This is a genomic window from Frankia sp. AvcI1, assembly GCF_001420875.1.
Taxonomy (GTDB): Bacteria; Actinomycetota; Actinomycetes; order Frankiales; family Frankiaceae; genus Frankia; species Frankia alni.
On the sequence record NZ_LJFZ01000011.1, the window covers coordinates 57,672 to 115,342 of the forward strand.

Here is a 57,671-nt window from a genome sequence, read left to right on the forward strand (position 1 = left end):
CGACGCGCTCGCCGCCGCCGAGCAGGCGGTGGGTTCGGCCGCGGCGCACGGGCTCGGAGCCACCGTGGTGCGCATCGGCGACGCCTACGGCCCCCGGGCGGGGCGCTGGACACTGTGGCCGGTGCTGCTCATGCGGGCCGGCCGGTTCGTCCTGGTGGACGGCGGGCGCGGGGTTCTCAGTCCGGTCCACGTCGATGACGTGGTCGCCGCGGTGACGGCGGTCGCCGCCGCGGACCGCGCCGCGGTCGCCGGCCAGGTGCTGCACGTCACCGGGGGCGAGCAGGTCAGCGCCGCCGAGTTCTTCGGGTACTACAGCCGGATGCTGGACCTGCCCTCGCCGCGGTCCGTGCCGGGCCGGCTGCTCGGGGCCGTGGACGCGTGGGACCGGGTGCGGGCCCTCGGCGCGGGGCTGGCGGCACCGAGGTCCCCGGCGTCGGCAGGCGGTGCGCTGGCGAGCGGTGTGTCGGCGAGCGGTGTGTCGGCGGGCGGTGTGTCGGCGGGCGGGGTGTCCGCGGGCGGTGGGTCCGCCGCGGCGGAGCCGGAGCCGGCCGGGACTGCGCCGGCCGCGCCGCCCGGGGTCGCCTCGCCGCCGCCCGTGCCGGGCCGACCCGCCGCAGCCCTGGTCCGCGGCCTCGGCGCGCGGCTCGTGGCCGGCGTCGACCCGCGCGCCCGGGTGGACCTCGGCGCGCTCGGCGTGCGCGAACTGACCCGGGACGCCGGCTTCTCCATCAGCCGGATCGGCAGCCTGGCCGGCTGGTCGCCCGCCGTGCCCCTCGCCGACGGCATGGACCGCACCGAGTCGTGGCTGCGGGAACGGGGCCTGCTCGGGGTCCGGGAACCGTCCCGCCGTGGGTGAAGGGCCCACCCTCACCACCCCTCGGCTGCTCGCCCTGCCGCTGACCGTCTGGAACGCCGGCTACGTCGCCGAGGAGCTCGCGCCGGCACTGGCGTTCACGGCGGTGGTCGCCCGTTCCGGCGGGCGCGGCGGGGACGGGCTCGGCCCGTACGGCGGGATCGTCGGCACGGATCCGCACGCGCCCGCCCCGGATCCTCTCGACCCGGCCGCGTCGCTGCGCCGCGAGTTACGCCGTCGGGCCGGCGCCGGGCGCTCGGTGCTGACCTGGGTGCTGCGGCGCAGGTCGGGGCCGGCGGCCGTCGGCCTGGTCGCCGCGGACACCCACGGCCGCCGCGCCGTGGTCGGGGTGTCGATCGTGCTCGGCTGCCGGCGCGAGGGCTACGCGACCGAGGCCGTCCGCGCGGTCGCCGGCTGGTTCGAGTACCGCGGCGCCCTGGTGGAGACGAGGATCCGCCGCGGCGACGGGATCGGAAAGCGCCTGGGACAGGCGACCTCGTTCGTGCCCACCCCCGTCCTGATAGCCGACTGGTGGCGGATCTGGNTGCGTCCGCCGACGGGTTGATCACCCTTGAGATCACGCACCGTCACGTGGCCCGGTTGGGCGCCCGCCAGCCCGGANGTCACCGGCGGCGTTGCGGCGTTTCCCTGCCCGGACCGGCCCGTTTCCTGGTCGCCGGACCGAAAGTGCCTGCCCAGCGTTGATTGATGGGCCTGTGCAAAGTTGTGTCGGCGTTGCCGTGACAGTGTCCTCCTGTCAACCAGGCGACAGCCGTCTTCTCGTAATTTCGGCGGCATAGGGCGCGCGGTGGACACGCCGCGGTGGCAGCCCCCTGTTCAGACCGTGATGCCCTGGGGCACCATGTAAAGCGATGTCGCGACCGTTGGCCGACGGGCTGAGTGAGGGCGGGGCGTCCGGGACGGTCCGTGGGAGGTCCGTCTCGCGTCCGGGGAGGGGAGCCCGAACGGTTCGGCGCTACCTGCGCCTGGGAGGTCAGCAGCATGAGCGTGGATACCCCTCGGGGGACACCGGCCGGAGTTCGGCCGGGGGAGGTCACCTACGACCACCTGATCATTCCGTCGCNCTGGCGGCGGTCCAACGAGTCCACGCCGGGCGCGCCCAACGCGTTGTTCCCACCCGATGGTGGCGCCTCGCCCCAGCAGGTCCCGCCGCCGATCAACCCGACGACCGGGGCGATGACCGGTCCCCTGCTCGTCGGGACCACCGCGCGGGCCTTCGCCAAGCTGGATGACCTGATCCGGCTCAGTGCCGAGGACAAGGCCGTGATCGCCGCCCGGCGCGACGAGGCGGAGCGGGCGCTGCGGGCGATCTTCCCGCCCCGGTGCGCNCTGCCGCTGGTCGGCGTCGCGACGATCGGCTCGGCCGGCCGGGACACCATGATCCAGCCGCTCGACGAGGTCGACATCTTCGCCGTCTTCTCCGCCGCGAACAGCGCGTGGAAGCGGTTCCGCTGGGACTCGCGCGACCTGGTGCTCTGCGTGCGCAACGCGATCGGGGGCGAGCGGATCCAGACGATCGGCAGCCGCGGCCAGGCGCTGCGCATCGTCTACGACTCGCCGCCGGACGTGCACCTCGTCCCGGCGTTCGACCACCCCCGAGCCGGCTACGTCATGCCCGATCGGGTCGGCGGCTGGCTGCCGACCCGCCCGGAGCGGCACACCAGCTGGACCGCGGACCTCGGCCCCCGGGTGATCTCGGCGGTGCGTCTGCTCAAGGCGTGGAACCGGGTCTGCGGCAGCCACCTGCGCTCCTTCCACATCGAGGCGCTCGCCGGGCAGGTCCTCGCCGGTCGAGGGCTCAACACCCGGCAGGGGCTGGCCGAGGTCTTCCGCCACATGGACGAGGTCGGCCTGGTCGCGGCGGATCCCGCGGACGTCGGCGGCGACCTGTCCGCCTACCTGCGCCCCGAGGACGTCGACGCGCTCGCGGGGACCATCCGGCTCGCCCGCATCTACTCGGCGAAGGCGGTCGACGCGGAGCAGGCCGGGGACCACGAGGAGGCCGTGGCACTCTGGGGCTCGGTGTTCGGCCCGGAGTTCCCGACCTTCGGCTGAGGCGTCAGGTCATCCACCGGTCCGGCACGGCCGCGCGGCGCCCCAGCCGGGACCGCTCGGCCTGGGCGGCGACGATCCGCAGTGCCTCGGCCCGGTCGCGCAGGCCGGCTCGCACCCGCACCGGCCCGCCGGTGGTGTCCAGGTGCACGTCGGCGAGGCGCAGCACCCGGGCCAGCGGGTTCGCCACCAGGCGGATGCTCTGCACCTTGCCGTGCGGGATCAGATCTGTGTACCGGCGCAGCAGCCCGTGGCGCGCGACGAAGACCACGTCGTCGGCGCCGCAGGACAGCATCCGCCAGTGGATCGGGGCGAGCAGCGCGGCCCGTCTCGGCGGACGGGCCAGCTCGACCGCGGCCACATCCACCCCGGGCAGNAGCTTGCCGATCAGCTCCAGCGCCTCGTCCCGGCGGGCGACCGGCAGCAGGACCGACGGCCCGCTGCCGGCCACGTTCATCCGGATGGTCACCCAGCCGCACAGGCGCCACAGCAACGGTTCCCCGACGCTGATCGCCTGGACGCGCCCCGGCGGGACGGTGGCGTGGGCGCGTTCGAGCAGCCCGCTGTCGATGCGCAGCCCGTCCGGCGACTCGGACACGGCGTACGGATAGCCGGCGGCGAAGATCCGGAAGGTGGTGTGCCAGAGCCAGCCGAGCAGCGGGATCGCGCCCAGGACACCGGCGCGGGTGCCGGTGAGCAGCGACGGCGTGGCGATCGCCGCCGCCCCGAACACCGCCGCCCACGGCGCGGGCGACAGGGCGATCGCGGCGATCAGCCGTCTCGGCGGCACCTCGGCGAGGGGATGGAACGGCGCCTCGCCGACGTCGGGGGCGAGTCCGGCCGCGGTGGCGAGCAGCTCGGCGCGCAGCCGGTGGGCGTGCCCGATCGACAGGTACCGCAGGTCGGATCCGGAGTCGCCGCCGTCGGCGTCGGACCGTTCCCGGCGTTCCCGGCCCGCCAGGTCCAGGCGCAGGATCGCCAGCCCGATCATCCGGGCGAGCAGTGGCTGGACGATGTCCACCGACTGCAGCCGGTCCAGCCGGACGTAGCGGGTGCGCCGGACCAGCAGGCCGGTGTCCAGCCGCAGGCCNTCGCGATCGAGCCGGTACCGGGTGAACCGCCAGGCACAGTAGCCGTAGGTCCCGGCGGCCGGGATCAGGAAGATGAGGGTCAGGCCGACGGCCCGGGCGGTGACGTCCTCGGCGAGGTTGCGCCCGACGGTCGCGGCGAACGCGGCGACGATCACCCAGCCGCGCAGGAACGGTGTGAGGGGATNCAGCCGGTGGAACCCGTCCGGCGCGGTCACCGGCGCGGCGTCCCGTCGGGTGGTCCTCCGCTCGGCGACCTCCCGCTCGGCGACCTCCCGCTCAGTGGTCTCCTGGTCGGTGGTCTCCTGGTCGGTGGTCTCCCGCTCGGTGGTCTCCCGCTCGGTGGTCACAGTCCGGCCGACCGGGCTTCGCCGCGTTCCGTGAGGGCGTCNCGCAGTCGGGCGGCCTCCCGCGGCGGCAACCCCGGGATGACGGCATCGCTGGCCGCCGCCGCGGTGTGCAGTTGCACCCTGGCGACGCCGNAGCGCCGGGCGAGCGGTCCGGCGGTCACGTCGACGAGCTGCATCCGTCCGTAGGGCACCACGACCAGGCGGCGCACCAGCACGCCCCGGCTGATCAGCAGATCGTCCTCCCGCTCGGCGTAGCGCCAGGCCCGCCAGCCCACGCCGATGGATCGCCAGGCCGCGGCGGCGACCAGCAGGGGGACGACGGTGAGCAGGACCCAGGGCCAGCCGCCGACCGACAGCGAGATCAGCAGGGTGAGCGCCACCGCCGGGACGGCCGCGAGGACCAGCAGCGTCCGTCGTAGCCTCCGCAGCTCCGGCGGCAGGACCCGCCACCGTTCGGGATCCGGCAGGAGAGCGTCGGGCATGTCGCAACGATAAGTCGCGCCTCGGATACGTCCGACCGGAATGGGACGAGTGGATCGCTGCCGTCCTGGTGACCGGCGCGGCTCTCACCCGTTCGGGCGTCCGCGGGGCATCCGTGGTCGTCGGCGAGCCTGGGCGGGTGTCGGCGGGTGTCGGCGGGTGTCGGCGGGTGTTGGCGGGTGTCGGCGGGCGTTTGCGGGTGTCGGCGGGCGTTTGCGGGTCTAGACGGGATGGCGGGGTGTCCGCGGGCGCGGCGGGGACGCCGGCGCGCTGGGGGAGATCGCCGGGGGCGTGCCGCCGGCGGTGTCGTCCGGGCGGGCCAACCGGCTGGGCCACCAGATGCGCCGGCCGATGTCCAGCGTCAGCGCGGGCACGAGGATCGACCGCACGACCAGGGTGTCGAGCAGGACGCCGAACGCGACCACGAAGCCGATCTCGGCGAGCTGGACGAGCGGAAAGATGATCAGGGCGGAGAAGGTGGCGGCGAGCACGACGCCCGCGGAGGTGATGACGCCGCCGGTGACGGCCAGCGCGTGCAGCACACCGGGCCGGGGCCCGATCCGCGCTNCCTCCTCGCGCACCCGGGTCATCAGGAAGATGTTGTAGTCCACGCCGAGCGCTACCAGGAAGATGAACGCCAGTAGCGGCAGCGAGGGGTCGGCGCCGGGAAAGCCGAAGATCCAGCGGTAGGCGACCGCGCTCGCGCCGAGCGCGGCGAGGTAGGACAGCACCACCGTCGCCATGAGCATCAGCGGGGCGACGATCGCGCGGAGCAGGAACATCAGCACCACGAGCACGACCGCGAGAACCAGCGGGATGATCACCTGGCGGTCCCGCACGGCCGCGTGCCGCACGTCGAGGTTCACCGCCGTGTTCCCCCCGACCAGCGCGCCCGCTCCCGGCACCCGGTGCACCCTGGATCGCAGCTCGCNCACGGCGTCGAACGAGGCCGGGCTGTCCGGTCGGTCGCCCAGGACGACGACGAACTGCACCCGGTCGCCGGCGCGGCCGGCCTCGGCCACCCCCGCCACCCCCGGCGTCGCCCGGATCACGGCAGCGACCTGGGGCGCGACCCGTCCGGCGGCGATGACGTACGTCGGCGCCGAGACGCCCGGCGGGAAGTCCGCGGAGATCAGCTCGATGCCGCGCACCGACTCCACCCGGTGCCGGAAGCCCTCGTCCTGCCGCAGCGAGGTGTTCATCGTGAGCAGGCCGACGATGAGGCCACCCAGCACCAACGAGGTCCCCACCCACACCGTCCGCGGGCGCCGGTCGATCGCCGCGCCGATTCTGACCCAGCGTCCCGGCTCCTCGGCGAGGTCGAACTCGGTGAGGTCCTCGTGGCCCGGGGCGGTGGGCGCGGCCAGCGCGTTGTCGTGGGCGGCCCGCGCCGCCGGCCCCCGCCGGGCCGTGTCGGTGACGGGGGGATGCTCCCCGAACCGGGGGATCAGCGGCCAGAACAGCCGGCGTCCGCAGAGCACCATCGCCGCCGGCAGCAGCGTGGTCATCGTCACCAGGGCGGTCGAGATGCCGATCGCGCCGACCGGCCCGAGCCCGCGGTCGGAGGCCAGCACCCCGAACAGCAGGCAGAGCATCCCGATGACGACGGTGCCGGCGGAGGCCAGGACCGCGGGACCGGCGTGCCGCATCGCCTCCCGCATGGNGCGGCGCGGATCCCGGTGGCGGGTGAGTTCCTCCCGATAGCGGGCGATGAGCAGCAGGGCGTAGTCCGTGCCGGCCCCGAAGACGAGCACCCGCAGGATGCCGGAACTCTGCCCGTTGACGGTCAGCACGCCGTGCCGGGCGAGCAGACTGACGATCCCGGCGGCGGTCTGGTCGGCGATCCCCACCGACACCAGGGGGACCAGCCACAGCAGCGGGCTGCGATAGACCACCAGCAGGATCACGGCGACGATCCCCGCGGTGACGAGGAGCAGCCGGCTCTCGATCGTCCGGAACATCTGGAAGGCGTCGGCGACCAGCCCCGCCGGCCCGGTGATCGCGGTCTCGGTCCCGGCGGGGGCGATCCGGGCGGCGATCCGCCGCATCTCACGGACGTNGTCCGTGAACCGGGCGGCGTCGTCGAGCTGGGCGAGGGGGACGGTGAGGATCAGCGAGTGGCCGTCCGGGGCGACGACGGGGCCGAGGACCGGCCCGGCGGNGAAGGGCGCCAGCGCCCCACCGATGGCGGTGGCGGCGGAGCGGTCCGCCGGGGTCAGGCCCGCCGGCCTGGTCAGGACGACGACGGCGGGCACGGCATCCGCGCCGGGGAAGTGGCGTTGCGCCGCGAGCAGGCGGGTCGACTCGGCCTCTGCCGGGAGGAACGCGCTCGCGTCGTTCTTCTGGGCGTCCGCGAGGCGGAACGCCATCGGACTGGCCGCCCCGCCGATCGCGAGCCACAGGACGATGACCACCCAGGCCGAGCGGCGTCCGATCACCCACGACACGACCCGCCAGCCCCCTGTTCGGCAGTGCTGCGCCCCGGCCACCGATCGTGGTGACGGACAGCGACGATTGGTGCCGTCGCGGTTGTCCGACTCACCGTGCGTCTCGGCCCTGACGGAATCGTCGCAGCTCAGCGGCCCGGCTGCCGACTACGGCCGATGCGCTCGCGCTACCGCGGCCGGGTCTGGGGCACTCGGGTCCGGGCCGGCCAGGTCTGGGGNGGCTGAGTCTGGGGCGGCTGGGTCTGGGGCGGTCGGGTCTGGGGCGGCTGGGTCTGTGGGGGACCGGTCCTTGGCGGCCCAGGCGAGGGCGATGTCCGACGCGACGGCGACGTTGTTCCGCACGGCGTTGATGTTGACCTCCAGGCTCGCGCCGCCGGTCTCCCGATGGAAGGTCTCCAGGAGAAACGGGGTGACGGCCTTGCCGCGGATGCCGCGTTCGGTGGCCCAGGCCAGGGCGTCGGCCAGCACCCGGTCGTGCAGGGCCGGGTCGAGGGCCTGGTCGGTGGGCAGCGGGTTGGCCACGACGATCGCCGAGGTGAGGCCCAGCAGGTCCGCCGCAGCCATCGTCGCGGCGACCTGGCCGGCGTCGCCGACCCGCCAGTCCAGGTCGTAGGTGGTGTGGGGCAGGTAGAAGCCGGGGAAGGTCGACGTCCGATAGCCGACGACGGTGATACCCAACGTCTCGAGCCGTTCGAGGGTCGCGCCGATGTCGAGGATCGACTTGACTCCGGCGCTCACGACGGTGATCGGCATGGCCGCGAGGGTCACCAGGTCGGCGGATTCGTCGAAGCTGTCCCCTGCGCCGCGGTGCACCCCGCCGAGACCGCCGGTGGCGAACAGCCGAATCCCCACGCGGGCCGCGAGCAGAGCGGTGGACGCTACCGTCGTCGCCCCCGTCCACCCCGTCGCGCAGGCGACCGGCAGGTCACGCACGGAGAGTTTGATGACGTTGGCGTCGTCGGCGATGCGGCGCAGGTCGGGCTCGTCCAGGCCGACCCGGGGCACGCCGTCGATCACCGCGATCGTCGCGGGGGTCACTCCCCGTGCGCGCGCCAGCTCCTCCAGCTCGACGGCGACGTCGCGGTTGCGGGGCCGAGGCAGCCCGTGCGCGATCAACGTCGACTCCAACGCGACCACCGGCGCCCCGGCGGCCAGGGCGTCCCNCACGGTTGCCGAGACGACGATGTTCGATCTGCCCGCCATGCGCCGACCCTACGTCCCGTCGTCCCGACGCCTCCAGCCGATCGATGTCTCATTGCACTACTCGCGACTTACTGCCCGTGGCCCACGTCCCGTGGCCTCACTTCCCAGGGGCTCGCTACCCGGACGTTCACTGCCCGCGGGTCCNCTCGGCCCGAAACCGCAGCGGCACGCTGTACAGCGTCGCGAACCGCTCGACCGAACCGAACACGTTCTTCGCCCACTCGCTGTACTTCACGAGATACCCCGGGTTCTGATCCGCGGGCGGGGCTTGCGGGTCGGTGGTGAGCACGCCGGTGAGGACGACGAAGTCGCCGCCGCGGCCGTCGTCGTCGAGGTGTAGAGAGCTGCGCGGATTCGTCTGGATCCGGCTCAGCCGCCGCGCGGTGGGTTCGCTGTAGAGCTGGGCGCTGTCGGTGGCGAAGTCCCACAGAAACCAGACCGGCGCCGGCTGCGGGGTGCCGGACCGGTCGGTGGACGTCAGCCAGGCGATCCGGTCCTCGCCCAGCCGCCGAGCCACCTTCGCCCCGAACGCGGTGTCTGGATCGGGAAGTGCGGACATCGTCGGCTCCCACCCCTCGGCGCGGACTCGCCGGTAGGCGGCGATTGACCCCTGCTTACCGTAACCTCCCGACGGGTTCGGCGCGTGACCGGACCNCCACCGATCCGGGCGCGCGCCGCAGAGTGCGTCGCGCGCCCGGACTCGGCCGCGAGCCGCCCGGCCGCCTCCCCTACAGTGCCTTGGCGGGCGGCTTGACCGCGGCGGAGACGATCAGCCCGGCGCCGCCGGGCACCGCGTCGACCTGCACGTCGTCGCCGTCGCGGACCTGTCCCGCGAGCAGTTCCCGGGCGAGCTGGTCGCCGATCGCCGTCTGGACCAGGCGCCGCAGGGGCCGCGCCCCGAACACCGGGTCGTAACCGACGTCGGAGAGCCATTCCTTGGCGGTGTCGGTGACCTCAAGGCCGATCCGCCGCTCCTGCAGCCGAGCCCGCAGCCGGTCGAGCTGGAGATCGACGATGCGGGTCAGGTCCTCCCGGCCGAGCTGGTCGAAGACGAGGACGTCGTCGAGCCGGTTGAGGAACTCGGGCTTGAAGGCATCCCGCACGGCCACCATCACCGACTCGCGCCGGACCTGCGGGCTCAGGGTCGGATCGGCGATGAACTGCGAGCCGAGGTTCGAGGTCAGGATGAGGATCGCGTNGCGGAAGTCGACCGTGCGCCCCTGCCCGTCGGTCAGCCGCCCGTCGTCGAGGACCTGCAGCAGCACGTCGAAGACGTCGGGGTGAGCCTTCTCGACCTCGTCGAGCAGGATGACGCTGTAGGGCCGCCGGCGGATCGCCTCGGTGAGCTGGCCGCCGGACTCGAACCCGATGTACCCGGGCGGAGCCCCGATCAGCCGGGCGACCGAGTGCTTCTCGGCGTACTCGCTCATGTCGATGCGTACGACCGCCCGCTCGTCGTCGAACAGGAAGTCGGCAAGTGCCTTCGCGAGCTCGGTCTTGCCGACGCCGGTCGGGCCGAGGAAGAGGAACGAACCGGTGGGCCGATCGGGGTCGGCGATGCCGGCCCGGGCCCGGCGCACCNCATCGGACACCGCCCGCACCGCCTGGTCCTGGCCAATCACCCGGGCGTGCAGCTCGGACTCCATCCGCAGCAGCTTCGCGGTCTCGCCCTCGAGCAGCCGGCCGGCGGGGATGCCCGTCCAGGCTGCGACGACCTCGGCGACGTCGTCCGGACCGACCTCCTCGTTGAGCATCGCCCCACCGGGAGAGTCCGCGGCGGCCAGCGCGTCGGTGGCGTNGGTCAGCCGCCGTTCCAGCGTCGGGATCGTGCCGTAGCGCAGTTCACCGGCCTTCNCCAGGTCGAGGTCGCGCTCGGCGAGCTCCGCCGCCCGGCGCGCGTTCTCCAGCTCCTCCTTGATCTTCTGGACCTCGGAGATCGAGTCCTTCTCCCGGTGCCAGCGCGCCGTGAGGCTCGACAGCTCCTCGCGCCGGTCCGCCAGCTCGCNCTGCAGCCGCCCGCGCCGCTCCCGGGAGGCGTCGTCGTTCTCCTTCGACAGCGCCATGTCCTCGATCTCCAGCCGGCGCACGGCCCGCTCGAGCTCGTCGATCGCCACCGGCCGGCTGTCGATCTCCATCCGCAACCGGGACGCCGCCTCGTCCATGAGGTCGATCGCCTTGTCCGGCAGGAAGNGGGCGGTGACGTAGCGGTCGGAGAGGGTCGCCGCGGCGACCAGCGCGGCATCGGTGATGCGCACCCCGTGGTGCACCTCGTAGCGCTCCTTGAGACCGCGCAGGATGCCGATGGTGTCCTCGACGGTCGGCTCGCCCACGATCACCGGCTGGAAGCGGCGCTCCAACGCCGGGTCCTTCTCGATGCGGGTGNGGTACTCCTCCAGCGTGGTCGCGCCGATCATGCGCAGCTCACCGCGGGCGAGCATGGGCTTGAGCATGTTGCCCGCGTCCATCGCGCCCTCGGCGCCGCCGGCGCCGACCACCGTGTGCAGCTCGTCGATGAACGTGATGATCTGCCCCTCGGCTTCGCGGATCTCGTTGAGAACCGAGGTCAGCCGCTCCTCGAACTCGCCGCGCAGCTTGGAACCCGCGACCATCGAGCCCAGGTCGAGCGAGACGATCCGCCGGCCGCGCAGCGACTCCGGCACGTCGCCCGCCACGACCCGCAGGGCGAGGCCCTCGACGATCGCGGTCTTGCCGACGCCGGGCTCGCCGATGAGGACCGGGTTGTTCTTGGTGCGCCGGGACAGAACCTGGATCACCCGGCGGATCTCCGCGTCCCGGCCGATCACCGGGTCGAGCTTGCCCTGCTGGGCCCGCTCGGTGAGGTCGATCGAGTACTTCTCCAGCGCGCGGTAGGAACCCTCGGGGTCGCGGCTGGTCACCCGCCGGGCACCGCCGCGGACCTTGTCGAAGGCACCGCGCAGCGCGTCCGGACTCGCGCCGGCGGTGGTCAGAATGCGGCCGGCCTCGCCCCCCTCCTCGGCGAGCGCGACGACCAGGTGCTCGACCGAGGTGTACTCGTCGCCCAGGCGACCCGCCTGTCGCTCGGCGTTGTCGAGCACGGCGAGGAGCTGACGGGACAGTTGGGGCGCCGACACACTCATCCCGGTGGCCCGGGGCAGCCGGGACACGGCGGCCTCGGCCCTGCCCCGGACCGCGTCGACGGAGGTGCCGGTCGAGGACAGCAGCGCCGCACCGACCCCGTCGGGGGCCTCGAGNAGGGCGGTGAGCAGGTGAAGGGGGTCGACGAGTGGTGACCCGTCGCCGGTGGCTCGACTGATCGCCGCGGAGAGAGCCTCCTGCGAGCGGGCGGTGAGGCGTTNAGCGTTCATGGCGGATCCCAGTGTGGTCAGGTGCGTGCAGTGTCATCCGTTCGAACGCTCAGCATACCTGAGTCGTTCCCACTCAACCCTGATTCGTCTCTGCGGGTTCCCGGAAAGGCGAAAGGGGCTCCTCGTGGTCCGTTCCTGGACCGAGAGGAGCCCCCTGGGGTCGGATGCCGCACCGGCCGACGCCCTTGCCGGCCGGGCGGTCAACGGCGGGGAAGCGGCCGCCATACCACGATCGCCCCACGGTCGACAGGGACGAGGTCGCGCCGGTGGCTGGCATGCGCCTCGGCCACCTGCCGCTCCGCGTCGACGCGAGCCCGGGCGAGTTCCTCGGTGAGCTGGCGGACCTGCGCCTGCAGCGCCATCACCTGAGCGCTCAGGTGCAGGATCTGCCGGATGCCCTCAAGGTTGACGCCCTCCTCCTGGGAGAGGCGCTGGACCTCCCGCAACAGGGCGACGTCCCGGGCGGAGTAACGCCGCCCCCGCCCCGCCGTGCGGCCCGGGGTGACCAGCCCGAGGCGGTCGTAGGACCGCAGGGTCTGCGGATGCATGCCGGCGAGCTGCGCCGCGATCGAGATGACGTAGACCGGCGCGTCCTCGTCGTGGGCGGGGCCCGGCAGCGGACCGGTCGGGTAGTACCCCTCCGGCCGGACCTCGGTGGCCGAGCCCAACGGGTCCGGCGGCGGCCGGTCCCCCGACCGCCGTGCCGGCGCCGGCCGCGCGCTCGGCGCGGCCGGCGGATCGGAGGTGCGATTCGGACGCGCGGTCATCCCTCTGCCTCCATCCGTTCCATCAGCGGCGCCCGTGGGTCCTCGGGATGGGCCTGGGCGAACTCGAGCAACGCCGTGCGTGCCCGCGGCGAGAGATCGGCCGGCTTGGGCACGGTCACCTCCAACGTCACGATGAGGTCACCGTGGCCGCCGCCCGCTGCCGGGACGCCTCGCCCACGAGCCCGCAGCCGCCGCCCGCTGGAGGTACCGGCCGGCACCTTCACCGTGAGCGGCGCGCCGTCGAGGGTCGGCACCCGGACCGACGCGCCCAGGGCCGCCTCGGTGATCGTGATGGGGAGCGTGATGGTCAGGTTGTTGCCCTCCCGGTCGAAGACCGGGTGACGCAGTACGTGGACCGTCACCTCCAGGTCACCCGCCGGGCCGCCACGCTCCCCGGGCGTGCCGCGGCCCCGTACCCGCAGCCGCTGGCCGTCGCTGACGCCCGGTGGGATGCGGATGCGCTGTTCGCGTTCGCGCCGACCGGAGCCCCGGCAGTCGGGACAGGGATGGTCGATCAGCGTGCCCTTGCCCAGGCAGTCGCGGCAGGGCTCGGACAGCGCGAATCCGCCCTGCGAACGGGAGACCACGCCCAGCCCGCGGCAGGTCGTACAGGTCCGTGGGGTGGTCCCCGGCCGAGCCCCGCTGCCCTCGCAGGTGGTGCAGGTCGCGNCACCGGGCAGGCGGACCGAAGCCTCCAGCCCGGTCAGCGACTTCTCGAACGGGATGGTCACCTCGGCCTCGATGTCGCCGCCCCGGCGTGGCCCGCGACCCGGCGACGATCGCTGGAACATGTCGAAGAAACCGCCGAGACCGCCGCCCGAGCCACCGAGGAGATCCTCGAAGTTGACGTTCGGGCCGGCGCCGTAACCCCCGCCGGGTGCGCCGAAGCCGCCGGGTGCGCCGAAACCGCCGTAGCCGCCGGCCCGCCCGCCCCCGAGGCCGCCCGTTCGGCCGCCGGCCGCGAACAGCGCCCGGGCCTCGTCGTACTCCCGCCGACGACTCTCGTCGGAGAGGACGTCGTAGGCCTCGGACACCTCCTTGAAGCGCGCCTCGGCCTTCGCGTCGCCGGGGTTCTTGTCCGGATGCAGCTCCCGGGCAAGCTTGCGGTACGCCTTCTTGATGTCGGCCGCCGAGGCGTCCTTGGGAACGCCGAGAGCGGCGTAATAGTCCTTCTCGACCATGTCGCGAACACTCACGGCGCCCCTCCTCTCCTCGTCGTGTCAGTCGGCGCTGACAGTGGGCCCGCCGTTGTCCGGGCCGGGGATGCTGCCGGTGTCGTCCGGGATGGGGCTCGGCCGCTGCGCCGCCTGCTCGTCCGGCAGCCCGGACCCGCCGCGCGCGGCCTCGACGGCTTCCGGCTCGACCTCGGCCGGTGCCGCCTCGCCCGTGGGCTCCGCGACCGCCACCTGCGCCGGGCGCAGGACCCGACCCGCGTGCAGGTAACCGGCGCGGAAGACGTCCACACAGGTCGGGCCGGTCACGTCAGCCCGGTAGGAGTGCATGAGCGCCTCATGGACGGACGGGTCGAACTCGTCGCCCGGCGACCCGTAGCGCTCCAGGCCGGCTGCCTCCAACGATGCTTCGAGGGCCTCGGCGATGGCCTTGAAGGGGCCCTCGAGATCCCCGTGGTCACGAGCGCGGCCGATGTCGTCGAGGGTCGACANCAGGCTGGCGAGCACCTTGGCGGTCGCCTGCTCGCCGATCTGCTGGCGGTCCCGCTCGACCCGNCGGCGGTAGTTGTCGAACTCCGCCTTCAGCCGCTGCAGGTCCGCCGTGCGCTCGGCGATCTGCTGTTGCAGGGACGCGACGAGCTCGCCGTCGACCTCCTGGTCGAGGGCTCCGGCGGGAGCGGCACTTCCCACCCCGCCGGGTGCGGCGGCGGCATCCGCCCGCACCTCACCGCTCTCCGGGTCGATCCGCCGCCGGTCGCGCACGACCACGCGAGGCTCCTCCTCGTCTCGACTGTCGGACCTGCTCGCACCCCACCAGTCACCAGGTTGACCGGAGGTCACTTCTTGTCCTCCTCGTCCACGATCTCGGCGTCGACGACGTCGTCGTCGGCCGGTCCACCGGAGCCGGGGGCGCCCGCGCCATCCTGGGCGGCCTGCTCGTACATGGCCTGGCCCATCGCCTGGCTCGCGGCGGCCAGCGCGTCGGCTGCCTCGCGGATGGCCGCTGTGTCGGTGCCCGCGACGGCGCCGCGCAGGGTGCCGAGCTTCTCCTCCACGTCGGACTTCACCGCGGCGTCGATCTTCTCGCCGTTCTCGGCCAGGAACCGCTCGGTGGAGTACACGAGGGTCTCCGCCTTGTTGCGGGTCTCGGCCTCCTCGCGGCGGTTGCGGTCCTCCTCGGCGTACTGCTCCGCGTCGCGGACCATCCGGTCGATGTCGTCGCGCGGCAGCGCGGACCCGCCGGTGATCGTCATCGACTGCTCCTTGCCCGTGCCGAGGTCCTTGGCGGACACGTGCACGATGCCGTTCGCGTCGATGTCGAAGGTCACCTCGATCTGAGGCAGGNCGCGGGGGGCCGGCGGGAGACCGGTCAGCTCGAACATGCCGAGCTTCTTGTTGTACGNGGCCATCTCGCGCTCACCCTGGAACACCTGGATCTGCACGGAGGGCTGGCTGTCCTCGGCGGTGGTGAAGATCTCCGAGCGCTTGGTGGGAATCGTGGTGTTGCGCTCGATGAGCTTCGTCATGATTCCCCCCTTCGTCTCGATCCCGAGCGACAGCGGGGTGACGTCGAGCAGCAGGACGTCCTTGACCTCGCCCTTGAGCACGCCGGCCTGCAGCGAGGCACCGACGGCGACGACCTCGTCCGGGTTGACGCCCTTGTTCGGCTCCTTGCCGCCGGTCAGGTCGCGGACCAGGTCGACGACGGCGGGCATCCGGGTGGAACCACCGACGAGCACGACATGGTCGATGTCGCTGACCTTGATGCCCGCGTCCTTCACCGCCTGCTGGAAGGGGTGCTTGCAGCGGTCGATGAGGTCGGAGGTCATCCGCTGGAACTCGGCCCGCGTCAGCGACACGTCGAGGTGCAGCGGGCCCTCCGCCGAGGCGGTGATGTAGGGCAGGTTGATCGACGTCTGGCTGGACTGGGAGAGCTCGATCTTCGCCTTCTCGGNGGCCTCCCGCAGCCGCTGCAGGGCCATCTTGTCCTTGCCGAGATCAACCCCGTGCTGACCGTTGAAGGTCTTGATCAGGTGATCGGTGATCCGCTGGTCCCAGTCGTCGCCGCCGAGGTGGGTGTCGCCGGAGGTGGACTTCACCTCGACGACGCCGTCGCCGATCTCCAGCAGAGAGACGTCGAAGGTNCCGCCACCGAGGTCGAAGACCAGGATGGTCTGCTCCTTCTCGCCCTTGTCCAGCCCGTAGGCGAGGGCGGCCGCGGTNGGCTCGTTGACGATCCGCAGGACGTTGAGGCCCGCGATCGTGCCGGCCTCCGTGGTCNCCTGCCGCTGGGCGTCGTCGAAGTAGGCGGGGACGGTGATGACCGCATCCGCGACGGTCTCGCCGAGGTAGGACTCGGCGTCCCGCTTGAGCTTCTGCAGGATGAAGGCGCTGATCTCCNGCGGAGTCAGGTCCTTCGCGTCGACCTTCATCTTCCAGTCGGTGCCCATGTGGCGCTTGACCGACCGGATGGTGCGCTCGACGTTCGTGACTGCCTGCCGCTTCGCGACCTCGCCGACCAGGACCTCGCCATTCTTTGCGAAGGCCACGACCGACGGGGTCGTGCGAGAGCCCTCGGCGTTCGCGATCACCGTGGGTTCGCCGCCCTCGAGCACGCTCACGACGGAGTTCGTGGTGCCGAGGTCGATGCCGACCGCTCGTGCCATGTCTGTGTGCCTCTCGATCCGTGTCGGCGCGCGGGCGGTGCGTGCGGGCCGACCTCGTGGGGTTGANCCTCTCGGTGGACCGGCTCTCCGAGGGTCACCCGGAGAGTGNGGTCCTGCTTACGCTAGGGCGTATCAGGAGGTTGAGCCTTCCTGACTCATGATGACGGCCCCTAGCATAACCCGGCAGAGGTGAGTCTGCCACACTCAACTTTGCGAACCCGGAGAGGATTCCCACGGGCAGGCCGCTGGGCATGCCACAGACCCGACGCCGCCCGCCGGTCGGGGACCGGCGGGCGGCGTCGGGTGCGGGGATCGTGGCGGGCGTTGGCCGGTCAGGAGTCGGTGGGTGGCTGCGGCTTCGCCTCGTCGGACGGGGAGCCGTCCGAGGGGTTGCCGAGGCTGCCTGCGGCGCCGCTGCGGGGTGGCACGGAGGTCGCCCGCGGCGACCGTACGGCTGCCAGGATGCGACCCCGGCGGGCGCCGGGGCGTTGCCGGGCGCCCCCGCCGCCCGGGGCGGCCAGGCCGATCGAGGTCACCGGGCCGCCGGCGGCGTCGGGCGGGTCGTCCTCGGCGAGGTCCGCGGCCTCGCCCGGCGCCTCGCGGCCCGGGACGGCCAGCGGCATCCCGGTCCGCTCGCTGAGGTCGACCTGCCGGCCCAGGTCGGCCTCGATCTGGGCGAGCCGGTCGAGCATGTCGCTGGCGTCGCCGTCGCGCTCGCGGATGGTGCGCAGCGCGTCCATCAGGCTCAGCCACTGGTCCCGGTCGACGGTGACCTGGTCGGCCAGGNGGTTGGCCGAGAAGGCCGGGAACAGTCGCTCCGCCGCGGCGATGATCTGCCGTACCTCGCCCGGGTTGAGGCGGCCGGGCTTCTTGCGGATGAAGTTGGGGACGTCCTTGATACTGATGATCGTCACACCGTCGACGGCGCCGTCGCTCCACAGCACGTTGGCCTCGACCATCACCAGGATCGGGCTGACCGGGATCTTGAGCATCGGCAGCGCGGCCCGAATCTGGCTGCGGACCTCNCCGCCCAGCCAGGAGGCCCGGTCGATCACCGGCTTGAGCGACTCGCCGTCACAGATCGCCCCGCCCTTGGTGTAACGGACGGTCCCCTTGCTGTTGTCACTGCCGAGCACCATCACCCCGCCGGGACCGATCACGAGGTGGCCGATGGTCGCCTCCGAGTACGGCACGGACCGGTCGTGGAGGATGATGTAGCCCTGCCGGCGCAGCCGGGCGATGGCCCGGGCGGTCCTGCGTTCGGCCTCGGCGCCCTCCCGCAGCGACTCGATGTCCGGTGCGGTGCCGTACGCGGCGATGATGATGCCGGCCGGCCAGGCCAGGAAGACCAGAAAGAACGCGGCGATCGCGATGCCGGGCTGCCCGACCCCGAAGCCGATGACCAGGGCGAGGACGAAGCCGACCACGGCCGCCCGGGCCGCGATGCGGGGGACCTGCCGCGTCAGCCGGTCCCGCCGGACCAGTGCCTGGTTCTCCCGGGCCCGCTGGTACTCCGTCTGCAGGGACTGCCCGGGACGGCCGACTCGGGTCATCGTCGGCCGGGTGATCGTTGCCATCGTGCCCACCATGGTCGCAGGGGTCGTCAACGTTGGTAGCGGCCCGTCCGCCGGGAACGCCGGGCGTCGTCGCGACAGCGCTGGCACCGAGCCCACGCATGCCGGGGAGAAGCATGCACCGCGGGACACACGATCGCCCGGTCAGCGTGGGCGAAAGGCCGTCCCCATGGTGCGTCGAAGATCCCTGTAGCACAAGGGTTGACATCATCGACTCGGGTGACTTCGCGGCGCGGACGTGGGCGGGACGTGGTCGGACGTGGCGGGACGGTGCTGGCGCCGCGCCCGCCGCCGGCCGCCCGCCGAGGCCGGCGCGGGTGCGCGACGGCGCGGTAGTCGCGACGGTGCGGGGCGTTGCGCGTCGGTTGGGCATCTGCCACTGAAAGTAGCAGTCCAGAGCACCCGGTGCGGGTGATCGGGCCTTCGGACCCCCTATAACGGGCCGCTCGGACCACGTCGTGGCAGGGTCGGGTGGTAGGCGGGCTCGCCGCCGGCTGAAGAGGTCAACGCCGTCCGCACCCGGATCGCGAAGACGACCTTGGTCGGTGGATGGGACGGGGCTCGTCGGATGGGACGGGGCTCGTCGAACGGGTGGTGCGGATCACTCGTCCCATTTGTTACTGGCCGGTACGAGTAGGCTCACCCGCAATGGTGGGTGCCAGATGGAGGATGCTGTGAGAATTGCGATCGGTNGAGCGATCACGCTGATCGCTCTCGCGGTAGCCGGACGCCGGGTGTTCTGGCTGTTCCGNCTGATCAGGTCGGGACAGCCGGCGCAGGGCCGGCTGGACGACCTGCCGAAGCGCATCTGGACCGAGATCAGCGAGGTCGGTGGTCAGCGGAAGCTGTTGAAGTGGTCGGTGCCGGGCATCGCGCACTTCTTCACCTTCTGGGGATTCACGATTCTGTTGTTGACCGTCATCGAGGCCTATGGCGGTCTGTTCGACGACGACTTCCACATTCCGGGATTCGGTCACTGGGCGGCCATCGGCTTCCTGGAGGACTTCTTCTCCGTGGCGGTGCTCGCCGGACTGGCTGCATTCACGATCATCCGGGTCAAGAACGCGCCCGCCCGGCTGGAGCGGAAGTCGCGTTTCTACGGCTCGCACACCGGACCGGCGTGGGTCATCCTCGGCCTGATCACGGCCGTCGTCGGGACCCTGCTGATCTACCGCGGCGCCCAGTACAACACCGGGAACCTGCCGCAGGGCCAGACCAAGTGGGCCTTCGCCTCCTACGTCGTCAGCCGGATCTTCTCGGGCCTCTCGCACGATGTGAACGAGGACATCGAGACGGCCTTCCTGCTGCTCAACATCGCCGTCATCATGGGCTTCTCCGTCCTGGTGGTGTACTCCAAGCACCTGCACATCGGCCTGGCCCCGATCAACGTCGTGCTCAAGCGGGAGCCCGCCGCCCTCGGCCCGCTCGGCAGCACCCCCGACATCGAGAAGCTGATGGAGGAGGACGAGCCGCTCGTCGGCGTCGGCAAGGTCGAGGACTTCACCTGGAAGGCGATGCTCGACTTCGCCACCTGCACCGAGTGCGGGCGCTGCCAGAGCCAGTGCCCCGCCTGGAACACCGNCAAGCCGCTGTCGCCGAAGCTGCTGATCATGGACCTGCGGGACCACCTCTTCGCCAAGGCGCCCTACCTGCTGTCGACGAAGGGCGAGGCCGAGGGCGAGGAGGCACCGAAGGCGGTCACCGGGGTCGAAGAGGACGCCCACGCCCACCACGGCGTGCCCGAGTCCGGCTTCGGCCGCGTGCCCGAGCCCGGCCAGCCCCAGGTGGACCGGCCGCTCGTCGGGACCGCCGAGGAGGGCGGGGTCATCGACCCCGACGTGCTGTGGTCGTGCACCAACTGCGGCGCCTGCGTCGAGCAGTGCCCGGTGGACATCGAGCACGTCGACCACATCGTCGACATGCGCCGCTACCAGGTGATGATCGAGTCGGCGTTCCCGTCCGAGGCCGGCGTCATGCTGCGCAACCTCGAGAACAACGGCAACCCGTGGGGCGTGTCGCCGCGGACCCGCACCGAGTGGACCGAGGGCCTGCCCTTCGAGGTGCGGATCATCGGGGATGGCGAGCAGATTCCCGAGGACGTCGAGTACCTGTACTGGGTCGNCTGCGCCGGTGCCATCGAGGACCGGGCGAAGAAGGTCGCGCGGGCCTTCGCCGAGCTGCTGCACACCGCGGGCGTCGAGTTCGCGATCCTCGGCACCAACGAGTCCTNCACCGGTGACCCGGCCCGCCGGCTCGGCAACGAGTACCTCTACCAGGAGATGGCCAAGGCGAACATCGAGCTGCTGAACGAAACGGGCGTCAAGAAGATCGTCGCGACCTGCCCGCACTGCTTCAACAGCCTCGCCCGGGAGTACTCCTCGCTCGGCGGCGAGTACGAGGTCGTCCACCACNCCCANCTGCTCGGCAAGCTCGTCGAGGAGCNCAAGCTGGTGCCGATCACTCCGATCGACTCCTCGGTCACCTACCACGACCCGTGCTTCCTCGGCCGGCACAACAAGGTCTACACCCCGCCGCGGGAGATCCTCGAGGCCATCCCCGGTATCCGCGNTCAGGAGATGCACCGCTGCAAGGACCGTGGGTTCTGCTGCGGCGCCGGCGGCGCGCGGATGTGGATGGAAGAGAAGATCGGCAAGCGGGTGAACGTCGACCGGATGGAGGAGGCCCTCGGCCTCGACCCGGACGTCGTGTCCACCGCGTGCCCGTTCTGCATCGTGATGCTGACCGACGCCGTCACCGAGAAGAAGCTCGCGGGTGAGGCGAAGGAGAGCGTCGAGGTGCTCGACGTCTCCCAGCTCCTGGCCCGCTCGCTGGCCCCGGCGGCGCCGGCGACGACCCCCGCCGAGCCCGTCGGCTGACCTGCNCCAGCTCCACCAGCCCCACCGCAACCGGGGCCCTCGCCAGCGGCGAGGGCCCCGGTTCGTCGTCTACGGTCCCCGGCCGGCACGGGGCCGGCACGTCCCTGCTTGTCCGGAGGGATAAATCGGGCGCAGAACCCTCTGGACAAGCAAGGAGGCCGGCGGGTCAGGCGGGCGGGAGTTCGCCGTTCGGGACGGGGGCGCGGGTGAAGTCGCGGTAGGCGCGGGACGGCGTCGGACCGCGCTGGCCCTGGTAGCGGGAGCCGTAGACGGCCGAGCCGTAGGAGTGCTCGGCCGGCGAGGTCAGCCGGAACAGGCAGAGCTGGCCGATCTTCATGCCCGGCCAGAGCTTGATCGGCAGCGTCGCGACGTTCGACAGCTCCAACGTGACGTGCCCGGAGAAGCCGGGATCGATGAAACCGGCCGTCGAGTGCGTGAGCAGCCCGAGCCGGCCCAGGCTCGACTTCCCCTCCAGCCGGCCCGCCAGGTCGTCCGGCAGGGTGACGATCTCCAGCGTCGAGCCGAGCACGAACTCGCCCGGGTGCAGCACGAACGGCTCGTCGCCGTCGGGCGCGATGAGTTCGGTGAGATCCTCCTGCTCGACCGACGGGTCGATGTGGCTGTACCGGTGGTTGGCGAAGACCCGGAACCAGCGGTCCANCCGCAGGTCGATGCTGGNCGGCTGGATCAGGGCGGGGTCGTGGGGGTCGAGGCGAATCCGGCCCGCGGTGATCTCGGTCCGGATGTCCCGGTCGGACAGCAGCACGTCGTGGACGTTAGAGCATGNGCGGTCGATCTTCACCGCCCGTCCGGCCGGTCGCCGTCGGCGGTGGGGTCGGTCGAGGGTCGGCCGGGGGTCGGCCGAGGGGTCGACCGAAGGAGTGAGACGTAGCGTGACAGGGGTAGGAGAGACGTGTCCGCTCGGGGAACGCCCGGCCGGAACGGGGCGTCCCCGGCGGAGAGGCGGGGAATGNGAACACAGGCGGGAGAAGCATGCTCGGGCTACCCGATCACATTCAGGCGTGCCTGTTCGATCTCGACGGGGTGCTCACCAACACGGCGACGGTGCACGCCGCCGCGTGGAAGGAGATGTTCGACGACTTTCTGGAGAACTGGGCCAGTCGGTCCGGTGAACCGTTCGTCCCGTTCGACATCGGCGGGGACTACGCCGAATACGTCGACGGCCGGCCCCGGGTCGACGGGGTACGCGCCTTCCTCGCCGCCCGCCACATCCGGCTGCCCGAGGGGACCGCGGACGACCCGCCGTCCGCGCTGACCGTGAACGCCCTGTCCAACCGCAAGAACATCCTGCTCCTGAAGNGGATCCGGACCGACGGCGTGGAGGTCTACCCGGGCTCGAGGACCTATCTGGAGGAGCTGTCGAGGCGTGGGGTGCCCCGGGCCGTGGTCTCCTCCAGCGCCAACTGCGTGGAGGTGCTGCGATCCACCGGCCTCGACGCCTTCGTCGACGCGGTCGTCGACGGCGTGGTCGCGGCCCGGGACCACCTGGCCGGCAAGCCGGCGCCGGACACCTTTCTCGCCGGCGCCAGGTTGCTCGGCGTGNCGCCGGAGCGGGCGGCGGTGTTCGAGGACGCCCTGGCCGGCGTCGAGGCCGGCCGGGCCGGGGGCTTCGGCTACGTGGTCGGCGTCGACCGGGTGGGGCAGGGGCACGCCGAGCAGTTGCGCAAGCACGGCGCCGACATCGTCGTCGAGGATCTGGCCGATCTGCTCGCGCCGTCCACGCCGTCCACGCCGTCCGCCGCCGGGCGCGGNCCGGCATGATCGACAAGGCGTCCTATCTGATCGAGCCGTGGGCGATCCGGGAATCCGGAGTCGACCTCTACGATCTGGGCCGGTCCGAATCGTTGTTCGCGTTGTCCAACGGCCACATCGGGCTGCGCGGAAACCTCGACGAGGGTGATCCCCACGGACTGCCCGGCTCCTACCTGAACTCCGTGCACGAACTGCGCCCTTTGCCGTACGCCGAGGCCGGGTACGGATATCCCGAGTCAGGGCAGACGGTCATCAACGTCACCGATGGCAAGATCATCAGGTTGTTGGTGGATGACGAGCCGTTCGACATCCGGTACGGCGAACTGCTGTCGCATCAGCGGATGATCGACTTCCGGGAGGGCGTGCTCACCCGCGACGTGGAATGGGTCTCACCGGCCGGCCAGACGATCCGGGTGCATTCCGAGCGGCTGGTGTCGTTCTCCCAGCGGTCCATCGCCGCCTTCTACTACGAGGTCGAGGCGATCGGCGATCCGGCCCGGGTCGTCATCCAGTCGGAGCTGGTCGCCAACGAGCAGCTCCCGACCTGGCGCGGGGACCCGCGGGCCGCCGCCGCGCTGGAGTCGCCGCTGATCTCCGAGCGTCACCGTGCCGACGGGACCAAGGTCGAGACCGTCCACATCACCCGGCACAGCGAGATCCGGGTCGCCGCCGCCATGGATCATCACTTCGAGGGCCCGGACTCGCTGGGCATCTCCTCGGAGAGCGAGCCCGACGCGGGTCGGGTCACCGCGACGGTCGTGCTGCTGCCCGGCCAGAAGCTGCGGATGGTCAAGTGGCTCGCGTACGGCTGGTCCGAGCAGCGGTCCCTGCCGGCGTTGCGCGACCAGGCCGTGGCCGCGCTCGTCGCCGCCCGCCAGACCGGCTGGGGCGGCCTGGTACGCGAGCAGAAGGAGTACCTCGACGCGTTCTGGGCGCGCGCCGACGTCGAGGTCGACGGCGACCCGGAGGTCCAACAGGCCGTCCGGTTCGCGCTGTTCCACGTCCTGCAGTCGGCCGCCCGGGCGGAGCGGCGCGCCATCCCGGCGAAGGGCCTGACCGGTCCGGGCTATGACGGGCACGCCTTCTGGGACTCCGAGACCTACGTGCTGCCGGTGTTGACCTACACGGCCCCGGCCGCCGCGGGCGACGCGCTGCGCTGGCGGCACGCGACCCTGCCGCTGGCCCGGGAGCGCGCCGAGCTGCTCGACCTCGCGGGTGCGGCGTTTCCCTGGCGCACCATCCACGGCGAGGAGTGCTCCGGGTACTGGCCGGCGGGGACGGCGGCGTTCCACGTGAACGCCGACATCGCCGACGCGGTCGCCCGCTACGTCAACGTCACCGAGGACGAGCGGTTCGAACGCGAGGTCGGCCTCGAGATCCTGGTCGAGACTGCGCGGCTGTGGCGCTCGCTGGGTCACCACGACCTCGACGGCCGGTTCCGCATCGACGGCGTCACCGGCCCGGACGAGTACTCGGCGATCGCCGACAACAACGTCTACACGAACCTGATGGCGCAGCGAAACCTCATCGCCGCCGCGGACGCCGCCCGCCGCCATCCCGACCGCGCCGCCGAGCTCGGCGTGGACGCCGAGGTGACGGCCTCCTGGCGGGACGCGGCCGAGGACATGTTCATCCCCTACGACCCCCATCTCGGGGTCCACCCGCAGTCCGAGGGCTTCACCGAGCACCAGGTGTGGGACTTCGAGCACACCACGGCCGAGCAGTACCCGCTGCTGTTGCACTTCCCCTACTTCGACCTCTACCGCAAGCAGGTCGTCAAGCAGGCGGACCTCGTGCTCGCGATGCAGCGCTGCGGCGACGCGTTCACCATGGACGAGAAGATCCGCAACTTCGCCTACTACGAGGCGCTGACCGTCCGGGACTCCTCGCTGTCGGCCTGCTGCCAGGCCGTGATGGCCGCCGAGTGCGGCCACCTCTCCCTCGCCCACGACTACCTGCGCGAGGCCGCGCTGATGGACCTGCGCGACATCGAGCACAACACCGGCGACGGCCTGCACATGGCCTCGCTCGCGGGAAGTTGGATCGCCCTCGTGGAGGGNTTCGGCGGCCTGCGCGACGGCGGCGAGGTCATCGCCTTCTCGCCCCGCCTGCCGGAGGGCCTGACCAGGCTTGCCTTCGGCCTCTGCGTGCGCGGGCGTCACCTGCGGGTGGAGGTGTCCGATGCGACGGCGACCTACACCGTCTCCGAGGGTCCGGCGATGACCCTGCTCCACCACGGCCAGACGGTGCGGGTCCAGCCGGGCGAGCCGGTGAGCCTGGACGTGCCGCCCGCCCCCGTGCTGGAACGACCCAGGCAGCCGGCCGGCCGCGAGCCGCTGCGCTTCCTGCGTCCGCCCGGTGAGGGTGGCCCGTCCAACCCCGGCGCCGGCTCCAGCGCAGGCGGCGCCGCCAGCGTCGGCGGCGGCCACGGTGGCCACAGCGGAGTCGGCGGCCACCCGGGAGTCGGTGGCCACAGCGGAGTCGGCGGCCACACCGGTGGTCGCGGCGGCTCCGGAAGCACCGCTGGCGCGGTCCCCTCCGCCACCGGCAGCACCGTGGACGGCTGACATCGGCGCACGCCGCCGGCGTCCCGACCGGCATGCAGGCCAAGCCGACGACGACGGCGGCGGCGGCGATGCGGGACTGTCAGGGTCGGGCCGCCGGCGGCGGCGGGCGGGGGGCACGGGCCTTCCGTGTCCCGCCCCGCCGCACCCGCCCTGCCCCGCCTGCCGCGCGATCCGGTACGATGCGGATGCACTACGCGGGCGTAGTTCAGAGGCAGAACACGAGCTTCCCAAGCTTGCAACGCGGGTTCGATTCCCGTCGCCCGCTCAGACTTGGGTGAGGCTCGTCCGGGATCGCCGGACCTGCTCATTCTGCCGTTGCCAGGCTTCAGCTCTGGAGCCTCGGGTGAACGCCTGGACTTCTCAGCGACCTCGATGATGGCGACTGCTCGGACACCGCCGCTGTCGAGGCCGCGGACCCCGGTGCGGCGGCTGTCATTCTGGGGTCGACCTCCCTGTCGCCCCGGCCGGAGATCAGAAGAGGCGTAACACCGAGGCGGGCACAGCGTAGGAGACGCGGCCAGCCCCGCCGGGTAGGCCGACCCATCGCCGTGTTCAGTCGTAACCCGACCTTGTCGGCTCGCCTTCGCACCTTTCCGGCGCGGTCGCGGTCCGGTCGTCTCCGTCGGGGTCGGAGTCGGGGTCAGCGACGGGCCGAGGGCCGATCGTCGGCGTTGTCGGCGAGTGTCCATGCCCCGCCGGAATCATCCTGGTCGCCGTGGCGTACCTGCCGGCCGGAGCGGACCTGCCCGAGGAAGACGCTCACCGAGAGCCTCGATTCTTGACACGCTGAGTAGTAATCAAAACACTCTGCGTAGTCAGCCCGAGGAAGTGGAGCCCAGAATGTCCCTAGTGCGTGAATCACGCACCGCGCTCAGGCGCGGTCTCGTCGTCACGGCCGGTGTGGCGACCGTCATAGGAGGATTGAGCACCGGAGCGAACGCGGTACCTGGCCAGACGTCCACCCAGACCACCATAGCCANCGTCGTGGTCGGTTCGTCCATCACGCTCACCGGCCTCGTGCCGTCGTTCACCCTGGCCGGCAACCCGGGCGAGACCGTATCGACCACGGCCCCGCCCGTCACGTTCACGGTGACAACCAACAACAACGAGGGTTACACGGTGACGGTCGCGCCGGAGACGCCCACCCTGAATCCGACGACGCCGGGCAACACCGACACGATTCCGATCGGCGACCTTCGGGTCCGCGAGGCGGGAACCACCGCCTTCACCCCGTTGGTCTTCGGAACGCCCGTTACGGTACACACCCAGGCCACGCCCTCCGCAGAGGCGGGTGACACCTTCACAAACGACTACCAGATCACCATTCCGTTCGTGACTCCGGACACCTACTCTGCGGTCCTCGACTACGTCNCCACCACCCTGTAGTAATTCCTCCTAGGCGGCCGGAAACGGCTGTGGGACATAGCTGACTTCGGGCGNCATCGGGTCCCGGATACGCATAAGGGAGAGAAGAACATGGCGGTGGGTCGACGATGACCAACCGGCTTCGGCTGGGCGGTTGGGCAATTGTGGTGGCCACGTGTCTCGCATTGACGGTAGCACTGGTCGNCCCGGTGTCCAGTGCGACTGCGTCGACCCCCGCACCTTCTCCCCCCAAAGCGGACTTCGGACTGAGCGTCAGTCCGACGAGGCTGGTGATTCCGCAGGAGCAGCTCGCGAAGGACCAGCACTTCGCGGTGAGTAATCGTGGTCGCCTGCCGCTCGACATCGTGGTCAACAGGGCGGGCTTCACGGCCGGNCGGGACGGGACCCTCCAGTTCAAACGCGACGAGGGCCCGCAGTCGGCGATGAACTGGATAACGGTCAGCCCGGCCGCGTTCCATCTGGAGCCGGGCACCCGCCAGATCGTCGCCGTGCGGATCGCCGTTCCGCCGCATCCGGAGCCGGGCGATCACCACGTTGCGATGCTGTTCATGGTGCCCGCGCTGAAGGACGGAAGGACGATCCGGCTGAACCGCGGGATCGGCGCTCCGCTCTACATCACGGTGCCGGGCCCGGTGGACGACACCGTCCGGGTCNCCTCGTTGCGGACCTCGGGATTCGCGACGAGCGGACCGATCGACTTCACCGCGACGCTGCGGAACACCGGCACAGTGCACCGCGACTTCCGTGGAAAGGGACATCTCAAAGTTCGGGTCGACGGGCGGGACGTCGCCTTCCCCGACTTTACCGTGCAGCGCGGGGCGACCCGGGTGGTCACCGCGCGGTGGAACGATCCGCCACGCATGTGTGTCTGCCGGGCGGAGGTCGCCGTTCCTGGCTCGAAAGGCAGCGTCAGTAGCGCGCGTGCCAGAGTCGTGCTCTTTCCGGTCGGCCAGGCCGCGCTGTTTGTCGCCGTCGCCGTCGTCATCCTCCTGCTCGGTGTGTTCATACGCCGGCGCTACCGGGCGCGAATTCTTGCGGAGGCCCGTGCCCTGCGGCGGCGGGAGGATTTCGTCGAGCCGCGTCAGGCCGGTGAGACAACCGACGGCGGAAGCACCGACCTCGCTCGGGACCTCCTGAGCCCGGAATCCGAGACCCGGGACGACACGCCCGATTCATAGTCGGCCGACGCTTGTTACTTAAGGTCATCGACTATAAACTCTATGTAATGAACGGTGTGAGGGGAACGAGACGGAGATCTCCGCGGAAGATGGCGGCGATCCGTGGTGGGCGTGCATTCAAGGCGCTGNTCATCGGCCTGGTGAGCCTTTTTCTGTCCGGTTCGATTTCGGCTCTCATGCCGACCGTCGCCTACGCCGCCGGTACCCTTCTGTTCAATCAGCCGTTCCACAACAACACGCCGGACGGGCTCGGCTCGGTCGCGCTGCCGTTGCCACCGGTCAGCGCCACCGGCGGCAACCAGGCGTGTCTGACCGCGAGCGGCAACTCGAACACCGGGGTGCTGCGAAGCTGTACCTCCAGCAACGATGCCCAGGGCGCCGGGAAACTACGCCTGACCGCCAACGCGACCAGCCTGCAGGGCGGTGTCTTCGGCGCGACCAGCGTGCCGACCTCGCAGGGACTGGACGTCACCTTCAACTCGTACCAGTACGGCGGCAGCAGCGCCGACGGCATCGCGTTCGTGCTGGCGGCGGTCGATCCGGCCGCTCCGACGGCGCNGGCGCGCATGGGCCAGCTCGGCGGCGGACTCGGCTACTCGGCCTGGCTCTCGGCCGGCCTCAGCGGGCTGAGCACCGCCTACCTGGGAGTCGGCCTGGACGTCTTCGGCAACTTCAGCAACACCACGTACCAGGGCTCGGGCTGCACCAATCCGGCCTACATCTCCACCACCGGCGCGCAGGTCAAGGGGCAGGTCGTCGTACGCGGCCCCGGCGCGGGAACAGTCGGGTACTGCGCGGTGAACANCACGGCGACGACAACATCCTCGCCGGTGGTGCCGTTGCACGCCGCCACCCGCGCGGCCTCGGTGGTGCCCGTCGAGGTGGTGGTCAACCCCACCGCGCAGACCATCGTCACGGACTCGGGTGTCTCCGCGACCCCCGGCACCTACAAGGTCATCTTCACGCCGGTGGGCGGGACGTCGCGAACCCTGAGCGGAACGCTGCCCACCGTGCCCAGCGGGCTGTACCCGTCGTCGAGCTGGACGACGCCGGCCGGCATCCCCCGGCAGCTGGCCTTCGGCTGGGTGGGTTCCACCGGCGGCTCCACCGACTTCCACGAGATCGACAACACCAGGGTGGTGACCTTCAACCCGGTTCCGCAGCTCAACGTCGCCGCGACCAGTTTCACCCAGACGACCCTCGCACCGGGTGATCCGGTGACCTACAGCGTGACCGCCGGCGTCAGCGCCGGGGCGGACGAGTCCCTGCCCATCGCGGTGACGCAGACGATGCCGGCGGGCGTGGTCCCGGTGGGCGCGTTCGGCTCCGGCTGGGTCTGTCAGGCCCCGAGCGGGCAGACGATCACCTGCACCAACAGCAACGGACCCTTCACCAACGGGACAAGTCTGACCCCGATCACCGTGGTGGNGATCGTCACCGGTGCGAGCGTCACCCCGGCGTTCGTCCGATCCGCGACGACCACCACCGCCTCGGCGAGCGACGCGAACCCGGGCTTCGCCGCCACGGCCACAGCGGGAACGATCGCGGCGACCCCCACCGGGATCGCGATCTCCCCGACCTCGGGGTCGATCTCCGGCGGTGGTGCGGCCACGGTGACGGGGATCAACATCACCGGCGCGACGGCGATCGAGATCGGGACGACCGCGCAGCAGCAGGCGGGTACCCCGGTGGTGCTGCTGCCCTGTCAGTCGGGGCCCGCCGCCGGCTGCTTCACCNTCAACGCCAACGGCTCGCTGGCGATCTCGTCGATGCCCGCCCGGACCAGCGCGGCGACGGTGGGGGTCACCGTCGTGACGGTCGGGGTGGCGGGGGTGACGTCGTACGTGTACACGAGCGCACCCGCGACCCCGGTGGCGCCGACCGCCACGGCGGGGGTCACCAGCGCCACGGTCACCTGGGTCGCCCCGGCGAGCAACGGCAGCACCATCACCGGCTACCTCGTCACGCCCATCCGCAACGGGGTGGCGCAGACGCCGGTGTCGTTCGACGCCTCGACGACCACCCGCACGCTCACCGGTCTCACCGCCGCCGCCTCGTACACGTTCACGGTCGCGGCCGTGAACGCGGTCGGCACGGGGGCGGCGAGCCCCGCCTCGGCGGCCGTGGTGCCCTACGCCCTGCCGGCCGCGCCGACGATCACGGCGGTCAGCGCGGGAAGCACGTCGGCCAACCTGTCCTGGACCGCGCCGGCCAGCAACGGCAGCGCCATCACCGGGTATGTCGTGACCCCCTACATCGGCGGGGTCGCGCAGACGGCGCAGACCTTCACGAGCACGGCGACGACGCAGAGCATCACCGGCCTGACCGGTGGGACGACCTACACCTTCCGGGTCGCGGCGATCAACGCGGCCGGGACCGGGCCGCAGTCGGCCGCCTCGTCCGCGGTGACGATCAACGCCTCGCCGGGCCTGGCCCTGCCGGCGCCGCCGCTGGGCGAGGTCGGGGCGGCCTACACCGACCAGTTCACTGTTACCGGCGGCACGTCCCCGTTCACCTGGTCGATCAGCAGCGNCAGCCTGCCGCCGGGCCTCATCCTCAACGCCACCTCGGGTCTGGTCTCCGGAACGCCGACCACGGCCGGCAGTTATCCGTTCACGGTCCGGGTGGTGGATGCCGGCGGGCAGGCCGCGACGCAGGGCCTGACGATCTCGATCGCGTCGCCCCCGACGCTTCCGTTCCCGCCACCGCCGGCAGGCGAGGTAGGAGTTACCTACAGTAACCAACTGACCGTGTCGGGCGGCACGAGCCCGTTCGTCTGGTCGGTCAGCGCGGGCGCGCTGCCGCAGGGGGTCACCCTGGGCTCCTCGACGGGTCTGCTGTCGGGCACGCCGACGGTGGCCGGTACCGCATCGTTCGTGGTCCGGGTCGTGGACGCCTTCGGCCAGACGGCGACCAACAGCGTCAACCTGGCGATCGCGGCGCGGCCGACCCTGGCGTTCCCGCCGCCGCCGGCCGGGCAGGTGGGTGTCGCCTACAGCAACACGCTGGCGGTGACCGGTGGTACCGGCCCGTTCGCCTGGTCGGTCAGCGCGGGCAGCCTGCCGCCGGGCCTCACTCTCAACGCGTCGACCGGGGTCCTGTCCGGGACGCCCACCACGGCCGGCAGCACCCCGTTCACCGTTCAGGTGAGTGACGCGTTCGGGGTGACCGCCACCCAGGCGGTCACCTTCACGGTCGGCGTCGGACCCATCGTGATCGTGAAGGCCTCGGACGCGACCTCGGCCGCGCCCGGCGACGTCGTGACCTACACCGTCACCGCCACCAACACGGGTGCGGCGGCATTCTCGGGCGTGACCTTCACCGACGCCCTGGCCGGGGTGTTCGACGACGCGGTCTACAACGCGGACGCGACCGCCACGACCGGCACGGTCACCTTCACCAGCCCGAACCTCACCTGGACCGGGAATCTCGCCGCCGGGGCGGCGGTGACCGTCACCTACTCGGTCACGGTGAACAACCCCGGCACGGGCAACAAGATCCTCTCCGACGAGGTGACCTCCGCGACGGTGGGGACGACCTGTCCGGTCGGGGGAACCGACCCGCNGTGCTCGACCACGGTGACCGTGTCGGTCCTGACGATCACCTCCGCGACCTCCGTGACCACGACCGAGCCGGGCCAGGTGGTGGTGTTCACCTACACGGCGGTGAACGACGNCCAGACCCCGTTCCCCGGCGCGACCTTCTCGGTGCCGTTCGCCAACNTGGTGGACGACGCGACCTACAACCAGGACGGCGCCACCACGACGGGGCAGATCGCGAACGTCGGCGGCGCCCTGGTCTGGACGGGCAGCCTCGAGCCGGGTGCCTCGGTGGTCGTGACCCTCTCGCTCACCGTCAAGAACCCCGACACGGGCAACAAGGTCCTGACCACCATCGTCAGCTCGGCGACGCAGGGCAGCACCTGCCCGGTCGGCAACGCGCTACCCGCCTGTACGTCCACGGTGCCGGTGCTGACGCCGGGCCTGGCCATCACGAACACCGCGGACGTCTCCACCATGACGCCCGGCGGCACCATCACGTACACCGTGTCGCTGGCGAACACGGGTGAGACCGCCTACACCGGCACCANGNTCACCAGCTCGCTGGCCGGAGTGCTCTCCGACGCCACGTACAACGCCGACGCCACCGCGTCCACCGGCACGGTCGTGTACTCCGCGCCGAACCTCACCTGGACCGGGAGCCTCGCCGCCGGGGCGAGTGCGACCATCACCTATACCGTCACCGTGCTCGACCCGGACCCGGGCGACAAGCTTCTGATCAACGCCGTCACCTCGCCGGCGATCGGCAGCAACTGCCCCGTCGGGGGCAGCGCCCCGGCCTGCACGGCGGTGGTACAGGTGCTGGTACCGGACCTGACCATCGCAAAGACGGNCAGCTCGGCGACGACGACCCCCGGCGGGGTGGTCACCTACACGGTGACCGTGACGAACTCCGGGCCGACTCCGTACACCGGGGCGACGTTCGCCGACTCGTTGACCGGCCTGCTCGACGACGCGACCTACAACGCCGACGTCACCGCCTCGGCGGGCACCGCGAGCTACTCCGCGCCGACGCTGTCCTGGACGGGCAACCTGGCGCCCGGTGCGGCGGCGACGATCGTCTACTCGGTCACCACGCACAGTCCCGACACCGGGAACGGGTTCCTGACCGACGTCATCTCCTCGCCCACCGTCGGCAGCAACTGTGCGACCGGCAGCACGGACACGCGCTGCGCGGTGACGGTTGCGGTGTCCCAGCTGATTCTGGCGACGAGCTTCGAGTCCGCGACCACGACCCCGGGCTCGACGATCCGGCTGAACGCGACCTTCTCAAACACCGGCCAGACCCCATACACCGGCATCAGCGTTCTCGTCAACGGCAGCGGCGCCACGGACGACGCGGTCGGAAGTGGTACCCAGACGGCGTCGTCCGGAACCCTGTCGGTGAGCGGGTCCGGGGCGGTGTGGACCGGGGACATCCCGGTCGGCGGCGTCATCACCCTGTCCACCACGCTGACGGTGCTGAATCCCGACACTGGCAACGGGGTTATCACCGTCGTGTTTGGATCTGCTGCGGTCGGGAACAACTGCGCGGCTGGAAACAGCGACCCGCGCTGCACGGCGACCGCGACGGTACTCTTTCCCGGCCTGACAATTTCCACCTCGCCGGATGTCGCGACGGTGGTGCCGGGAAATACCGTCAACTACACGACGACGATAACGAACAGCGGCGAGACCCCTTACACCGGTGTCACGGTGACCGACGCCCTGGCCGGTCTGCTCGACGACGCTGTCTACAACGGTGACGTGTCGGCCTCCTCGGGCGCGGCGACCTACACGGCGCCGACGATCTCCTGGACCGGAAACGTGGCCCTCGGNGCTGTCGTCACGATCACCTTCTCCGTGACCGTGCTTGATCCGGATCCGGGCGACAAGATACTCGCCAGCATTGTCACTTCGGATGCCGTCGGGAGCAGCTGCCTGCCCGCCAGCGGAAATCCGACCTGCCGGTCGAACGTCGTCGTCCTCACCCCGGCCTTGACGATCGAACAGACGGCGAACGAAAACAACGCGGTGCCGGGACAGGTGCTCGTCTACACCGTCAGGGTGACCAACTCGGGCCAGACGGTGTATCCGGCGGCCACCTTCAGCAACCCGCTGAGCGCCGTCCTGGACGACGCGACCTACAATGCGGATGTCACGGCCTCCACCGGCACGGCATCCTTCGTCGGCGCCACGCTGAGCTGGACAGGCAGCCTGAATCCGGGCGCGACCGCGACGATCACCTATTCGGTGACGGTGAGGAATCCCGATCCGGGGAACCAGTCGCTGGCCAGCACGATCGTCTCGACGACCACGGGCTCCAACTGCCCGTCGGGCGGATCCGATCCGCGCTGCACCGTCGTGCTCCCGGTCGTGGCGGCGGCGCTCCTGACATTCACGAAGGAATCGGACGTGCCCTCGGTGGCCGCCGGGGGAACGGTGCACTACACGGTCACGGTGACGAACGCCGGGCTCACGCCCTACCTGGGAGCGGCCTTCACCGACGACCTGACCGACGTTCTGACCGACGCCACCTACCACGCCGACGCGGTCGCGTCCGCCGGCGCCGTGAGCTACACCGCGCCGGTGTTGTCCTGGACCGGTGACGTGCCGGCGTCCGGGTCGNTCACCATCACCTACTCCGTCGGGGTGACCGGCCCCGGCACGGGCGACGACATCCTGGTCGACTCGGTGGTGTCGGCCTCGAACGGGAGCAACTGTCAGGCGGCGAGTACCGACCCGCGGTGCACGGCCACGGTCACGGTCAGCGAGCTGACATTTTCCACTTCCGCAAACGTGACGTCGACGACCCCCGGGGGAATAGTCACCTTCACCAACACCTTCACCAACACGGGGCAGACTCCCTACACCGGGATCACAGCCTCGCTGGTCGGTGACGACGTCGTGGACGACGCCTCCGCCTACGGCGGTCAGAGCGCCAGCTCGGGAACGATGGTGGTCGGCGCGACCGGGCTGCAGTGGACAGGCAGCATTCCAGTGGGNGGCACCGTGACCATCATCGGAAGTGTCCAGGTCAATGATCCGGATACCGGGAACCGGGTGCTGAAGGGCTCCATCGTCTCGGATGNGCCCGGTAGCAACTGCCCGACGGGTGGNACTGATCCGGCCTGTTTCGAAAGTGTGNCGGTGCTGCTCCCCGGCCTGACGATGACGACGGCGACGAATGCCAACGCGGCTGTTCCTGGCGGTGTCGTGACATACACCGTCACGATCACGAACAGCGGTGAAACGCCATACACCGGGGCGACCGTCACCAACAATCTCAGNGGTGCCCTGGACGATGCGGTCTACGGCGGGAACGCCACCGCCTCCGCCGGGACGGTGAGTTTCGCGGGCTCGACAGTCTCCTGGTCGGGTGACCTCGCCGTCGACGAGGTGGTGATCGTGACCTTCTCGATGACCGTGCGAAACCCCGATCCGGGTGACAAGATCCTCACCAGTGTCCTGGCCTCGACCGATGAGGGTAGTTCCNGCCTGCCGGCCAGCGGGAGNGCGGGCTGCGGCCACAACGTGGTCGTCCTCACCCCGGCGCTGACGATCGCGAAGTCGGCCAGCGCGGCGACGACGGTGCCCGGCGGCACGGTCACCTTCACCATCGCGGTGACGAACTCGGGGCAGGTTCCCTACTCGGGTGCCGTGGTCAGCGACGCGCTGGCCGGGGTGCTCGACGACGCCACCTACAACAACGACGCGGCCGCGACCGTGGGCACCNTCGGTTTCGCCAGCCCGACGCTCACGTGGACCGGGAACCTGAACCCGGGCAGCTCGACCACGATCACCTACTCGGTCACCGTGCTGAACCCCGACACCGGNGACGCCGAACTCGCCAACTCCGTCAGCTCCACGGTGGCGGGCAACAACTGCGTCACCGGGAGCACGGACCCGCGGTGCTCCGCCTCGGTGTTGGTCGCCGCGCTCACCCTGGTGGCCGCGACGAACGTGTCGACGGCGATTCCGGGCGAGATCATCTACTTCACGGCGACCATCACCAACTCCGGTGGTACCTCCTACACGAATGCCGTCGTGAACGCCGGCCTCGCCGGCGGGACGGATGACGCGACCTACAACGGCGACGCGACCGCCACCTCGGGGGCCATTGCGCTGGACATTCCCAATGGGCAGCTGGTCTGGACCGGAGACCTTGCGCCCGGGCAGTCCGCGACGATCACCGCGTCGCTGACGGTGAACAATCCCGNTCTGGGAGACAGGACGATGACCGCCTCCGTGTCGTCGGACGTTGCCGGGAGCAGCTGTCCGTCCGGAAACTCGAATCCACCCTGTTCCGTGTCGGTCCTGATCCTGACCCCGAGGCTCAGCATCGCAAAGACGGCGAACACGACGACCACAACTCCAGGCGGCACCGTCAGCTACACGATCACCGTGACGAACAACGGGGAGTCGGCCTACGAGGGCGCCTCGGTGACCGACAACCTCGCCGGCCTGCTCNCCGACGCGGTCTACAACACCGACGTGAGCGCCACGAGCGGGACGGTGACGTACGCGGAGCCGACGGTGACCTGGACGGGTGACCTGGCGATCGGCGCGAGCGTGACGATCAGCTATTCGGTCACGGTCAACGATCCGGATCTCGGTGACCGGACGTTGAACAACGCCGTGACCTCGCCCGCGATCGGGAGCACCTGCCCGACCGACGGCAGCGGCGGGCCCGGCTGCCGGGTCGCGGTTCGGGTGCTCGTCCCCGCCCTGACGATCACCAAGTCCGCCGCGACCGGCACCGGTGACGCGACCGTCGTCGCGGGCGGTGCGATCACCTACACGGTCACCGTGGTGAACACCGGCCAGACCCCCTACACGGGCGCGTCGTTCACCGATGATCTCGCCGACGTGCTCGACGACGCGGGCTACAACGGTGACGCCGCGGCCAGCACGGGCACCGTCGCGTTCACCTCGCCCGACCTGACCTGGACCGGGAACCTCGCCCAGGGGGCGACGGCGACCATCACCTACTCGGTGACCACGTCCCTGCCGGCCAACGGCGATCACCTCGCGATCAACGCGGTCGCCTCGACCACCGCAGGTTCCACCTGCCTGACCGGCAGTGCCGACGCGGCCTGCACGACGACCACCACGGTGCTGGTGCCGGCCCTGACGATCACCAAGACGGCCGACCAGACGGCGGCCGTCGTCGGCTCGACCGTCCAGTACACGATCACCGCGACGAACAACGGGCAGGCCGCCTACACCGGCGCGACCATCACCGACAGCCTGGCGACGGTCGTGAACAACGCGACCTACAACGCGGACGCCGCGGCCAGCGCCGGCACGGTCACCTACGCCGCGCCCACGCTTACCTGGACCGGGAATCTCGCGGTCGGCGCCGGAGTCACCATCACCTACTCGGTGACGGTCGACGACGCCGCGACCGCGGGCGCGGACCTGGTGAACCGGGTCGCGTCCACGGCCGCCGGCAGCACCNGCACCGGNACCGGCAGCGAACCGGCCTGCACGACCGCGACGGCCATCACCGCCCAGAGCCTGGCCCTGACCGATCTCACCCCCGCCTTCACCCTCACCGGCGAACCGAACAGTTCCGTCGTCCAGAACGGGGCGGTGACCATGACCGTCACCACGAACAGCACGGACGGTTACACGGTCACGGTCCAGGCGACGTCGCCGACCCTGACGGGGCAGACGGCCGGCAACGGCGACTCCATCCCGGTGAGCTCCCTGCTGGTTCGGCAGTCCGGGACGTCGACCTTTACCCCGTTGTCCGACACGGTGGCGGTGCCGGTCTATTCGAAGGGACAGCCGTCGGCCCCGGGCGGGGACGCGGTCAGCAACGACTATGCGATCGATGNTCCCTTCGTCGCCTCCGACACGTACTCCACCACGCTCGACTACATAGCGGCCAGTCAATGAGGATGGCGGCCAGTCGATGAGGATGGCGGCGAGTCCAGGTGCGATGGCGGCGGCCCGATATCCGGAAAGAGACGAGACCGGAAAGAGATGAGATGAGCATCTTCCGTTTCGGGCGCGTGCGTGGGCGGCTTCTGCTGGNCGCCGCCCTGCTCGGCAGCCCCCTCGTCGTGGCCGGTACGTTCGTGGCCCCGCCCGGCGCCCTCGCCGACGAGACGCCGTCGCCGGAGCACGCCGATGCGGCTGCTCCCGATCTCTCGGTCGCGATCGACGATGGTCACACCGATGTCAGGGCGGGCGACCATCTCACCTATACGGTCAGGATCCGCAACATCGGCACGGTCGACGCGACCGATCTCCTGGTCACCCAGACACTCCCCGCGGGCGCCCGGTTCGGCTCGGCTGATCGTGACGGCGCGTTCAGGGACGGCACGGTCACCTGGCGGACCGACCTGCGTTCCGGTCGCAACACCGTGTTCGGCGTTCGGGCCGAGGTGACGAAGCCACCGCCCGGCCTGCTCCGGCTCGCGGCGGTCGTGTGCGTGGCCGCGCACGCCGACAGCAGGCCGATCGTCTGCGCCGCCGACTCGGACCGGTTGCCCGCCGGCGGCGCTGCCGCGGGCTCCGCGGGCGGGGGCGGTCGTGGCTGGGCCGGCCTGCCCGGCTGGCTCCTGGCGCTGTGCGGGGCCCTGGCCGCGGCGCTCGCACTCGGTGCGGGTCTGTTCCTGCGCTACCGACGCTCGCCTCGGCACCGACGGTCGCCTGGTCGAGAGGGGCGGACCCACCAGGGGGATCACCTTGTGGCGATACCCGGCCCGCGGTCGGACCGGAACCCCCAGGGCGATGCGGGCGAGGAGGCCGGCCCCAGCAGCCCCGACGAGACCGTCCGGCTCTAGGGGCTCCAGGGCTCCAGGGCTCCAGGGCTCTGGGGCGCTGCGGGGGCCCGCCGCGAGTATCAGCCCATTCCGAGTACCCGTTCGCCGCGGATCTACCGTGGGCCCTCGGCGTGAGCGGCTGACCGCGGACGGGGGCAGGTGGCGGGAGAGCAGGAGGTTCGGGGACATCGGCGAGGGGCCCTGCCGGCGGCGGCCGAGGCGCCGCGGTTTCTCGTCGCCGGCGCGTTCGTGCTCGACTGCCTCGTCAGCACCCCGCGGCTGCCGGGGTGGGGCGAGGATGTGCGGGCCGACGCGATGCGGACCGCGCCGGGTGGGAAGGCGCTCAACCAGGCGGTGACCCTGGCACGGCTCGGCCTGCCGGTGACCGCGGTGGGGGCGGTCGGAACGGACGGCGTGGGGGCGGCCGTGCGGGCGGCGCTTGCCGGCGAGGGGGTGGACGTGTCGGCGATGACGGTGGTCCCGCACGTGCCGACGCCCGTCTGCGTCGTCCATGTGCGGGGTGACGGCGAGAAGGCGGTTGTCTGGCGGGTCCCCGAGGCGCTGGCCGTCACCGGAGACCAGGTCCACGCCGCCGCGGCGGCGACNGGCGGCCCGGTCGACGCGGCCCTGGTGACGTTCGAGTTCGCCGAACGGGCCGCGGACCTCGTCACCGCCGCCGCCAAGGCCGCCACGCGGGTTGTCGTCAACCCGGCGCCGGCGCCGGGCGACCCGGCGGTCGTCGCGGCCGTTGCGTGGGAGCAGGTCGACATCCTCGTCCCCAACGAGGCCGAGGCCCGCGCGCTGCTGGCCGGGCGGGCCGCCGCCCGCGGGCCCGCCGGGCGGCTCGCCGAAGCGGTCGCCGAGACGCTCGGCGTCCCGACCGTCTGCGTCACCCTGGGCGAACGGGGATGTGTGCTGCGGACCGGCGGCGCGACGACCGTCCACCCCGCCGTCGCGGCGACGGTGATCGACGCGACCGGGGCCAGCGACGCCTTCACGGCCGTGCTCGCCGCCCGCCTGGTCGCGGGCGACGACCCGGCCACCGCCGTCCACCACGCACGGGCCGCCGCGGCGCTCACGGTGGGCCGGGTCGGTGCCTACGAGGCGCTTCCCACCGCCGGCGAGCTCCGCGAGCTGGTCTTCGGCCCACGGCGGCGGTCGGGATAGGGCCGGCCCGGCCCGGTCACCGTCGGATTCGGGGTGGGCGGCAGGGGAACGGGGTACCGGGCGCGGCGGGTCCGGGCGGAGCGTGCGCGGTGGGCGCAGGGAGCGCGGTGGGCGCAGGGGGTGCGGCGGGTCTCGCCGCCCGCCGCCCGCCGGCCGGCGGTGGCGCGCAGGCCGTGGCGAACTGGGCGATGCCGCGGCGGTAGGCGTCCTCCTTGCGGCGAGCGATCGCCGCCGGGTCGATCTCGGTGACCCCGAGCCGGCCCCGGGCGCCGCAGGCGGCGGCCCGCGCGGGGTCGAGCAGGAACGGGGCGAGGGCGGCGGCCAGCGCCTCGGCGTCGTCGGGCGGGACGGCGGTCCCGGACCCCCAGCGCTCGACGAACGGTGCCACGCCTGTCCGGGTCGTGGTCACCACCGGCCGCCCGGCCGCCATCGCCTCGACGGCGGCGATCGAGAAGCTCTCGAAGCGGCTGGGCACCGCGACGGCCCGGGCCCGGCGGTAGAGGGCGCGGAGCTCGCCGGCTGACAGATGGCCGGGGAACTCCACCTGTAGGCCGAGCTCCCGGGCCCGCCGGGCGAGCCAGCTGCCGGCGGGGGCGCCGCCGATCGTGCCGGCGGGGCGCCCGGCGAGCACCAGCCGGTGGGCGACGCCCGCGCGGTTGAGCCGCGCCGACGCGTCGAGCAGAACGTCCACCCCCTTGTACGCCTCCAGGCGGCCGACCGCCGCGACCATCGGCGCCGTGCCGGCGACGTCCGGGACGTCGAGCCAGGGATGGGCGTCGAACGGGTTCGGGATGACCTCCACGGCGCGCCGGCCCAGCCAGCCATGTTCGCGCAGGGTGTCGACGAGGAGCTGCGACGGTGAGGTCACCACGGCGGCGCGATCGGCGGAGATCCGGTCGAGACGGTCGGCGAGCCGGCCCTTGCACCCGAGCGGCTGGCCGGCGAGCTGGACGGTGAGCATGGTCGGGCAGTGCAGGTGGATCGCGAGCGGAAGGGTGNGGTACAGCGCCTGGAGCAGGCCGCGGGTCTCCCCGTCCTGCGTCTCGATCACGTCGGGGCGCAGGCCAAGGCGGCNCAGCCAGAAGCTGTAGGACAACGGCAGGCTGACCCGCAGCGTGATCGAGTCCCGCGGGTACAGCGGCCCGCGCAGCCGCGCCCCGACCGGGCCGAGCCCGCGGGTGACCGGAACCCGCAGCAGCGGCCGGCGATGCACGTGCACCCCGTCCTGCAGGGAGTCGACGACCCGGTGACCCTGGGCGCAGAGCACGTGCACCTCGTGCCCCAGCCGCGCGAGCGCGACGGCCAGCGTCGCCGTGTAGCTGCCCGCGCCGTCCCAGACGACCGGCGGGNACTGCTCGCAGAAGAACAGGATGCACAGGGCGTTGCGCGATCGGACCGACTCCGCCATGCTTCTCCGTTTCCATCGGTCCGGTCACCGGAGCATGCGGGAATGACGGTAATACGTTACCGCGGACCTCTCGGGGCTCCCGGTGATTGTCGACGCGCGTCCGGCGTTTCGCCCGGGATGGTCCGGCTGGACGTGGTGGAATTGCGTCACGCGGGACTGGCGTCGACATTGTCCGGGCAGGTCCGAAACCGTTCGCCGATCGGCCGGGAGTCGGTCCTTCGTCCGAGCTTGTGGGAAAAGGTGGCTCGCCNCCGTTTCCGCGGGAGGGCCGAGACCCGGCCGGCCGGGCGACCCCGGTGTGAACAGGACGGACTCTGGTCGGGCCACTCGCCCTGGCCGAAGCGGGGTGGNGGACGATCGAAAAGGAGGCGATGACCCGGCCGGTTTTTGTCGCGGTGTTTTCTGATAAACAGAAAAATTGTCGGACGGCCGGGTGGGAATGTGGGAGACACGGTCGCATCGGGGTGCCCGTTGTGACTACCGCGGCGGAGGGTCGGGCGGGGCGGGACTGCCCGCGCGCGTAACGACCGTGTTCGGCCGATCTACACGGCCTCGTCGTGGCGATGGCTGCGGTTCTCGCGGGCGAGGATCTGCGTCCGGGCCCGCCGCGTGGGAATCGCAGATGGCCGGGGTGTGGCGCCGGGCGGCCGACCCGAGCGGACCCGGCGTGTGGACGTGCCGGGAAGGTCGAGGGCTGCGGCGGGGCAGCAGCTGCGGGGCGGCGACGGCGGTGGGGTGACGGCGGTGGGGTGACGGCGGTGGGGTGGGGTGACGGCGGCGGTACGGCGGTGACGGCGTCGGCACGGCGTCGGCCGACGGGGACGGGTTCAGGAGCGTCCGGGCCGCGGCCGCGCCGGCACCATCCGGCTACATCTGTCGTTGTGTGCATGACGAAACGGAACGAAACAACAATACGTCCGTCCAGCCCGACTCCGATATCACGGCCAGGTCACCGCACTCCGGCATGGGATGCGCCGCATGTGCCGGGAGTGACCGGATCGGTGCGGGGAACAGACCATCCGCGAGAACTTCACCGAACGTGTCGCCGGTCGCGGGCGCGGGGCGTCGGGTGGATCGTCAGCGCTTCGGGCCGGAGGTAGCTTCGGGCCGGAGGTAGCGTTGCCCTTTTCGCTCCGCCGACGGCCATCCCCACGCCGGACCGGCGGATCCGCGTGGCTCGGTGAGCCGGGCCCCGGCCGGACCGGGGCCGTCGAGACTGTGAGGGAGGGCGTCGATGTGCCACCTGTTCGCGATGAGTAGTGGCCCGAAGCGGATCAAGGCCACGTTCTGGCTGCTGGACGCGCCCGACAGCCCACGCGCCGCCACCCTGCGAACGCCGGACGGCGCCGGCCTCGGCGCCTTCGACGCGGACGGCGTCCCGCAGGTGGTGAGGCAGGCGATCCGCAGCCGTGCGGACACGGCGTTCGCCCGGGAGGCGCAGGACGTCACCTCGTCGACCTTCGTCGCGCACGTGCGCCATGCCTCCACCGGCCGGGCCAGCGACGCCAACACGCACCCGTTCGTCCGCGACGGGCGGATCTTCGCCCACAACGGGGTGATCGAGGGCCTGGGCAAGCTGGACGCGGAGCTCGGCACGGCCGGCCTGCCGGTGCTCGGCGACACCGACTCCGAGCGCTTCTTCGCGCTGGTCACCCGGGAGATCGACGCCCACGACGGCGACGTCGGCGAGGGCATCGCCGCGGCGGCGCGCTGGGCGGCGCAGAACCTTCCCCTTTACTCGATCAACATGATTCTCATCACCGCCGGGGAGCTGTGGGNCCTGCGCTACCCGGACACCAACGGCCTGTACGTGCTCCAGCGCGGCGCCGGCGGACGCAACGGCCGCCACCTCGACCACGCCAGCCCGTTCAGCGAGATCCGGGTCCGTTCCCTCGACCTGCTCGACGAGCCGGCGGTGGTGGTCGAGAGCGAGCGGATGGACGAGGACCCGCGCTGGCGGCTGATGGACAGCGGCGAGCTGCTCCACGTCGCGGCCGATCTCACGGTGACCTCGCGGATCGTGCTCGACGGGCCGCCCGTCCACCAGCTTTCCCTGGAGGACCTGCGACCCGAGGCCGCCGTGTCGCAGACCACCTCGGTCCCCGATCTGCCGATGTCCGCCTGACCCGGCGGGCGTCCCCGCGGGGTCCGTACGGCGTCCCCGGGAGGTCCGTACGGCGTCCCCGCAAAGGTTCGACGAAACCTGCCGACATAGGGGGCGTGCGCACGGGGTAGCAATGCTTCACGGGCAATCATGCGGACAGTCGCAGTTCCCTGCGCGGAAGGGGCTCGTGGTGGTACTTGAAGTCGGCAGGATCGGGCTGTGGGCAGCCCAGCGGCAGTGGCCGACGGACGTCCGGTCGCGGGCCGAGGTCGCCGCCGAGGTGGCGGCGATGGGTATCCCGACGGTGTGGATCGGTGCCGCCAGCGGGGATCTGGAGCTTCCCGCCGCCATCCTGGATGGCACCGAAGGGCTGGTGGTCGGCACGAGCATCCTGAACATCTGGACGGAGAAGGCGGACATNGTCGCCGATCACTACGCGATGCTCGCCAAGGCNCATCCCGACCGGCTGCTGCTCGGCTTCGGCGTCGGGCATCGGGGTCCGGTGGAGAAGCTGACCGGTCGGCGCTGGGAGCGGCCGGTCGAGGTCCTACTCGACTACCTCGACACGCTGGACGAGCTCGGGGTGCCCCGCTCCGACCAGGCGCTGGCGGCGCTCGGACCGCGGATGCTGGACATCGCGGCCCGCCGCAGCGCGGGCGCGCTGCCGTACCTCGCCACGCCCGAGCACACTCGGCGGGCGCGGGAGATCATGGGGCCGGACGCGCTGCTCGCCCCCGAGCAGAAGGTCGTGCTCGACACCGACCCCGACAGCGCCCGCGCGGTGGCCCGCAAGGGCATCGGCTTCTACCTCGGGCTGCCGAACTACGCCAACAACCTGCGCCGGCTCGGCTTCACCGAGGCGGACCTGNCCGGATCCGGTTCCGATCGGCTCGTCGACGCCCTGGTCGCCTGGGGTGATCTGGACACCGTCCTCGCCCGGATCGCCGAACACCACCAGGCGGGCGCGGACCACGTCGCCGTGCAGGTCCTGACCCCGACGCCCAGCCAGCTCCCGCTCGACCAGTGGGGCCGGCTCGCCGGCGCGATCAACACCCTCGCGTCACCCTGACCGGGGGAGTCCCATGCGGTAGTCTCTCGACAACCGATCCATTCGCCTGCCCTGTGTCTGCGGCCGAGTCACGGAGAGTGACGCATGCCCNCAGACGCTCCAGGCGCCCCGTCTCCGGACGCCGACGAACGCGTGTCCGACCAGCGGGTCTCCGGCCAGCATGTCGCTGATCAGCGCGTCGCAGACCAGCGCGTCGCGAACCAGCGGGTCTCCGAGCGCGGCGACGTCGCCGCGGTCCCTGCCGCCCGTGAGGGCGAGCCGGCGCCATCGCTGCCCGCGGCCGCGGACGCCGCCTCGGTGGTCGTCGGGGTGGACGGCGGGTCCGAGCTGGTCGCCAGCCTGATGTCCGGGATCCCCGCCGACGAGCAGAACCGCCTGCTCGGGATGATCAATTCGTCGATTGCGGCCGAGCGTTCGGCCGCAATCGACGGGACCGTCCGCCGCCAGGTCGATGTCGGGGTGCGCCGCCGCCGCTCGTCGCACCGCCCGGACGAGTTCGATGCGCCGGACGCGGCGGACGATCGCGGCGGCGCGCCGGGTGCGGCACACCGACGCGCCGGCGAGCCGGGCGCAGAGGATTCTCGCGGCGAGGCGGCCGATGGCTGAGCGGCGCCGCGTCCCGGGGGGTGCGGGGGCGGCGGGGCCCAGGTGAGCACCGCCGGCCCGGCCCGGCCCGTCGCCGTGGTGCGGCACCATCCGGGCGGGGTCACGGTCGCGTTCCAGGGCGACCTCGACGCCGCCGTCGAGCCGATGGCCCGGGCGCTGCTGTGGGCCTGCCTGGACGAGTGCGCGAGCACGCTCGTCGTCGACCTGACCGGCGTGTTCGTCGACGTCCGTGGGTTCACGGTGCTGCACCTGCTCTGGCGGGCGGGCCGGGAGCGGGGCGTGCGGGTCGCACTCGCCGGATGCGCGCCGATCGTGGAGCGGATGGCAACCATCCTCACACCCCAGGGCGTGNCGCGATTCCGTACGGTAGATGCTGCATGGCAGGCGGTGACCGACCCCGGGTCGGCCACCACCGCGTCTGCGGCATCTGCGGGTTAACCCCCAGATGATCCGGCAGGATGGGACGGCCGGGTTGCCGCGGTCGGGGTCGCGCTGGACGTACGGGGGAACCACGATGGAGATCGACAAGCTGCTGCTGGACGCCAGCCTGGNCCGGCTGCACCACCNGGTACCGAGTCAGGTCGAGCTCGCCAGGCTGGTCAGCGAGGTCGTGCACGCGGTCACCGAGATCTTCGACCTGACCGGCGCGGGCGTCCTGGTGGTCGATGCGGACCGGGCCCTGCGCAGCATCGCCGCCTCCGACAGCAGCGGCGCGCTGCTCGAACGCGCCCAGGAGGAGTTCGGNGAGGGCCCCTGCGTCGAGTCCTTCATCATCGACGAGATCGTGNTGTCCGAGGATCTGGCCACGGACACCCGGTGGCCGCGGGTCACCCCCGTCCTGCTCGACGGCGGGATCCGCGCCGTCCTCGGCGTGCCGGTACGCCTCGGTGGCGGGCCGATCGGCACCCTCAACGTCGCCTCCGACGCCCCGCGCGTCTGGACCGACAGCGAGCGCGACGCCATGGTCCATTTCGGCGCGGTTCTCGAAAATCTGCTGCTCGCCGGGCTCATCGCCGACCGCAACGACAAACTCGCCCGCCAGCTTCAGTACGCCCTGGAGTACCGGGTTCCGATCGAGCGCGCCGTCGGATATCTCATGGCGACGATGAGGACGGACCCGATCTCGGCATTCGAGACCCTGCGGCGGACCGCGCGCAACGAGCGCCGACGGGTCTCCGAGTTGGCCGGGGAGATCCTCGCCCGGCGGCGGGTNCTCTGATCACCCGACCGGCTCGGTCCGCGTCTTCGGTTCTCGGTCCCCGGTCCCGGCCGGCGCGCCCCGTTCGGCTACGGGTGCTGGCCCGATGGTCGTCGCGGCCGCCCTGTTCACTGTCGCCAGGACGACACGGTTGGCCGGCGGCGACGCCTGGCCTGACCGTGGCGGCTCCACGACGATGATGCCCACCGGGCGGATGCCCCGAAACGACCTCTGACGAAAGGGGGCGAATGATCGAGGCGCAAGGGCTCACCAAGCGGTATGGACGCANGGTCGCCGTCAACGACCTGTCCTTCTCGGTGCAGCCCGGCAAGGTGACCGGATTCCTGGGGCCCAACGGGGCCGGGAAGTCNACGACGATGCGCATGATTCTGGGGCTCGACAACCCGAGCGCGGNCACGGTCCGCATCGACGGCCGGCGCTACAGCGAGCTGAAGCAGCCGCTGCGCCAGGTGGGTGCGCTGCTCGAGGCGAAATGGGTGCACCCCAACCGGTCCGCGCGTTCNCACCTGCGGTGGATGGCCGCGTCCAACCGGATCCCGGCGAAACGGGTGGACGAGGTGCTGGAGATCGTCGGGCTGACCGGCGTGGCCGGCAAGCGCGCCGGCGGCTTCTCGCTCGGCATGGCCCAGCGGCTCGGTATCGCGACGGCGCTGCTCGGTGATCCGGGCGTGCTGCTGTTCGACGAGCCCGTCAACGGCCTGGACCCGGAGGGAATCCTTTGGATCCGTCGGTNCATGCACCGGCTCGCGGACGAGGGTCGGACGGTCTTCGTCTCCAGCCACCTGCTCTCCGAGATGGCGCTGACCGCCCAGGAACTCATCGTCATCGGGCGCGGGCGGCTCATCGCGCAGACCAGCACCCGCGCCTTCATCGACATGGCGTCCGAGTCGACGGTCCGGGTCCGCGGCCCCGAGATGGAGCGGCTGCACGGTGAGCTCACCGGTCAGGGGCTCGCGGTCCGCGACGTGCCCGCCGGGGACGACGGGCCGGCGGCGCTGCTCGTGTCGAACAGCAGCACCGAGCAGGTCGGCGAGCTGGTCGGGCGGGTCGGTCTGGTGCTGCACGAGCTGGCCGCCCAGCGTGGCTCGCTGGAGCAGGCGTTCATCCAGCTCACCGGGGGCGACGTCGAGTACCACGCCGGCGCGCTCGGGGGGCCGGCGAACGGCTCACCGCCCGCCGGGGCACCCGCCGCCCCGGCACAGCCCGCCGGGCCGCTGCCGCGGGAGAACGAGGCCGTGGACGCGACGCGGGGAGGCGACGCCCGATGACTCTGCTCACCGTCGAACGCATCAAGCTGTTCTCCACCCGCTCGCCGTGGTGGTGCATGATCCTGGCGACCGCCCTCACGGTGGGGCTGACCTCCATCTTCGCGGCCACCACCAAGGCCGACGACCTGTCCACCCTCACCCCGAGCGTCACCCAGTTCGCCTTCACCTTCGGGCTCGTGGTGATGATGGTGATGGCCACGCTCGCGGTCACCACCGAATACCGGTTCAGCACGATCCGGTCGACCTTCCTCGCCGTCCCCACCCGCACTCCGGCACTGGTCGCCAAGGCCGTGGTCGTCGCTGTGCTGGCGGGGATCGTCGGGGAGATCACCGCCGTCGGCTCCTGGGGCGTCGCCAGGCTGATCCAGCCGGACGCACCGCTGGGGATCGACACGGCGCAGGAGTACCGCAACGTGTTCGGCGTCGGGCTGATCTACCTGCTCTCCGCCGTGCTGGCCCTCGCCGTCGGTCTGATCGTCCGGCAGTCCGCCGGCGCCGTCGTCATCGAACTNATCTACCTGCTCCTGCTGGAGAACCTGCTGCCGGCGATCCCTCGGATCGGCGATCACATTCAGCACTGGCTGCCGTACACCGTCGGCAACAACTTCATCGTCGCCGGCCAGCCCGAGACCGACGACGGCCCGCCTGCGATCGAGGGGATGCCGTTCGGGCCCTGGGGCTCGCTGGTGTACTACGCCGCGGTGTGCGTGGGCCTGTTCGTGATCGGGCTGATCCTGGCCAGGCGCCGGGACGCCTGACCGCCTGGCGCCCGCCCGACTCCTGACGCCGAGCGGTTCGACGAGTCGCCCGCCGAGGAGACACCGGCTCGCGCGGAGCGCCTGCTTCACCACCTGACGTCAGCGCTGGCTCACAATAGGTGACGTTGCCGAGGGGGCGACGTTGCTGACAGGCGACGGTTGCTGACGGGTGGTGGAGGGGGTCGGGATTGCGCCTGCGTCCGGGCGAGGCGGGCCGCCGGGCCACCGGTTCGGGCCGTCGCGGCTGGGGCGCAGCCTCGTCGTTCTCGCCGGCGTCGACCCGTTTCTGCTGCGCAGCGCGCTGCGGGCCGCCGTCGTCGCGCCCGCGGTGCTGGCCGCCGGCTACTACGTGTTCGACCGCATCCTGCTGAGCCTGTTCGCCTGGTTCGCGGTCTTCGCCCTGCTCGTCTTCGTCGACTTCGGCGGTCCGGCCCGGGTGCGCATCGCCGCCTATCTCGGGCTGGCCGTGGCCGGGCTGCCGTTGATCACCCTGGGCACGCTGTGTTCCCGGTCGTCGTGGGCGGCGTGCGGGGGGATGGCGGTGGTTGCCTTCGCCGCCCTGTTCGCCGGGGTGATCAACGTGTACCTGGCGGTCGCGGCCCCGGCCCTGCTGCTGTCCTTCGTGCTGCCGGTGACGAGTCCGGCGGGTCTGTCCGCCGTGCCGCAGCGGCTCGCCGGCTGGGGTCTGGGCGCCGTCGCCGCCCTGCTCTCGCTGGTGGTGCTGTGGCCGGCCCGGCCGCCTGACGAGGTTCGCCGGGCCCTGGCCGCCGCCTGCCGGGCCCTGGCCGACTGCGTCGCCGTGAGCCCTGCCGGGGACACGACCGGGGGGCCGGAGGTGATGAACGCCGTGGTGCGCTCGGCGGCGGCGGAGGTTCGCCGGCGCTTCGCCGCCACGTCGTACCGTCCGACGGGGGCGGGTGGCTCCGCGGCCGCCCTCGGCCACGCCATCGCCGACCTGGACTGGACCGTCCCCTTCGCCCTTGCCGTGCCCGCCGGGGACCGGGTGCGTCGACACTGCTTTCCCGGCCCGGCCGCCGAACTCCTGGCGGCCGTCGTCGACACCCTGCACGGCGTCGCCGACCGGCTCGACCCTTTCGCCCACTGCGACCTGTTTGCCCGCCACGACCGGTTCGCCCGCCACGACCGGTTCGCCCCTCGTGACTGGTTCGCACCTCGCGACCGGCCGTCCCGCCCGCCGCGGGCGAGCCGCACCGGCGGGGACGGACTCCGCGGCGGCGGCCTGGGCGTGGAGCGACTCGATCGGGCCGCCCAGGGAATCGGACAGGCGCTGCTCGACGCCGTCGGCCGGACCACCGGGCAGCCGACCGATCCGACCGATCCGACCGATCCGACCGATCCGAGCGATCCGACTGAGCCGAGCGGGCTGGACGTCGCGGCGGCCGAGGCGTTCCGGCTGCGCCAGCTGGCTCTCGGGACCCGGCAGCTCGCGGTGCACACCCTGGTGGCGACGGGGGAGCGCCGGCTGTGGCGGCCGATGCCGGGCGCGGGTCGATGGCAGCGGATCCGGGCCCGCCTGCGCCTGACCCGCGAGTTCGCGGCCGGGTACGCCGACGTCCGGGCGATCTGGTTCCGCAACAGCGTGCGCGGCGCCGCCGGCCTCACCCTCGCCGTGGCGGTGACCCGCGCGACGGGGTTGCAGCACGGGTTCTGGGTGGTGCTGGGCACCCTGTCGGTGCTGCGTTCGAACGCGCTGGCGACCGGGATCACCGTCGCGCGCGCGTTGGCCGGCACGGCGGTGGGGATCGCCGTCGGTGGGGTCGCCGTCGTCGTGGCGGGCCCGGCGAGGCCGGTCCTGTGGGCACTGCTGCCGGTCGCGGTCCTGATCGCGGGATACGCCCGGAAGGCGAACGCGTTCGCCGTCGGCCAGGCCGGATTCACCGTCGCCGTCGTGCTGCTGTTCAACATCGTCGAGCCGGCCGGCTGGCGGGTCGGTCTCGTCCGCATCGAGGACGTGGTGCTCGGCTTTGCGATCAGCGTCGTCGTCGGCGCGCTGCTGTGGCCGACGGGAGCGGCTGCCAGGCTGGTACGGGAGCGGGCCGCCGCCGCCTACCGGACAGCCTCGGACTTCCTCGTCCAGGTCGCCGCGGAGCCGCCCTGTGCCGCTGCGGAGGCGGCCCGCGCGCGGGAGATCGCCAAGATGGCGTGCACAGCCGTCCGCGCCGGCCGACTGCTGGATGACGCGGTCCGCCAGTACCTGTCCGAACGGCCCGCCGGTCAGCTCGACGTCGACGCGCTCATGCTGGTCTCCGCCGGTGCCCTGCGGATCCGGCGCACCGCGCAGGCTCTGCGGCTGACCGGCGCCCACCCGCTGCGGGCCGAGATCGCCGGAGCCGACTCGCCGGCCGTGGGCCGGGCCAGTGCCTGGGTGGGGCTGCTCCGCTGCCGTCCGCGGCTCCTGGCAAGCCTGGACGAGCTGCGGCGATGGCACCTGCGCCTGGCCGACGCCCTGACCGGTCGAGCCGAGCCCCCGGCATTCCCGCCATCCCCTGCATCCCCGGCATCCCCGGCGTCTCCGGCATCTGCGCCGTCTGCGCCGTCTGCGCCGTCCCTGCCAGTCACCCCGGCGTCTCCGGTCGACGCGGTGCGGACGTGTGCGCTCGTCCGGGTCCGGGCGGCGCTTGCCACGGGGGACCGGGCGGGGGTGGTGGCCGCGCTCGACATCGTCGAGCGCGCGGAGCATCTCGCCGTGCTCCAGGGCCTGCGGGGCCGGCTCGACGCAGCGGTCCGCACCCTGGTCACCGGCGGGGGCGGCGCCGCTCAGGCGCCGGGGCCCCACAGGTCGCGGCCGGCCCGGGCGCGCTCCCGCGACTTCATCCGGGCCTCGTGGACGTGGCGCATCCCGTCGGTGAGCCGCCGCCGGACCTCGTCGTCCACCTCGGCGAAGGGGCGGTAGTACAGCTCGTCGTACTCCTCGACGATCTGGAAGGTCCAGCGTCCGTCGAGCACGTTGCGCCCGTACAACTGGCCGCGGACGAACCCGGCTGTCCGGGCGTGCCCGGCGTCCTCCAGCCCGGTGATCGCCTCCGCCAGGGTGCGGTCCGCCCGCCCGGAAAGCTGATGGAACTCATACAGCGCACCGCGGGCACGCTCCACCCATTCCAGCGCCTCGCTGAGCCGGCCGACCGCCTCGGCGGTGGCGTCGTCGAGGTCCGGCCGGGTGCGGTCCAGCCGGGCACGGTCCGTTCGGGTGCTGTCCAGCCGGCCGGCGCGCCCGCCCTGCTGCCCATCCAGGTGGCCGCGGTGGCCGTCCGCGGCCCCGGGACCGCCGTCCCGGCCGGCGGCACGGCCCTCGCCGCGGTCGCCCGGCGGGCCGTGGACGCGATCGACGTCCTGACGGGGGTGTCTGCTCACCCTGGCGGGATGCCCGAACGCGCGGGCACCCACACCGTGGGTACCCGCGCGTCCGGCGGATCGGGAGGCGGTTCAGGCCTGGACGGCGTCCACCGTCTCCGCCTCGGTGACCGTGCTCCTGGTCTCCCGCTGGCTGGGGACGGTGACCGCGGCGCTTGCCTGCCGGCCGGGGATGAAGGTGGCCAGCAGCAGCGCGAGCAGGGCCGACCCCGCGCCGAGGACGAACGCGAGCCGGAAGCCGCCCTCGGACGGCAGCGCGACGCCTTCGAAGGTCGTGGTCATGTGCGCGAGGACCACGCCGACGACCGCGGCGGACGACGAGGTGCCGAGCGAGCGCATCAGGGTGTTCAGGCCGTTGGCGGCGGCCGTCTCGGTCGGCGGCACCGCGGCCATGATCAGGGCGGGCATCGACGCGTAGGCCAGGGCGACCCCGAGGCCGATGATGCAGGCCAGGAAGATGATCTCCCAGACCTCGCTCATGAGCACCAGGCCCAGCCCGTAGCCGATCGCGATCGTCCCCGCGCCCAGCATCAGGGTGACCTTGGATCCGAAGGCCGCCGACAGCCGGGCGGTGACCGGGGAGGCCAGCATCATCACGAGGCCGAACGGCGCGAAGCACAGTCCCGCGACGATCATCGACTGGCCGAATCCGTAGCCCGTGCCCTTGGGGGCCTGCAGGAGCTGCGGGATGATCAGGGACATGCCGTACATCGCGAAGCCGATGATGACCGAGGTCAGGTTGGTCATCAGGACCTGACGGCGGGCGCTGATCCGCAGGTCGACCAGCGGGCTCGGGGTGCGCAGCTCCCAGAAGCCCCAGGCGAGCAGGATCACGACGGCGGCGACGCCGAGCCCCAGCGTGGTGCTCTTGGTCCAGCCCCAGTCGCTGCCCTTGGAGATGACGAGCAGCAGGCACAGCACGCCGGCGGACATCCCGAGGGCGCCGACGAAGTCGAAGCGGCCGTGGGTCTTGTCGCCCACCGGCGACTCGGGGATCACCTTCCAGATGACCAGCAGCACCAGCACGGCGAGCCCGGCCGCCCCCCAGAACAGCACGTGCCAGTTCACCTGCTGGGCGATGATCGCCGACAGCGGGACACCGAGGGCGCCACCGATGCCCAGCGAGGAGCTCATCAGCCCGAGCGCCGAGCCGAGCTTCTCGGGCGGCAGCTCGTCACGCATCACGCTGATGCCGAGCGGGATCAGGCCCGTCGCCAGACCCTGCAGCGCGCGCCCGGCGACCATCGGCAGCAGCGAGGTGCTCAGCGCGCAGACGACCGAGCCGATGATCAGCACCACGAGGCTGACCATCATCATCCGCTTCTTGCCGTACATGTCGCCGAGGCGGCCCACGATCGGCGTCGAGACCGCGGCGCCGAGCAGGGTCGCGGTCACCACCCAGGCCGTGTTCGAGGCGGAGGAGTGCAGCAGCTCGGGAAGGTCCGAGATGAGCGGCACCACGAGGGTGTGCATGACCGAGACCACGACCCCGGCTGTGGCCAGGGCCCCGATCATCAGCCCGGGCGCGGGTGCGCCCTCCTGCCGACTGGTCGGGTCGGCGGACGCCTGTGCCATGGGAGCCTCCGGGGTGGATGACGGCGAGGATCACCGACGGAAGGTGACCGTCTGCGCGCGGACCGNGAGTGACTGCGGGTGCNCACGACCATGTCGCTTGCAAGGGGGGTTTGCGAGATCGTTTCGGTTGCCACGGACGATCGCTGTTGTGCACGATACATGCTATGTGTGCCGTGCACAGACGCCGGAGCTGCGCATAGTCTGGGATAAAGGTCACGGTCAGACGAGGGCATAGGTGCCCGGATGCGCGGCGGAGGCGAGCGTGCTCGAGGACCNGCAGGAGATCGAGCGAGAGCTGTTGCTGCTCGCCCGCCATCACATCCTGCCCACGTCCACCCACAAGCAACACGGCCGGACACTCGACCGCTCGGCGTACTTACTGCTGAGCCGGATCGAGGCGGAGGGGCCGATGACCATCGGGCAGCTCGCCGACGCCTTCGCCCTCGACGTCTCCACCGTCAACCGGCAGGCCGCGGCGATGCTCCAGGCCGACCTGGTCGAGCGCATCCCCGATCCCGACGGCGGGATGGCCCGCAAGCTGGCGGTCACGCCGCAGGGGCTGGCGCGCCTGCACGCCGACCGCGATGTGGTCCTGCGGGGGCTGGGCCAGGTCCTCGAGAACTGGTCCGCCGAGGACCGGCGATGTTTCGCCGATCTGCTCGGCCGCTTCAACATCACCTGCGAGCGCGAGAACGGCTATCCCTGGCCCCGTCCCGCCCCTGTCNCCGACCGGTAGCCGCCCGCCGCGCCGCGCCGCGGTGGCGGCCGGGCGATGATCGGATCTTGTAGGATGAGCTCGCTTGTCTGGCTTGACTGCCAGGTGGGAGGGNTCGCCTAGAGGCCGATGGCGGCGGTCTTGAAAACCGCTAAGGGGAGTGATCCTCTTCGTGGGTTCGAATCCCACGCCCTCCGCTCACGTCAGCTCCTGACGTTCCGTTGCTGCATTACCCCGCCGGTCATCGACGGGGCCGCAGCCGGCGGCGACGCTGGTCGGGTCGGAAACGGCCGACGCCGGAGGGTGCGGACCCGCCGGGACGAACGCAGGGAGATGAGTGCTGTGACCGTGCACACCGAGGCCGTCGAGCGTTACTTCGCCGCGTGGAACGCGACCGAGNCGGACCGGATCGCGGCGGCGGTCAGCGCGGCGTGGACGCCCGACGGCGGCTACACCGACCCCACGGCCGAGGTCGTCGGCCGCGACGGGACCGCGTGCCCGCCACGGCGGGATAGCCCGCGGCCGCGCGGGGAGCGCGGGCGGGGCGGCCGGTTCATCGCCCCTCGGCGAGGGCCGCAAGGGCTTTGGCCGTCTCCGGGTCGGCGGGCAGGAACGTCTCGACCGCCAGCTCGGAGACGGTCACGTCCATCGGGGTGTTGAACGTCGTCATCGTGGAGATGAGCGTGAGCAGATGTCCTTCGACGACAATCCGCATCGGTAGTGCGAGCGCCGCAGGCGCCCCGTCGGACGGCGCTGCGGGATTCGCCGAACCGGGGCCTGTGTCCGCACCCGGATCGTTGAGGGCCGGTCGGTCGGGAACGGGATAGGCGGACACCTCGTCGTGGAGCGCGCGCAGTGCGGGCGAACCACGCAGAATCATGTTCCGCTGCATTCTCTCAAGNAGGTGCGATCGCCATTCCGCCAGATTCACGATTCGCGGCGCGAGCCCACGCGGATGCAGAGTGAGGCGCATGGCGTTCAGNGGTGGGCGCAGNAGGTCCGCCGGCACGCCGGTGAGCAGAACCAGCGCCGCCCGGTTGGTCAGTGCAACGTCATAGTGCCCGTCGAGTACCAGCGCCGGGTTCGGCTCATAGGCAGTGAGCAGCTGCTCCAACCCGGCGCGCACGGCGGTCATCGCCGGGTCGTGCAGCGGGGTCTCCGGGTAGGCCGGGGCGTAGCCGGCGGCGATCAGCAGCGCGTTGCGGTCCCGCACCGGAACGTCGAGATGTTCGGCGAGTCGCAGGACCATCGCTCGGCTCGGCGTGGCCCGGCCGGTCTCGACGAAACTGATGTGCCGGGCGGAGCTATCCGCCCGAAGTGCTAGTTCGAGTTGACTGACTCTGCGTCGTTCCCGCCACTGCCGCAGCAACGCGCCCACGCCCATCCGGGCACCCCCGGGTGCCGGGTCGGCCGGGCCGGGTCCCGTGGAGGGGCTCGTCATGCGTGCAACCGTAGCCAGTCTGGCCGGGTCCGGTCGTGCCATCGTTCGCCACGACATGGCCCAGTGTCCCTGCATTGTGATTTTCGTGTTCGATGATGTCTGCCACGGGCGTCTGCCCTGAGTGGCCCGAAAGGTTGCGCGAGATGCCCGGAGTAGGTGGGATCGCCCCGACCTGACCGTCTCCGGAGCGTTGGCACTGGACAAACACCCTGAAGACTCGACGGCCGGTTGCGTGACGCTTGTGCAGGTCTGCGACAGGATGGCCGGGTGCCTCCCCGTCGGTCGACATCCCCTCGCGCGATCCCGGCCGCCGTCTCCTCGCCCCGGCGTCCCCGCGCGATTTCCGTGACCCTTCACTCCGATCCGGATCAGCCCGGCCGGCAACCGACACTGCCGATCCAGGTGCCCCGCCGCCGGCAGCCCGAGGCCGGTGCGCATATCGCGGTTACGGCCAGTTGTGCCGGCTGCGACACGCGGTGGACCGATCCGGTCACGACCCATTGCGGTTCATGTCATCAGTCCTGGCCGAGCGTGCAGGGCTTCGACGACCACCTGGTCGAATGCCCGGCCCATCCGGTCATCGCCGCCCGGCGGGTGAAGCGGGAAGCCGAGCAGTCCGGCGTCGGAGCCGCCTGACCGGCGCCATTGGCATCGGCGTCGGACCGGTCCGGAGTTTCCCGCCCGTCGGCCGAAACTCCGTCGGCCGCCTGTTTCCCGACTCCACCTGTGATTGCGGTCAACCGGTCGGTGACGCGGTCGCGGAACTGCTACGTTCCGGCGCTGGAGCACCGTGGCCGTCCGCGGCGTGGCGTGCGCCCGATCGCGGCGGCGCAAGCTCGCCGGGGCGGCGGCCGCCGCGGTCGCGCAGGTGCTGTCTGCCCCTGCCGGGCCGGTGCTGCTGGACGGGTCCTGCCGGGCGTGATGCAGGCGCGTGGTCCAGGCGGCGTGGTCCAGGCGGAGCGGTCGGGTGGGGTGGCCGGGAGGATGGAGGAGTCGATGACGGTCTGCGGGCTGGTCCGGTTGGACGGGGTCGACGTGCGGCGGGCGGTGCTCACCACGATGCTGGCCTCCTCCGCCGCCGGGTTGCCGGCAGCGCGCGGAGTGCACACCGACGGGGCGTTCGGGGCGGTGAGCGCGGCGTCTGCGGGCGCTGACCCGACCCCGCCGATCGCCGTCGACGACGCCGGGCTCGTGGTGATCGCCGACCCCGGGCCGCGGGCTGTGGGCGCCCGCCGCTCGGCGCGCGCGTCGGCCGACGCCTACCGCACCGGCGGCCGGTGGGCTCTGCTGAGCCCCGCGGGCACGATCGCCGTCGTCTGGGAACCGGCCCGGGCCCGGCTGGTTCTCGCCCGGCCGTCGGGCGCCCACACCGAGCTGGTCACCTGGTCGGACGGACGGTTGTTCGCCTTCGGCACCGAGATCGAACAGGTGTTGTCCGTCGGCGGTGGCGGGCCGTCCCGCCCGGCCCGGCTGCGGCGGCTCGGGTCGGGCGAGGTCGTCTCGATCACCGTGGCCGCTGCGCGACACCGCCCCGCGCTCACTGCGGTCCGCCAGCGCACCGGTGCGGCGGCTCCGGGACTGGCCCCGGCCGGCTGCCCCTGACGGCCACCGGCCGCCTGGAACATCCGGGAGACCGTGCCGGCCGCCGGGTGGTGGCGGGCCCGGTCTGGTCGGCGGCGCGAGCCGGTCTGGTCTGGTCGGCTCAGCGGGCGGGCGCCTTGGCGGCCTTGCCGGTGGCGGGTCGGGTGGCCGGGGCGCCGGCCGGTGCGGCGAGGTGCTTGCGGTGGATCAGGGCGGTGACCCGGCGCTCGGCGACGAACGACAGGAACGGGATCGTGCCCGCGAGCATGATCAGGATCGTCTGCCGCAGCGGCAGCCGGCAACGGTTCGCCAGGTCGTACGCGCAGGCCAGGTACACCATGTACAGCACGCCGTGGATCGGGCCGATCGCCGCGACGACGGTGTCGTTGCCGCCGGCGTACTTCAGCGGCACGCCGACGNACACCAGCAGGATCAGGCCGAGGCCGACGACGTAGGCGATCACGCGGTACCGCAGCAGGGCGGCTCGGACCGCCGACGCGGCGGAACGTCCCCCGGCGGTGCGGGAGGGGGCGGGGGTCATCAGCGGGCTCCGTTGATCTGTTTCGCGTTGATCTGCTTCGAGGTGATCTGTTTCGGGTCGATCTGCTTCAGGGCCTCGCGCAGCACNTCGCGCTCGTACAGCGAGGTGAGGTAGCGGTTGTAGGCGTCGAGCTCGTCGTCCTCCTCGGGCGAGTCCGACGCCGCGGTCAACATCCGGGGGCCGTCNAGCTCCGGCCGCCAGGGCGCCTCGGGGGCGATCCGCCCGCCCGCGCCCCACTGGGGACCGCCGTCGTCCTGGGGCGCCAGCTCTTCTCTGATCATCTTGTACCACCAGTACACGACGAAGGCGGCGAAGATCGGCCACTCGACGCCGTAGAAGAGGTTCTGCAACGAGCCCTNCGCCGACTCGCCCTTGGTGAGCTGCCATATCCCCATGCGGATGAACAGCGCGACCATAGCGAGCGCGAGGAGATGACGCGCGATCCACGAGGGTNCAAACAACAGCCGGCGCACGCTGTCGACGCTACCTCTCCGGGTCCGCTTCGCGTAGGTCGCGGGTCAGGTGCCAGCGACCAGGCTCACACCGTCGATGACCCGCTCGGGCCAGCCGGGCGACGGACGGTCCGCGCACCGAGCCGGACGGCGGGGGCCCGGTCGGGCCCCGGGGCGCGGCGGAGGCGGCGATGGCTGGATGCCCGGGGCACTGGATGAGGGCGCTGGGCGCCCGGAGTGCCGGGTGCCGGGTGCCGATGCCCGGAGTGGGCGAAGGGGC

The 57,671-nt window shown here is 71.9% G+C and carries 27 protein-coding genes, 2 tRNA genes and 75 pseudogenes (1 of these 104 only partly in view); 54 read left to right on the plus strand and 50 right to left on the minus strand.

Features of this window, described 5'->3' with window-relative positions:
• The 4 genes and pseudogenes from UK94_RS13470 to UK94_RS13480 all read left to right on the plus strand — a co-directional run.
• Positions 1-856: the 3' portion of an NAD-dependent epimerase/dehydratase family protein gene (locus tag UK94_RS13470; protein ID WP_055750112.1), read on the plus strand. 479 nt of this gene lie to the left of the window's left edge; 856 of the gene's 1,335 nt are visible here — the last part of the coding sequence; its start codon lies off the left edge, out of view; its stop codon occupies positions 854-856.
• Positions 849-1,397: GNAT family N-acetyltransferase (locus tag UK94_RS13475; RefSeq protein WP_235487786.1), on the plus strand; the 549-nt coding region annotated here is incomplete at its 3' end. The genes UK94_RS13470 and UK94_RS13475, both read left to right, overlap by 8 nt.
• Positions 1,398-1,938: 541 nt before the next feature.
• Positions 1,939-2,202 (plus strand): annotated as a pseudogene (locus UK94_RS50720) (nucleotidyltransferase); the annotation flags it as partial.
• A 1-nt stretch (position 2,203) separates the two neighbouring features.
• Positions 2,204-2,929 (plus strand): annotated as a pseudogene (locus tag UK94_RS13480) (nucleotidyltransferase); the annotation flags it as partial.
• Between the two features lie 4 nt (positions 2,930-2,933).
• On the opposite strand, the gene UK94_RS50725 reads toward UK94_RS13480, so the two are convergent.
• The 38 genes and pseudogenes from UK94_RS50725 to UK94_RS50890 all read right to left on the minus strand — a co-directional run.
• Positions 2,934-3,302: PH domain-containing protein (locus UK94_RS50725; RefSeq protein ID WP_235487788.1), on the minus strand; the 369-nt coding region annotated here is incomplete at its 5' end.
• A 1-nt stretch (position 3,303) separates the two neighbouring features.
• Positions 3,304-4,016 (minus strand): annotated as a pseudogene (locus UK94_RS50730) (PH domain-containing protein); the annotation flags it as partial.
• A 1-nt stretch (position 4,017) separates the two neighbouring features.
• Positions 4,018-4,172: pseudogene (locus UK94_RS73730) on the minus strand (hypothetical protein); the annotation flags it as partial.
• 234 nt (positions 4,173-4,406) lie between these two features.
• Positions 4,407-4,496 (minus strand): annotated as a pseudogene (locus UK94_RS50735) (hypothetical protein); the annotation flags it as partial.
• Position 4,497: 1 nt separating this feature from the next.
• Positions 4,498-4,846: pseudogene (locus UK94_RS13490) on the minus strand (PH domain-containing protein); the annotation flags it as partial.
• 219 nt (positions 4,847-5,065) lie between these two features.
• Positions 5,066-5,411, minus strand: a 346-nt coding sequence (locus UK94_RS50740) for an MMPL family transporter (RefSeq protein WP_235487790.1), incomplete at its 5' end; no start/stop codon positions are given.
• 1 nt (position 5,412) lies between these two features.
• Positions 5,413-5,775 (minus strand): annotated as a pseudogene (locus tag UK94_RS50745) (MMPL family transporter); the annotation flags it as partial.
• Position 5,776: 1 nt separating this feature from the next.
• Positions 5,777-6,507 (minus strand): annotated as a pseudogene (locus UK94_RS50750) (MMPL family transporter); the annotation flags it as partial.
• A gap of 1 nt (position 6,508) precedes the next feature.
• Positions 6,509-6,903 (minus strand): annotated as a pseudogene (locus UK94_RS50755) (MMPL family transporter); the annotation flags it as partial.
• Position 6,904: 1 nt separating this feature from the next.
• Positions 6,905-7,005 (minus strand): annotated as a pseudogene (locus UK94_RS50760) (hypothetical protein); the annotation flags it as partial.
• A 1-nt stretch (position 7,006) separates the two neighbouring features.
• A pseudogene (locus UK94_RS50765) lies at positions 7,007-7,213 on the minus strand (hypothetical protein); the annotation flags it as partial.
• Positions 7,214-7,510: 297 nt separating this feature from the next.
• Positions 7,511-8,454 (minus strand): annotated as a pseudogene (locus UK94_RS13500) (pseudouridine-5'-phosphate glycosidase); the annotation flags it as partial.
• Positions 8,455-8,639: 185 nt separating this feature from the next.
• Positions 8,640-9,053, minus strand: a pseudogene (locus UK94_RS13505) (TIGR03667 family PPOX class F420-dependent oxidoreductase); the annotation flags it as partial.
• A 169-nt stretch (positions 9,054-9,222) separates the two neighbouring features.
• Positions 9,223-9,692, minus strand: a pseudogene (locus UK94_RS50770) (AAA family ATPase); the annotation flags it as partial.
• 1 nt (position 9,693) lies between these two features.
• Positions 9,694-10,075, minus strand: a pseudogene (locus UK94_RS50775) (AAA family ATPase); the annotation flags it as partial.
• A 1-nt stretch (position 10,076) separates the two neighbouring features.
• Positions 10,077-10,292, minus strand: a pseudogene (locus UK94_RS50780) (hypothetical protein); the annotation flags it as partial.
• A 1-nt stretch (position 10,293) separates the two neighbouring features.
• A pseudogene (locus UK94_RS50785) lies at positions 10,294-10,348 on the minus strand (hypothetical protein); the annotation flags it as partial.
• Position 10,349: 1 nt separating this feature from the next.
• A pseudogene (locus UK94_RS50790) lies at positions 10,350-10,499 on the minus strand (hypothetical protein); the annotation flags it as partial.
• A 1-nt stretch (position 10,500) separates the two neighbouring features.
• A pseudogene (locus UK94_RS50795) lies at positions 10,501-10,684 on the minus strand (hypothetical protein); the annotation flags it as partial.
• A 1-nt stretch (position 10,685) separates the two neighbouring features.
• Positions 10,686-10,876, minus strand: a pseudogene (locus UK94_RS50800) (hypothetical protein); the annotation flags it as partial.
• Position 10,877: 1 nt separating this feature from the next.
• A pseudogene (locus tag UK94_RS50805) lies at positions 10,878-11,727 on the minus strand (Clp protease N-terminal domain-containing protein); the annotation flags it as partial.
• A gap of 1 nt (position 11,728) precedes the next feature.
• Positions 11,729-11,831, minus strand: a pseudogene (locus UK94_RS50810) (hypothetical protein); the annotation flags it as partial.
• Between the two features lie 210 nt (positions 11,832-12,041).
• Positions 12,042-12,608, minus strand: coding sequence for a helix-turn-helix transcriptional regulator (locus UK94_RS13515; RefSeq protein ID WP_041939937.1), 567 nt, complete (start codon positions 12,606-12,608; stop codon positions 12,042-12,044).
• Positions 12,605-13,277 (minus strand): DnaJ C-terminal domain-containing protein (locus UK94_RS50815; RefSeq protein WP_313949500.1); only part of this gene is annotated, 673 nt, incomplete at its 5' end. The genes UK94_RS13515 and UK94_RS50815, both read right to left, overlap by 4 nt.
• 1 nt (position 13,278) lies before the next feature.
• Positions 13,279-13,804 (minus strand): annotated as a pseudogene (locus tag UK94_RS50820) (DnaJ domain-containing protein); the annotation flags it as partial.
• Positions 13,805-13,828: 24 nt separating this feature from the next.
• The coding region (grpE, locus tag UK94_RS50825; RefSeq protein WP_235487793.1) for a nucleotide exchange factor GrpE at positions 13,829-14,271 on the minus strand (443 nt) is incomplete at its 5' end.
• 1 nt (position 14,272) lies between these two features.
• Positions 14,273-14,335: pseudogene (locus tag UK94_RS50830) on the minus strand (hypothetical protein); the annotation flags it as partial.
• A gap of 1 nt (position 14,336) precedes the next feature.
• Positions 14,337-14,620, minus strand: a pseudogene (locus tag UK94_RS50835) (nucleotide exchange factor GrpE); the annotation flags it as partial.
• Positions 14,617-15,124 (minus strand): Hsp70 family protein (locus UK94_RS50840; RefSeq protein ID WP_235487795.1); only part of this gene is annotated, 508 nt, incomplete at its 5' end. The pseudogene UK94_RS50835 and the gene UK94_RS50840, both read right to left, overlap by 4 nt.
• A gap of 1 nt (position 15,125) precedes the next feature.
• Positions 15,126-15,182: pseudogene (locus UK94_RS50845) on the minus strand (hypothetical protein); the annotation flags it as partial.
• Between the two features lies 1 nt (position 15,183).
• Positions 15,184-15,734 (minus strand): annotated as a pseudogene (locus UK94_RS50850) (Hsp70 family protein); the annotation flags it as partial.
• Between the two features lies 1 nt (position 15,735).
• A pseudogene (locus tag UK94_RS50855) lies at positions 15,736-15,924 on the minus strand (Hsp70 family protein); the annotation flags it as partial.
• A gap of 1 nt (position 15,925) precedes the next feature.
• Positions 15,926-16,002: pseudogene (locus UK94_RS50860) on the minus strand (Hsp70 family protein); the annotation flags it as partial.
• Between the two features lies 1 nt (position 16,003).
• Positions 16,004-16,060: pseudogene (locus UK94_RS50865) on the minus strand (Hsp70 family protein); the annotation flags it as partial.
• Position 16,061: 1 nt separating this feature from the next.
• A pseudogene (locus UK94_RS50870) lies at positions 16,062-16,180 on the minus strand (Hsp70 family protein); the annotation flags it as partial.
• A gap of 1 nt (position 16,181) precedes the next feature.
• A pseudogene (locus UK94_RS50875) lies at positions 16,182-16,446 on the minus strand (Hsp70 family protein); the annotation flags it as partial.
• 787 nt (positions 16,447-17,233) lie between these two features.
• Positions 17,234-17,471: pseudogene (locus UK94_RS50885) on the minus strand (NERD domain-containing protein); the annotation flags it as partial.
• A 1-nt stretch (position 17,472) separates the two neighbouring features.
• Positions 17,473-18,035: pseudogene (locus tag UK94_RS50890) on the minus strand (nuclease-related domain-containing protein); the annotation flags it as partial.
• A 737-nt stretch (positions 18,036-18,772) separates the two neighbouring features.
• Between UK94_RS50890 and UK94_RS50895 the strand changes: the two are divergent.
• The 6 pseudogenes from UK94_RS50895 to UK94_RS50920 form a co-directional block, all read left to right on the plus strand.
• A pseudogene (locus tag UK94_RS50895) lies at positions 18,773-19,601 on the plus strand (Fe-S oxidoreductase); the annotation flags it as partial.
• Between the two features lies 1 nt (position 19,602).
• Positions 19,603-20,141 (plus strand): annotated as a pseudogene (locus UK94_RS50900) ((Fe-S)-binding protein); the annotation flags it as partial.
• A 1-nt stretch (position 20,142) separates the two neighbouring features.
• A pseudogene (locus tag UK94_RS50905) lies at positions 20,143-20,249 on the plus strand (hypothetical protein); the annotation flags it as partial.
• 1 nt (position 20,250) lies between these two features.
• Positions 20,251-20,431 (plus strand): annotated as a pseudogene (locus UK94_RS50910) ((Fe-S)-binding protein); the annotation flags it as partial.
• A 32-nt stretch (positions 20,432-20,463) separates the two neighbouring features.
• Positions 20,464-20,588 (plus strand): annotated as a pseudogene (locus UK94_RS50915) (hypothetical protein); the annotation flags it as partial.
• 1 nt (position 20,589) lies between these two features.
• Positions 20,590-20,896: pseudogene (locus tag UK94_RS50920) on the plus strand ((Fe-S)-binding protein); the annotation flags it as partial.
• Between the two features lie 166 nt (positions 20,897-21,062).
• On the opposite strand, the gene dcd reads toward UK94_RS50920, so the two are convergent.
• Together dcd and UK94_RS50930 are read right to left on the minus strand one after the other, a co-directional pair.
• Positions 21,063-21,556, minus strand: a 494-nt coding sequence (dcd, locus tag UK94_RS13545; RefSeq protein WP_235487797.1) for a dCTP deaminase, incomplete at its 5' end; no start/stop codon positions are given.
• Between the two features lie 19 nt (positions 21,557-21,575).
• A pseudogene (locus UK94_RS50930) lies at positions 21,576-21,662 on the minus strand (dCTP deaminase); the annotation flags it as partial.
• 227 nt (positions 21,663-21,889) lie between these two features.
• On the opposite strand from UK94_RS50930, the pseudogene UK94_RS50935 reads away from it, so the two are divergent.
• The 6 genes and pseudogenes from UK94_RS50935 to UK94_RS13560 form a co-directional block, all read left to right on the plus strand.
• Positions 21,890-22,216, plus strand: a pseudogene (locus UK94_RS50935) (hypothetical protein); the annotation flags it as partial.
• Position 22,217: 1 nt separating this feature from the next.
• Positions 22,218-22,459, plus strand: a pseudogene (locus UK94_RS50940) (HAD hydrolase-like protein); the annotation flags it as partial.
• 1 nt (position 22,460) lies between these two features.
• Positions 22,461-22,668, plus strand: a pseudogene (locus UK94_RS50945) (hypothetical protein); the annotation flags it as partial.
• A gap of 6 nt (positions 22,669-22,674) precedes the next feature.
• A partial coding sequence (locus UK94_RS13555; protein ID WP_235487799.1) for a family 65 glycosyl hydrolase occupies positions 22,675-24,728 on the plus strand: 2,054 nt, incomplete at its 3' end.
• A gap of 1 nt (position 24,729) precedes the next feature.
• Positions 24,730-25,236 (plus strand): annotated as a pseudogene (locus tag UK94_RS50950) (glycosyl hydrolase family 65 protein); the annotation flags it as partial.
• A gap of 194 nt (positions 25,237-25,430) precedes the next feature.
• Positions 25,431-25,501, plus strand: a tRNA-Gly gene (locus UK94_RS13560).
• A gap of 375 nt (positions 25,502-25,876) precedes the next feature.
• On the opposite strand, the gene UK94_RS73735 is transcribed toward UK94_RS13560, so the two are convergent.
• A complete protein-coding gene (locus UK94_RS73735; RefSeq protein WP_256788229.1) occupies positions 25,877-25,999 on the minus strand; it encodes a hypothetical protein in 123 nt (40 codons plus the stop codon).
• A 356-nt stretch (positions 26,000-26,355) separates the two neighbouring features.
• On the opposite strand from UK94_RS73735, the pseudogene UK94_RS50955 reads away from it, so the two are divergent.
• The 17 genes and pseudogenes from UK94_RS50955 to UK94_RS51035 form a co-directional block, all read left to right on the plus strand.
• Positions 26,356-26,607: pseudogene (locus UK94_RS50955) on the plus strand (hypothetical protein); the annotation flags it as partial.
• 2,962 nt (positions 26,608-29,569) lie between these two features.
• Positions 29,570-30,332: fibronectin type III domain-containing protein (locus tag UK94_RS50960; protein ID WP_235487864.1), on the plus strand; the 763-nt coding region annotated here is incomplete at its 3' end.
• Between the two features lies 1 nt (position 30,333).
• Positions 30,334-31,364 (plus strand): annotated as a pseudogene (locus UK94_RS50965) (putative Ig domain-containing protein); the annotation flags it as partial.
• 404 nt (positions 31,365-31,768) lie between these two features.
• A partial coding sequence (locus UK94_RS73740; protein ID WP_268761341.1) for a hypothetical protein occupies positions 31,769-31,891 on the plus strand: 123 nt, incomplete at its 3' end.
• A 1-nt stretch (position 31,892) separates the two neighbouring features.
• Positions 31,893-32,192, plus strand: a pseudogene (locus UK94_RS50975) (hypothetical protein); the annotation flags it as partial.
• A 1-nt stretch (position 32,193) separates the two neighbouring features.
• Positions 32,194-33,177 (plus strand): annotated as a pseudogene (locus UK94_RS50980) (hypothetical protein); the annotation flags it as partial.
• A gap of 1 nt (position 33,178) precedes the next feature.
• Positions 33,179-33,967: pseudogene (locus UK94_RS50985) on the plus strand (internalin); the annotation flags it as partial.
• Between the two features lies 1 nt (position 33,968).
• A pseudogene (locus tag UK94_RS50990) lies at positions 33,969-34,344 on the plus strand (hypothetical protein); the annotation flags it as partial.
• A 166-nt stretch (positions 34,345-34,510) separates the two neighbouring features.
• The coding region (locus UK94_RS50995) for a hypothetical protein (protein ID WP_235487867.1) at positions 34,511-34,629 on the plus strand (119 nt) is incomplete at its 3' end.
• 1 nt (position 34,630) lies between these two features.
• Positions 34,631-34,834, plus strand: a pseudogene (locus tag UK94_RS51000) (hypothetical protein); the annotation flags it as partial.
• Between the two features lie 39 nt (positions 34,835-34,873).
• A partial coding sequence (locus UK94_RS51005) for a hypothetical protein (protein WP_268761342.1) occupies positions 34,874-35,074 on the plus strand: 201 nt, incomplete at its 3' end.
• Position 35,075: 1 nt separating this feature from the next.
• Positions 35,076-35,175, plus strand: a pseudogene (locus UK94_RS51010) (hypothetical protein); the annotation flags it as partial.
• A 1-nt stretch (position 35,176) separates the two neighbouring features.
• Positions 35,177-35,558: pseudogene (locus tag UK94_RS51015) on the plus strand (hypothetical protein); the annotation flags it as partial.
• 1 nt (position 35,559) lies between these two features.
• A pseudogene (locus tag UK94_RS51020) lies at positions 35,560-35,809 on the plus strand (hypothetical protein); the annotation flags it as partial.
• Position 35,810: 1 nt separating this feature from the next.
• Positions 35,811-36,799: pseudogene (locus UK94_RS51025) on the plus strand (hypothetical protein); the annotation flags it as partial.
• A gap of 1,565 nt (positions 36,800-38,364) precedes the next feature.
• Positions 38,365-38,720: PfkB family carbohydrate kinase (locus UK94_RS51030; protein WP_268761343.1), on the plus strand; the 356-nt coding region annotated here is incomplete at its 3' end.
• Between the two features lies 1 nt (position 38,721).
• Positions 38,722-39,282: pseudogene (locus tag UK94_RS51035) on the plus strand (PfkB family carbohydrate kinase); the annotation flags it as partial.
• Between the two features lie 16 nt (positions 39,283-39,298).
• Here the strand turns inward: UK94_RS51035 and UK94_RS13590 are convergent.
• The 3 genes and pseudogenes from UK94_RS13590 to UK94_RS51045 form a co-directional block, all read right to left on the minus strand.
• The coding region (locus UK94_RS13590) for a glycosyltransferase family 4 protein (protein WP_235487805.1) at positions 39,299-40,280 on the minus strand (982 nt) is incomplete at its 5' end.
• A 1-nt stretch (position 40,281) separates the two neighbouring features.
• Positions 40,282-40,356 (minus strand): annotated as a pseudogene (locus tag UK94_RS51040) (hypothetical protein); the annotation flags it as partial.
• A 1-nt stretch (position 40,357) separates the two neighbouring features.
• A pseudogene (locus UK94_RS51045) lies at positions 40,358-40,631 on the minus strand (glycosyltransferase); the annotation flags it as partial.
• Positions 40,632-41,924: 1,293 nt separating this feature from the next.
• Between UK94_RS51045 and UK94_RS51050 the strand changes: the two are divergent.
• The 16 genes and pseudogenes from UK94_RS51050 to UK94_RS13630 form a co-directional block, all read left to right on the plus strand.
• Positions 41,925-42,468, plus strand: a 544-nt coding sequence (locus UK94_RS51050; RefSeq protein ID WP_235487807.1) for a class II glutamine amidotransferase, incomplete at its 3' end; no start/stop codon positions are given.
• Position 42,469: 1 nt separating this feature from the next.
• Positions 42,470-42,815: pseudogene (locus tag UK94_RS51055) on the plus strand (class II glutamine amidotransferase); the annotation flags it as partial.
• Positions 42,816-42,984: 169 nt separating this feature from the next.
• Positions 42,985-43,214 (plus strand): annotated as a pseudogene (locus tag UK94_RS51060) (LLM class F420-dependent oxidoreductase); the annotation flags it as partial.
• 34 nt (positions 43,215-43,248) lie between these two features.
• Positions 43,249-43,662, plus strand: a pseudogene (locus UK94_RS51070) (LLM class F420-dependent oxidoreductase); the annotation flags it as partial.
• 1 nt (position 43,663) lies between these two features.
• Positions 43,664-43,863, plus strand: a pseudogene (locus UK94_RS51075) (LLM class F420-dependent oxidoreductase); the annotation flags it as partial.
• Between the two features lie 648 nt (positions 43,864-44,511).
• A partial coding sequence (locus tag UK94_RS13610; RefSeq protein ID WP_235487809.1) for an STAS domain-containing protein occupies positions 44,512-44,820 on the plus strand: 309 nt, incomplete at its 3' end.
• Between the two features lie 244 nt (positions 44,821-45,064).
• Positions 45,065-45,213, plus strand: a pseudogene (locus UK94_RS51080) (transcriptional regulator); the annotation flags it as partial.
• A 44-nt stretch (positions 45,214-45,257) separates the two neighbouring features.
• A pseudogene (locus UK94_RS51090) lies at positions 45,258-45,681 on the plus strand (GAF and ANTAR domain-containing protein); the annotation flags it as partial.
• Between the two features lie 275 nt (positions 45,682-45,956).
• A pseudogene (locus tag UK94_RS51095) lies at positions 45,957-46,037 on the plus strand (ATP-binding cassette domain-containing protein); the annotation flags it as partial.
• Position 46,038: 1 nt separating this feature from the next.
• Positions 46,039-46,081 (plus strand): annotated as a pseudogene (locus UK94_RS51100) (hypothetical protein); the annotation flags it as partial.
• A gap of 1 nt (position 46,082) precedes the next feature.
• Positions 46,083-46,190: pseudogene (locus UK94_RS51105) on the plus strand (ABC transporter ATP-binding protein); the annotation flags it as partial.
• A 1-nt stretch (position 46,191) separates the two neighbouring features.
• Positions 46,192-46,420, plus strand: a pseudogene (locus UK94_RS51110) (ATP-binding cassette domain-containing protein); the annotation flags it as partial.
• Between the two features lies 1 nt (position 46,421).
• Positions 46,422-46,956, plus strand: a pseudogene (locus UK94_RS51115) (ABC transporter ATP-binding protein); the annotation flags it as partial.
• Positions 46,953-47,467, plus strand: a 515-nt coding sequence (locus UK94_RS76090; protein WP_313949501.1) for a hypothetical protein, incomplete at its 3' end; no start/stop codon positions are given. The pseudogene UK94_RS51115 and the gene UK94_RS76090, both read left to right, overlap by 4 nt.
• 1 nt (position 47,468) lies before the next feature.
• A pseudogene (locus UK94_RS76095) lies at positions 47,469-47,714 on the plus strand (hypothetical protein); the annotation flags it as partial.
• A gap of 169 nt (positions 47,715-47,883) precedes the next feature.
• Positions 47,884-50,628, plus strand: coding sequence for an FUSC family protein (locus UK94_RS13630; RefSeq protein ID WP_055750136.1), 2,745 nt, complete (start codon positions 47,884-47,886; stop codon positions 50,626-50,628).
• 530 nt (positions 50,629-51,158) lie between these two features.
• On the opposite strand, the gene UK94_RS13635 is transcribed toward UK94_RS13630, so the two are convergent.
• Positions 51,159-52,661, minus strand: coding sequence for an MFS transporter (locus tag UK94_RS13635; protein ID WP_011607652.1), 1,503 nt, complete (start codon positions 52,659-52,661; stop codon positions 51,159-51,161).
• Positions 52,662-52,959: 298 nt separating this feature from the next.
• Between UK94_RS13635 and UK94_RS13640 the strand changes: the two genes are divergently transcribed.
• The coding region (locus tag UK94_RS13640; RefSeq protein ID WP_313949505.1) for a MarR family transcriptional regulator at positions 52,960-53,385 on the plus strand (426 nt) is incomplete at its 3' end.
• 99 nt (positions 53,386-53,484) lie between these two features.
• Positions 53,485-53,573, plus strand: a tRNA-Ser gene (locus UK94_RS13645).
• Positions 53,574-53,929: 356 nt separating this feature from the next.
• Here the strand turns inward: UK94_RS13645 and UK94_RS51120 are convergent.
• The 3 pseudogenes from UK94_RS51120 to UK94_RS76100 form a co-directional block, all read right to left on the minus strand.
• A pseudogene (locus UK94_RS51120) lies at positions 53,930-54,277 on the minus strand (transcriptional regulator); the annotation flags it as partial.
• A 1-nt stretch (position 54,278) separates the two neighbouring features.
• Positions 54,279-54,358: pseudogene (locus UK94_RS51125) on the minus strand (transcriptional regulator); the annotation flags it as partial.
• A gap of 13 nt (positions 54,359-54,371) precedes the next feature.
• A pseudogene (locus UK94_RS76100) lies at positions 54,372-55,255 on the minus strand (helix-turn-helix domain-containing protein); the annotation flags it as partial.
• On the opposite strand from UK94_RS76100, the gene UK94_RS32535 reads away from it, so the two are divergent.
• From UK94_RS32535 to UK94_RS13660, 3 genes are all read left to right on the plus strand, one after another.
• Positions 55,163-55,453: a hypothetical protein gene (locus UK94_RS32535; RefSeq protein WP_041939931.1), complete on the plus strand. Its 291-nt coding sequence runs from the start codon at positions 55,163-55,165 to the stop codon at positions 55,451-55,453. The pseudogene UK94_RS76100 and the gene UK94_RS32535 overlap by 93 nt on opposite strands.
• Positions 55,454-55,607: 154 nt before the next feature.
• Positions 55,608-55,739 carry a hypothetical protein gene (locus tag UK94_RS73745; protein ID WP_256788234.1) on the plus strand — a complete coding sequence of 44 codons (132 nt, stop codon included), beginning with the start codon at positions 55,608-55,610 and terminating at the stop codon, positions 55,737-55,739.
• A gap of 74 nt (positions 55,740-55,813) precedes the next feature.
• Complete coding sequence (locus UK94_RS13660; RefSeq protein WP_011607645.1) at positions 55,814-56,419, plus strand: hypothetical protein; 606 nt, start codon at positions 55,814-55,816, stop codon at positions 56,417-56,419.
• Between the two features lie 100 nt (positions 56,420-56,519).
• Here UK94_RS13660 and UK94_RS13665 read toward each other — a convergent pair.
• The coding region (locus UK94_RS13665; RefSeq protein WP_235487811.1) for a DUF3817 domain-containing protein at positions 56,520-56,817 on the minus strand (298 nt) is incomplete at its 5' end.
• Between the two features lies 1 nt (position 56,818).
• A pseudogene (locus tag UK94_RS51135) lies at positions 56,819-56,939 on the minus strand (DUF3817 domain-containing protein); the annotation flags it as partial.
• Positions 56,940-57,671 lie beyond the last annotated feature (732 nt).

Excerpts from the sequence above, each read along its gene's own strand:
- UK94_RS13515 (WP_041939937.1), bottom strand. The coding sequence starts at position 12,608 with ATGACCGCGCGTCCGAATCGCACCTCCGATCCGCCGGCCGCGCCGAGC.
- UK94_RS13660 (WP_011607645.1), top strand. The coding sequence starts at position 55,814 with ATGACGGTCTGCGGGCTGGTCCGGTTGGACGGGGTCGACGTGCGGCGG.
- UK94_RS13635 (WP_011607652.1), bottom strand. The coding sequence starts at position 52,661 with ATGGCACAGGCGTCCGCCGACCCGACCAGTCGGCAGGAGGGCGCACCC.